The sequence below is a fragment of the Paenibacillus solani genome, from assembly GCF_001277345.1.
Lineage (GTDB): Bacteria > Bacillota > Bacilli > Paenibacillales > Paenibacillaceae > Paenibacillus_AQ > Paenibacillus_AQ solani.
Genome location: NZ_LIUT01000001.1, coordinates 3,384,465 through 3,442,135, shown reverse-complemented (window position 1 = coordinate 3,442,135; position 57,671 = coordinate 3,384,465). Strand labels below are relative to the sequence as shown.

The following is a 57,671-nucleotide window of genomic DNA, read 5'->3' as shown; positions in this document are numbered from 1 at the left end:
TTCGACGAGCGGTGCGAATAGATCATACATGTGAAGCTCATCTACACCCAGCAGCTTCTTGCGAAGCTCCATGTAACGGTGGAGGAGAGGCAGGCTCTCATGAATCGTATCGATCAGGTTCGTGTATACTTCCTTCGGGATGTTGTCTCCATAAAGGGCCATCTCCAGAACGGAAGGGTACTTACGAACACGGGAGTAGAAGATGTTCTTGTTAATGTTGGCATTCAGCGTAGCCGCAATCGTGTTTTTCTGCTTGCCGTAGGTTTCGTACACGGCTTTGAAGGCACGCTCGCGTACCTCGCGGTTCGGGCTTTCCAGGAATTGAATGTAGTTACCGTGCGTGAGTTCAACTTCTTTGCCATCTTCGTTTGTGATTTTCGGGAACTTCATGTCCGCATTGTTTAGCATGCCGAAGATGGTCTGCGGGGCAGAAGAGAGGTTGCCGACTTGCGCCAGCAGCGCTTCTTCCGTCTTGGACAGCACATGCGCTTTCTCCCGCTTCATTTCAGTCAGCGTAAATTTGAAATCCTGAAGAGCAGGATCATCAATCAGTTTGTCAAGCTCTGCTTCGGACAAGGATAGAATCTCAGGCGTGATGAAGGAAAGAGCTTCCCCAGCTTCCACATTCAATTTTTTGGCCTTGGCAGACAGTGCTTGATATGTAGGGTTTGCTGTATCCTCATCATGATGCATATGAGCATACACATATAGACGCTCAGCGTTATATGAGATTTCGTCTTCAAGTTCGAAGCAGGCTTTAATGGATGCTGCGTTGTCTAGCTTTCCTTGATAATCACCTGCACGTTTCAGGAGATTCTTCAATTCGGCAAAGCTTTCGTCCCACGCCTTCTGATCAGCGAACATATCCTCAAGCTTCCATTGATGTTCTTTAGGGACATCTGCGCGTTTTAACAATTGTTCCATGGAAATCCTCCTTGAAAGATAATTATTGGTTGGAGTCCGGGTATCTTTGGATAAAACTTCGGAACGGGTAGTAGATAAAGTGGTTAGGCAGATTGCGACTGTGATACAGAGCACCCTGGCACCTCTCATGGCATATGACCTCCTCGAATTGAAGCATCCGAGCGATAGTATGCCGCGTACCCGTTCCTTTCATGCTCATTAATTTAAGAGGAACCCGGATTCAGGAAACTGTATACAATAAGGAAAAAGGCAAACAGGATGAGGGCGACGGCAATCAGGGCCATACCTCTCCTCAGTCTCGGCGGTATCTTCTCCCGGTACATGATCATGATCGCACCGAGACTGAAGGCGAGAATAATAAAGATCACAATATTCGTATAATCCATAACTTACACCTGCTTAAAGGCAGCCATCATTTCTCTCCACTCGTCTTCCCGTCCTTCGAAATTTTCTTTGGGAAAACGGTTTTGAGCCCACTGCATTAAAGCTGGCCGACTCATGAAGGTATGTGTTTCCTCACCCCATTGGTCAGAAATTTCGCGCAGAACAATGTAGCGGCCCTGTACTTCGACCGTCATCATATTCCACTTGTCTTTTTTGTATATTTCATGTTTTTTGATCATATGCATTCTCCGTTTGCTACTTAGGCTTTTGGGTAAATGATAACGCACTCAGAGGCTTAAAAGCAAATAATCTTCCGATTAAAATTGCAGTTTAAAAAAAGCCCCATAGGGTGATTTGACGGATTGCATTGTTGGAAAACATGGGATATAATATGGATATTCGCCATAGATGGCGGTATTTTTAGGAGGTTGTTCATTTGAAAGGTACAGTTAAATGGTTTAACGCAGAAAAAGGCTATGGCTTCATTTCCGTTGAAGGTGGCGAGGATGTATTCGTACACTTCTCCGCAATCCAAGAAGAAGGCTTCAAGAGTTTGGAAGAAGGCCAAGCGGTAGAATTCGACATTACTGAAGGTAACCGTGGTCCTCAAGCAGCCAACGTAACAAAACTGTAAGTTAGCTCCAGACCGGAGATCTTATAGAATTACCAAGGCATGAAGTACAGTTCTCACCAGAGAACTGTGCTTTTTTGTATTTTAGCGGGTCAAGCCCATTGTTGCTGCCTTTCGACTAGGAATAAGGAACAGTAATCGTCCGTATTACCTGCCACCCCCGTCTATGATATGTGTTATTTGTGCAATTTGAACGATCATATTATAATAGTGGTGATTTGGATAGGGATAAAAAGACAACCATGTGGAGGCAGAGTTCATTGAATAATCAAGAGCTAAGCCGTAAGGTTCCGCGCAGTCCGGTCGGACTAATGACCCGGGTTTACAAATTTATACTCCCGGAAGTGCGGATCGAATTGGATAAATGGCGCCGGGAGGCTGAGCAAATTCCGGATGAGGAGCTTCGTAAACAGGCTCTTGCCAGCATAGAGACCAAACGGTTTCATTGTCAGGGCGGAGCTGTTTATGCCGCAGCCAATCTGCCGGAGAAGCATATACTCATTCCATTGATTGTGGCTTACCAGACGATAAGTGACTACCTTGATAATTTATGTGACCGCAGCACCTCACTCGATCCGGCAGATTTCAGATTGCTTCATCAATCCATGCTGGATGCTGTTACGCCAGAAGCGGAGCCGGCTGATTATTATGCACTCCGCACCGAGAGAGAGGATGGAGGATATCTTCTCCGTCTAGTGCAGAAATGCCGGGCATGTATTAATGAATTATCTGGGTATGACGCAGCAAAGCCTTACATAAGGGATCTGGCAGGACTGTATACCGATCTTCAGGTATATAAGCATATCCATCCGGATAAGAGAGAAGCGGCGCTGCTCGAATGGTGGTCCCTGCATGCACATCGAACGCCTCATTTGAGGTGGAACGAGTTCGCTGCTGCTACAGGCTCAACTTTGGGTGTATTTATGCTCTTTCTGGCTGCAACCGATCCGTTTCTGGATGACGAGGATGCATCTTCGATCCATGCGTCTTATTTTCCGAATGTATGCAGTCTCCACATTATGCTGGATTATCTTATTGATCAAGACGAAGACAGGCTGGGCGGCGATCTGAACTTCTGTAATTATTATGAAGACGCCGATATGATGCTGAGCCGGATTGCTTCCATTGTTGAATGGGCCCGGAAGGATGTCAGAACAATTCCCTCGACCACGTTTCATCGTATGATCATTGAGGGGTTACTGGCGTTATATTTATCCGATCCCAAAGTCAGCGAGCAGCAGCTGGTTCGCACCGCATCCAAGCGTTTGATGAAGAATAGCCCGATGGCACGTATTTTCTTCTACGTCAACAGCCGATGGATTCGCAAGCATAAGTATGAGTGACATTGAAGGAGGAATAAGAATCATGGCAGAAGTTAAAAAAATAGCAGTTCTTACAAGTGGTGGCGATTCTCAAGGTATGAACGCCGCACTTCGCGCCGTTGTTCGAAGCGGTTTGTATTATGGACTTGAGGTTTATGGAATTCAACGCGGTTTTCAAGGGCTTTTGGAGAATGACATTATTCCTATGGATCTGCGCAGTGTAGGGGATATTATCCAGCGTGGAGGTACGATCCTTCGTTCTGCCCGCAGTCAAGATTTTAAGACACCGGAAGGCCAGCAGAAGGGCGCTGACATTCTGAATGAGCATGGCATTGATGGACTGGTCGTTATCGGTGGAGACGGTTCATACCAAGGTGCAAACAAACTGAGTAAACTCGGAATCAAAACGATGGGCCTTCCAGGTACGATTGACAACGATATCTCCTTTACCGATTATACAATTGGCTTTGACACTGCCGTCAACGTCGTTGTAGACGCAGTAAACAAATTGCGTGATACTATGTCTTCGCATGCGCGCTCCTCTGTTGTAGAGGTAATGGGACGTCACTGCGGCGACATCGCCCTTCATGCCGGACTGGCCTCGGGAGCAGAGACCATTCTGGTTCCGGAAGTGAAGTACGACCTGAAGGAAGTGGCTGCCCGGCTGCAGGAGAATTTTGCGAAGGGTAAGCGTCACAGCATCATCATTGTGGCGGAAGGCGTCGGACGCGGCGAGGATGTCGTTCGTGATCTGAAGGAATGCCATGCTTCAATCGATGCCCGTGTAACGGTGCTCGGCCATATTCAGCGCGGTGGAGCTCCAACCCCATTTGACCGTAATTTGGCCAGCCGTCTTGGCGATTTTGCGGTTCGCAGTCTGATTGACGGCCAATCCGATAAAGGATGCGGTATAATCAAAGGCGAACTGGTCCTCACAGACATCGATAAGGTTGTGAACACCAAGAAGGAATTTGACCGCGATCTGTATGATTTGGCACTTCGCTTGTCTCAATAATCAGGCAGCTTAGTGAATATAGAAGCTGTATTTCAAAAAGACCGTCTACCGATTCAGAATGAATTCTGATCAGGGACGGTCTTTTGTTAGTTCAAGCGTATTACTTTACGGTTCTCTTATGAATCAGATTGAGACGCAAGCTGCTTACTGGCGAGCGAATTTGCGCTGGACTTTGACTAAACGCATCAGCATGAGGACAGCACCGACCGCTAAACCCGTTATTAAACCGATCCAGTAGCCAAAGGCCTGCCAGTCCGTATAGTTGGCAAGGACATATCCAACAGGCAGCCCGATGATCCAGAACGACAGAAATGCGAGCATAAAGGCGACGTTGACATCTTTGTAGCCGCGCAGCGCTCCTTGAGTCGGTGTCGCGATCGCATCGGAAATCTGAAAGAAGATCGCAAATATCAGGAAATGCTGGATCAATGCCACAACCTCAGGCTCGTTGGAATATAAACCAGCAACCTGACGACCGGCCATAAACAGGATGACAGCGGTGATTAATGACAGGATAACAGCTGTGCCGATCCCGAGTTTGGCATACTTCCAAGCATCCTTTGTCCGTCCAGAACCTACTTCATAACCTACAAGGATCGTTAGACTCATGCATATGCTCAGCGGCAGCATGTACAGTGTCGTAGCGAAATTCAGGGCAGCTTGATGTGCGGCAATGGTTGCGGTGTCGAAGCTGCTCATAAGCAGCGTGACGGCCGCAAAAACTGCGGTTTCGAGAAAGATGGAGAACCCGATGGGCACACCAATTCTCAGAAGGTCTTTCCATGCTGCCCAAGACATTCCCTGAAGCTTGTGGAAGATGCCGAATGAAGTAAAAGGGTGCTTTTTATGAATGATCACGATGGCAATCACAAGAACGGTCCAGTATGTAATGGCAGAAGCAATACCAGCGCCAACGCCTCCCAGTCTAGGGAAGCCCCAGAATCCATAGATGAACAGCGCATTGAGACTGACATTCACCGGCAGGGTGATAAGGGTAATGATCATGGAAATTTTGGTTTGTCCCAAGGCATCGATGAAGCTGCGGAGCACGGTGTAGGCAAACAGCGGAATGATGCCTAACGATATGGCGGCAAGAAATTGCGAGGCGACTCTTCGGACCTCCGGCTCGAGCTGCATAGCACCAAGAATGCCTGGTACCACAAGATACCCGATCCCAAGTACAATGACCGCAAGCAAGATAGACAACCATAGCGCCTGGTTCACCTGATAAGCGACTTTATCCTCCTGTTTCCGGCCAACCAGTTGTGACACGATAGGGGTAATCCCCATCAGGATGCCGCTAAGCCCGGTTTGAACCGGAATCCAGATGCTTGTAGCGATTGCTACACCTGCCAAGTCGATTGAGCTGAATTTTCCGGACATATTGGTATCAAAAAAAGTAATAGCCGATAAGGCAAGCTGTGTAACCAGTATGGGGATCAGAATGATCGCAAACTGCTTCAGCCTTCCGCTTGTTGTAAACGTCTGCTGCATGGATGATTAGCCTTTCTTAATTGGAATGAAGGGGGCAAGGATAACTCACTCCCATGATTCATCATAGCATCTCCTGTCAAGAGAGCTCTCCAGAATAGATAAAGGGCAAGCCATCAATATGGCTTGCCCTTTATCTATGAATGATCGATATTATTTATGATTGACGCCTTCTGTATATCGGTTGGAAGCATTCCAAAGTAAATACTCATCCACATTCGTATCCTTCAGGGCACGAATCTGCTCCTCAACTTCCTTTTTACCATATTTAGCATAATTTCCGCTTCCAAGCCAACTGGCGGTAAAGTCCTGAATCCAAGGTCTTATAATGGGTTTTTGTTCTCCCAATTCCTTCAGCTTCTTGTGGGTATCCTCCATGGAGCCCTTAATGGTCTGATAAGGAGCCTTGTCCGGTACAGGGGAGCCGAACCAACCTGCCGTATAATGACTTGGGTATACCATGGGGCTGATGATATCAACATTTTTGGAAATTTTGACGAAATCCTGCCCGATGCCTTCCGCAGCTGGCACGGAGGCGGCATAACCGAAAATATCGACAGATACACGTATGCCGAGCGGTGCCAACTCTTCACGTGCATATTGCACGAAGTCGGAAATGACATCCACGCGAGATTGTTCTGTCTTGGTGTACTTCAGGGAATCGGCGCGTTTCTCGAAGCCTTCCGGAAAACGGACATAATCAAACTGGATTTCTTTGAAACCCAGCTTTGCAGCTTCCTTGGCAATTTCAATGTTATAATCCCAAACTTCCTTGCTGTAGGGGTTGACGAAGCTGTCGCCGCCGCCGTTAGCCCATACGCTGCCGTCTCCCTTACGGAAGGACAGCTCGGGGTTTTTCTTGGCGAGGATCGTATCCTTGAATACTACAATCCTGGCGATCGGATAAATATCATGCTTTTTCAACCGTTTCATAAGCTGGTCCATGTCTTTAATAAAAGGCTGGGGTTTGCCGAGTTCCTGCAGTTTCGGATTATCGGTCTTGTAGGTTATGTATCCTTCATCATCCTTAATATCGATGACCATGGCGTTAAGATCGGTACTGTCCATCAAATCCACGAGTTGATTCATTCTGGAGCCGCCTGCGCTATAAGCTGTTACATAAATCCCCTTGACTTTAGGTGCGTCAATTTGCGGATCGATCGTTGTGGTATTAGGCTTCATGCCGCTCTCGCCCTGGTTTGATTGGTTGCTTTGGTGTATGCCTTGAATCATGGCGGTATTAATAGATGCCTGCAGTTTGGTGCCAAGATTGTCTTCTTGCGCCCCTGAACCGCTTAAGCCTGCAGAGGCCAAGATGAATAAAGCCAAGATGATATTCATAATTACTCTCTCCCTTGTGTACATTCACACTATGATTATAAAGGAACGGATGCGCTCAAAAAGAACAGGATTGTTACATTCGACAAAAAATTGGCAACGATGGGCGAGCGTACTTAGTTTATTAAACGGGGGAGGGGCTTTTTAAACGGAAATTATCGAAATTTATCAAGTTAACATATGAAGTTTGGGAGAAAAGCATAAGTACAAAAGAAATAAATAGCTGGAGGAGAATGCTGTAGTCCTTTGTCGGGTGGGAAATACGTGCTTATAGTCATTTACATTTACTCACAAAAAAATGCCGTTATTCACCGGCGGATTTAACCGGAAAATAACGGCATTCGTCGTGCGAATGTCACGCATTGCATAAATTTAATGAAGCGGAGTTTGATTCTGATGCTCGCAAATGCTGAACTGAATAATTTCAAGAGCGTCCTCCTGCTCCAAAATCCTCAGCCCGTCCCTAAGAACGATCATGGAATTCAGCTCGTTCTGCCTGAAGAACGGTATCATTTCCGGGAACCACTTCATGACGATTTGTGACAATTTTACCGTTTCCATTTCCATCCAAAATCACCCTTTCCCTCCAAATTGGTTAGGCAGGACGTTCTTCTGTAAAACGGAAAAACAATTAAAATTGGGCCAAAAGGATGCCCGGGAAACAGATCTCATGAATATTGTAGGAACCGCGCATAAATATTATACCACATATTTACCGATTCTTCACAGGATGAAACATTTAGTTTTTGCGGAATTGTCCCATGACCGCTGTAGTTTCCACGATGTTTACGAAAGCCCCGGGGTCTGTTTCTGTGATGATTTGCTTCAGCTCAGCCAGCTCATACCGAGTCGTAACCGTCATGAGCATATCCTTCTCTTTATGGCTAAAAGCGCCTTCGGTTTTGATCTTGGTTATGCCGCGGGGACGCTTAAGCAGCTTTTCGAGCAAGGCCTCCGTTTGGTTCGTAACAATAAACACGGTAACCTTGATATGGCTAACGTGAAGCATATCCACCATTTTACCGGCGACATAGATGGAAGCCATGGAGGCGAGCGCCAGATTCCAGTCTTGCTCCAAATAAGCAACTGCCATAATGACGATGGCATTGAGTGTTACAAGCACACTGCCAACAGGAAAATCGCGATACTTGGTCACGATGGAGCCGATGATATCAAATCCCCCGGTTGAACCGCCAACTCGAAAGGAAAGGCCGGTACCGAATCCGACGAGCACCCCGCCGAACACAGAAGACAGCAGCATATCGGTTGCAACGGGAGTAACCGGGATAAACTCCAGAAATAAGGTTGTTACGACAACCGAGAGCACGCTGAGACCAACGAATCTTTTGCCCAGCTTGAACCACCCTGCAATCAGGATCGGTATATTAAGTACAAAATACAGGATACTGATATTAAGCGGCGTGAAATATCCAATAATCAATGCCACGCCGGATACGCCGCCACTAAGTAAATGATGGGGAATCAGAAACAAATTAAATCCACCCGCAATAAAGATTCCGCCAAACACGATTGACAAATAGGTCCATAGACGCTTCAACATAGGAATCACCTCCCGGTTATTATGACTTCGTTAAGCTTGCTGGTATTCCAGAATTGTTTTGTGATATAATGTATTGGATATTCTTGAGTAGTCCGTTACATTGATAACTTTGCAAGCTTATCAGGATGATTATACATTAACCAGTCCTTACACTGGTGATAAGAGAAATATACCGGTTCACCTTATGCAGAAAATCCTGCTGGCCGGGAAAGCCTATAAACGTTACCACTACTTAAGAATACAGAGAAGAAAGTGGATGTCCACAGTATAGAAGGAGTATGAACCTATTGAAAAATTTCGCAGATTTTGGCTTGGAGCCGCGCGTGCTGCAAGCAATCACTGAGCTTGGCTTTGAAGAAGCCACACCGATTCAATCCCAATCGATTCCGATCGCTCTAACCGGAAAAGACATGATTGGACAAGCACAGACAGGTACAGGAAAGACAGCGGCATTCGGATTGCCTCTGATTCACAAGATCGCTAAAGAGGAAGAACGCATCGTCGCCCTCATTATGACACCAACCCGTGAACTTGCTATTCAGGTCGCAGAAGAAATCGGCAAACTGTCCCGCTTTAAAGGCATCCGTTCCCTGGCCATTTATGGTGGACAGGATATCGGACGTCAGATCCGCGCTTTGAAAAGAAAGCCTCAGATTATTATCGGTACACCAGGCCGATTACTTGACCACATTAACAGAAAAACCATCCGTCTTGACGATGTACAAACCGTTGTATTGGATGAAGCTGATGAAATGCTGGATATGGGCTTTATGGAAGACATTCAGTCGATCCTTAAGCTTGTTCCAGAGGAACGTCAAACCTTGCTGTTCTCCGCTACTATGCCCGCTAACATTCAGAAGTTGGCATCCCAGTTCCTGAAGGAACCTGAGCATGTATCCGTTATTCCTAAGCACGTTAGTGCACCTCTGATTGATCAAGCGTATATCGAAGTTCCTGAGCGTCAAAAATTCGAAGCCTTGAGCCGCCTTCTGGATATGGAATCGCCTGAGCTTGCAATTGTCTTCGGACGTACCAAGCGCCGCGTCGACGAATTGGCAGAAGCTTTGCAAAAACGCGGGTATTCGGCAGATGGCCTTCACGGTGACCTGTCCCAGCACCAGCGTGATACCGTTATGCGTAAATTTCGTGATGGCAGCATTGATGTTCTCGTGGCAACAGACGTGGCAGCGCGCGGTCTTGATGTATCCGGCGTTACACATGTTGTTAACTTTGACTTGCCGCAGGATCCGGAGAGCTATGTACACCGTATCGGCCGTACAGGACGTGCGGGTAAAGAAGGTACTGCCTGGTCTTTCGTTACGCCACGTGAGATGGATCATCTATATTTCATCGAGCGTGTGACGCGTCATCGTATTCCACGTAAGCCGTTGCCAACGATTGCCGAAGCTATTGAAGGCAAACAACGCATCATCGCTGAGCGACTGATTGAAGTCATTGACCAAGGCGAATTGACCGAATACAAAGGCCTTGCCATTCAATTGCTGGAACAGTATGATTCTGTCCAATTGCTGGCAGCCGCAATGAAAATCATGACGGGCGACAAGAAGGAAGCATCCGATATCCACCTTACGCCTGAAGACCCGATTCGTGCAAAACGCCGGAAGCCGGACATCCGCAGTGGCCGCAAGCCAAGTGGCGGATATGGCGGTCGCAGCAACAGCGGTGGCGGATATCGTCGTGACGGCGGCAGCGGTGGAAACCGCGGTGGCTACTCCAAAGGCGGATATAACCGCGATGGTAACCGTGATGGCGGTGGTTATAACCGCGACCGTAACAGCAGCGGTGACCGTAAGCCACGTTCCTACAACAATGATCGCCGTCCTAACCGTGGCGGAGACGAATAGAGAACAAATCGTTGACTTCTTTCTGAAGTAACCGAGCATAAGACGAAGTAACTGCCTTTCTGAAAGGCCGTGCTTCGTCTTTTGTTCATGATTAAGGGAGATGCACCTTGCGTGCATCTCCCTTAACTGTTCAGCGTTTAAGCATGATGATTGGATCATCCAGAGCCGATTAGATATAGAATGTGCTAAGAATGATTACAAGCAGAATGAACAGAACCAGAACAATACCAACATTACTTCCGTATCCGTAACCGCCGCCACCTTCACAAGACATACATAATCCCTCCTCGGTAATTTAGGATAACCAACTTGATTGTTTGGATTACGTGATATGGTATGGTGAAATAACGGTACCGGATTGGATATATACCCAGATTGAAGAAAATTAGGCTCTGGCAATGCATGCATAAAATAAGGTATATTAATAGATACATGCATGATTTGAGTGAGGAGGAAACGATTTTGGAAATGAAAGGAGCCATGGGTGGCTTATATAAGCTCACCGAATGGATTACTCGAATTGCTTTTTCTAACGTTCTGTGGGTTATATGTACATCGCCCTTCTTGTTTATCGTTCTAACCAAATTCCTTATGGCTGCTCAGACGCCTGATGCTCATAATGAGCAGCTGCTGTCGAATTGGTTCCTGGGAATATTATCGCCTTTTCTATTATTTCCGGCTACGGCGGCTTTGTTTACCGTTGTCCGCAAATGGGTCATGGGTAATCCCGATGTTCCGGTGTTCAAAACTTTTTTCAGAGGATATAAGGAAAATTACAAGCAGAGTATGATTGGCGGTATCTTTTATACGCTTCTGTTTGTAATTATGTATGTGGATTATACCGTGTATATGACACAGCTTGAGGGATTCCAGCTTGTCGGTATCATCATGCTGGTGCTGCTCATCCTGTTGTTTGTATCCTTGTTTAATTTCTTCTCCATGACCGTTCATTATGAGATGAAGACCCTGCAGTTGTTGAAAAATGCTGTGCTTCTCACCTTGATCAGGCCGTTCCGTGTATTCACGACTTTGGTCGGAAGCGCTGTCTTGGCATATATCGGTACCCAAATGCCAGTTCTGTTCATCTTCTTCCTGTTCTGTCTGATGGCACTGTTTGCATTCTTTAACTTCTATGCAACCTTTACCAAAATGCAGGAACAACAGGAGAGAATGAGGAAAGCAGAAGAAGAATCCGAGACGGAGCAAGCACTGCTGGAAAGCATGGATTCCGTCAAAAAGGAAGATAATGGATCGAAATCTTAGCGGGGAGAGGTTTACTTTTGCGGCAAAACCCCCTATAATAAGACTACATCCTGCGATGTTCGTTTCGGTTTTCCGTTGTTTTGAACCAATGACGATGTCTAGGGAGATCTATATGTAACCGTGGCTGGAATGCCCTGTCTATATGACAAGGGGAATTCATAAGCGGTTCTGCGGTCACCCACCTGCTATAGCAGGTTCGAAGACAATGTTTACCGGACGGCATAGGCGGGTTTCGTTAGACCAATGAATGGGCATCTCTTTTATTTCGAACTCGAAATGAGAGGGGTGCCTTTTTGCTGTATATTATGGTTTGCTGAAAGCATAAACAATGTTAAACTAGAGTATGGAAAGGAACGGTCATTTATAAAGGAGGAACGGTCTTTGTCATTAAAACGAGTTCTAATTGGTTTGGTGCGCAGCTATGACGGCACAAGCGACCGTGCTAAAGATCCCAAGCTGAAGACACGTTATTACAATCTATCAAAAGAAAAGTGTTTTGAAGAGGTTTCCTCGACACTAAAAAAAATTCAGGGTTACAAAGTACTGCATGAGGTTCAATCCGTGGGAGAGATTACGCTTGAGAAAAAAACCTCCTTTGGGCGCACACTGGACATTACCGTATCCGTGCTCGGCATCAGCCCGGTTCGCAGTGCAGTTGATATGTATTCGGCGTCTCGCGGTTCCCTCGGAGATCTGGGAGCGAACTACCGGGTCATTCTAAATTTGTATGCGGTTCTCGACAAAAAACTAAGCAAATATAAAGTGGATGCTTAGTCCAATAAGAAAAAGCGGGAGAGCTGCTCTCCCGCTTTTTAAAAGTGTGCTGTGTATGTAGCCTTAAGAGTGTTACCGCAGAGATTTCACGGCTTCCACGGCAGCTTCATAATTCGGATGCTCTGTCATTTCACCGAGGTATTCGGCATAAGTGATCTTATCGTTAGCATCGACAACGAAGATTGAACGCATGTCGAGCTGGAACTCCTTAATGAGCACACCATAGGCTTCACCGAAAGAGCGCGATTTATAGTCAGATAGCGTAATGACACGGTCTACGCCAGCAGCTCCGCACCAACGAGCTTGGGCAAATGGAAGGTCTGCACTGATCGTAAGGACCACGACATCATCGCCTAGTCCTGCGGCTTCCTCGTTGAAACGGCGTGTCTGTGCGTCACATACTCCGGTGTCGAGGGAAGGAACGACGCTGATCAGCTTGATTTTACCAGCATAATCTTTAAGGGAAACATCCTCGAGCAGGTTCTTGCTTACTGTAAAATCTGGCGCGGCATCACCAGCCTTGAGCTGTGGTCCGATGAGAGTAATAGGATTGCCCTTGAAAGTGGCAGCTCCTGAACGTTCTTGAGCCATGATAAATCTCCTCCTTGGATATCAAAGTTTGGTGATCAGGTTCATGGTACATTATAATCTTTTTAAAAAGGGAATGTCCACTAAGAGGCATCCCTGGCCTGATTTTGGATGAGGAGGATGCTATGATATTCGTACGATATGAGAATTGGAGAAAATACCTGCGTTATTACCCGGTTACATCGCTGCTGATTGTGATTAACCTGGTGATGTTCGTCCTGACGTCGATTGACGGCGGATCGAGAAATCCATTGACCCTGATGAAATACGGGGCTTTATCGGATTTGCCGCAGTTTGTTGATGAAGCTTGGCGATATTTTACCGCGATGTTTCTCCATAATGGATTTGATCATTTGTTGTTTAATAGCTTTGCACTGTTGGTGTTTGTTCCTCCGCTGGAGAGAATCATGGGGAGCTGGAAATTTGCGATCCTGTATTTGCTCAGTGGTCTGCTCGGCAATATCATCGGATTGGCATATTATGAGCGCCTGGAGGGTTACCACTTCCTTGTCGGCGCTTCTGGAGCCATATATGGTGCCTATGGCGCTTATCTGTACATTGCGCTGTTCCAGCAGCAAGTCATTGATGAGTCGTCTCGCAAGACGCTGTTCACCCTGCTTATTTTGGGGATACTGTTCTCGTTTACCCCGGGGGTCAGTCTTGTAGCTCATCTGGGCGGATTGGTAGGCGGATTTTTCCTCTACGGTCTCATGATTCGATTATTCAAACATCGAACATAATCGGACCTAGAGGGTCTGTTATAATAGAATTGGATGATTTGATAAAGTCTTCAAGTCTTCTAGGGAATAAGAATGGAGCGATAAAAGGCGTGGAATTACGACAGTTGCAATACTTTGTAAAGGTTGCGCAAAAAGAACACGTTACCCAAGCGGCAGAAGAGCTTCATGTGGCTCAGTCAGCCGTTAGCCGTCAAATACATCAGCTGGAAGAGGAACTTGGTGTTAATTTGTTCATGCAAAAAGGCCGGAACCTGCAATTAACCCCGGTAGGTCAGCTTTTTTGCAAACGGGTGGAGAGCATTATGAAGGACTTGGACCGTGCGGTTGTCGAGATACATGAGTTTCTGGATCCGGAACAAGGGGAGATTCGCATCGGCTTTCCTCACAGCCTGGGCATACATCTCATTCCGTCCATCGTGGCTGAATTCCGCAAGAAATACCCGAACGTGAAGTTTCGTTTCAAACAGGGAATGTTCCCGACTCTGATCCGGGACGTGGTTGGGGCCGAAGTGGATTTGGCCTTTGTGTCTCCGTTTCCGGAGCGCCATGATCAAGTGGATGGAGATGTCGTCTTGACAGAAGAGCTATTTGCGATTCTCCCGCCGAATCACCCTCTTGCCGGGGAGCAGTCGATTAAGCTGGAGCAACTGAAAGAGGAGCGCTTTGTGTTGTTCAGCAAAGGTTACTCCTTGCGCCCCATCGTATGGCATGCTTGCCTCGAAGCCGGATTTACACCGAAAATCGCTTTTGAAGGCGAGGAAACGGATACGATCCGTGGTCTGGTTGCTGCGGGTATGGGAGTCAGCCTGCTGCCTGAAATGGCGCTCTTCCAGACGAATCCGCTGCAGCCGGCACGTGTCCGGATCTCGGAGCCGAAGGTAACACGTTCGATTGGTCTGATTCACCGTGCGGATGAGAAGCTTCCGCCAGTTGCGCAGGCGTTCCGTACGTTCCTGCTTCAATATTTTGGGATTGACCCGTCATCCAAAAAGGAAGAGAAGGCGGATTCCGCTGCGTCTCCCTAAGGCTTCATTACATTACGAGAATGACATTATTGAATTATACAAAAAGAGGGCTTTCCTCTCCACCGATCGATGGTAGAGAGGAAAGCCCTTTGTTTTGCCAAGAATGTTCATTCAATTTAAGAATCGCTTACTCCCGATTGCTTGTAAAAATCATGATATAACGGATCAGCTCCAGCAGGGATATCAAGGCTGCAGCGACATAAGTCAGCGCTGCGGCATTCAAGACTTTAGCAACCCCGCGCTCTTCGTTGTTGGCGATATAGCCTTCTTGAACCATGAGCTGACGAGCGCGGTTACTTGCGTTAAACTCAACCGGCAGGGTAACAAGCTGGAAGGCAACGGCGCAAGAGAAGAAGATAATTCCGATACCGACCAGGTTCATCGCATTAAACAGGAATCCTGCAATCAATAGAAATGGAGCGATGCCGGATGCGAAGTTAACGACCGGGAACATTTTGTGCCGGGCGACAAGCATCGGATAATGTTCCGCATGCTGGATCGCATGGCCGACTTCGTGACAAGCAACGGAGACAGCCGAGATGGAACGTTCATAGTATACAGGCTCGGATAACCGCACAACGCGTTTGGTCGGGTCGTAGTGATCCGAGAGCGTGCCTCGTACCGGTTCAATCGGTACATCGTGAAGACCGTTAGCATCCAGCATATGCCGGGCTGCATCGTAACCGGTCATGCCGGTGCTGGTCTCTACTTTGGTCCATTTATTAAAAGTGCCCTTCACACGGAATTGTGCCCATAGCGAGAAAATAAACGCAATAATTATAAGTATAAACATCCAGTCAGAATACATTTATCATACCTCCATACATAGTTGTCAATTGGTGTGGCATCGTTACATTGAAGTAAAGTGGTTCAGCAAAATTTGAATGGACTCGATGCAAGCCGCTCCCTTAGGAAGAATATTAGCAAGCACTTCCCTTGCTTGACTGGGTTTTAATTCACTCAGCAGCGGGTTTAGTTCCTTAACATCCCTCTCAAGCTGTTTCATCTGGATTTCGAGCTTGGTTAGCTTCTCCGTCATTTCCGTGTCATCAGAAACCGACTTCCACCGATCCAATCGCTCCTTAATCTCATCCAGAGTATATTTCTCTTGCTTTAACTGATTAATACGTTCGAGAGTGCTTAAGGTTTCATTGCTGTATAACCTGTAATTCTTTAACGTCCGTTTTTCAGGGGAAATTAAACCCAACTTCGTATAGTAGTCAATGGTTCTCTCGCTAATTCTAGCAGCTTTTGCCAGTTCGCCTATCCGGAAGAGGCTTCCGCTCGTGATCCCCATATTTCATCACCTCTCAAGACATCATGGAATTGGACATTAATGATTGCATATATATTTTCATTTTAATAGAAATATGATACATGATCTTCAACCATACAGTCAAACGTTGTAGTTGAAACAGATTATTAGCAAGGATGCTTGGTGTGCTGTGATATCAGTATGATGTTATGGGATTCGAGTAAGTAATGTTATATTATATTACATAAAGCTTGTGTTATTTGATTATTTCGTTAAAAACACATTGCGATTTATAGTTTTACTCTCGTATACTGGCCATGAGTACTCAAAATTATGTAAGAAAAACTAACATTAGAGGTGAGGGTATGAGGAAAACATGGCTGAGTGTGATGATTGGGGCAGCAGCGATCCCTGCTTTCCCGGGTAGTGTGTTCGCCTCCGGTGAAGAAGCAACGAATGTTGATTTAACGATTGGTTTGAACTCCGTCTTCGTTTTCTTGGCAGCACTGCTCGTTTTTTTCATGCAAGCAGGGTTTGCGCTGCTGGAGGCCGGATCGGTTCGAATGAAGAATGCAGGACATGTAGCAGGCAAAACTTTTTTGACCTTCGGAATATCTATTGTGGCTTTCTGGGCATTGGGGTTTGGTTTGGCCTTCGGTAACGGAAACAGCTTCTTCGGTTTCGAAGGTTTCTTCTTAAGCGGTGACCATGCATCGGGATCATTTGATTCCTTATCCGTATATGACGTGCCAACGACGATTATGTTTCTATTCCACTTGTCCTTCGCCGCTGTTTCTTTGGCTATTGCTTGCGGAGGCATGGCTGAACGCGCGAAGCTCGGTGTGTATATCGTGTTCGGACTGCTGTTCACCATCGTGATTTATCCTATTGTAGCCCACTGGGTATGGGGCGGCGGCTGGCTTGGAGCATTGGGGATGCAGGACTTTGCCGGGTCGACGGTTGTTCATCTGACTGGGGCCACAGCAGCTCTGGCGGCCACTATTCTGCTGAAGCCTCGGATTGGCAAATATAATAAAGACGGCAAGCCAAACAGCATGCCGGGTCACAACCAGGTTCTATCTGTACTGGGCGTCTTCATTATCTGGATCGGTTGGTTCGGATTTAATCCAGGCAGCACCATCTCAGCACTTACGGACGGATTCTTTGGATTTGTGGCATTGAACACGAATATCGCTGCGGCGGCGGGAGCGCTGGCGGCATTGCTGATCTCTTGGGCAGTGCTTGGTAAAGCCGATATTCCCAGCATGCTTAATGGAATTCTCGCTGCTTTTGTAGCCATTACAGGGGCTTGTGCCTTCGTAGAGCCTTGGGCTGCTGTCGTAATTGGTGCTGCAGCTGGTATTATCACTTTCTTTACGGCTCAATGGTTTGACCACAAAGGGATCGATGATCCGGTCTATGCTTTCTCCGTACACGGTATCGCCGGTATGTGGGGTGCCGTATCGACCGGTTTGTTCGCAGCCCCGCGGCTTGTTGAAATTACGGGCGTAGGCAGCAAAGGAGCTTTTTATGGAGGAGGATTCGGACAGCTTGGGGTTCAGCTTCTGGGTCTGATCGGTACGTTTGTATTCGTATGGGTGATCTCATTCGTCATACTGTATATCATGAAAGTTTCGATGGGTATCCGCGTGACAGAGGAAGAAGAAGTGATGGGTCTTGATATCAGTGAGCATGGAACTTATGGATATCCGGAGCAAATGAAGCTCCAGGCAGAATCGGAAGGGCAGTCTACCAAGTTACACCCGGGAAATAGACCAATGCCGGAAGCGATGCCACATGAATAGCACTGAAACAAACGATTCTGACAGAGCGAAGCCCCATAAGGAGGCTCGTGCATGAAACCTCAGAAGTCTGAACATGAGTTTCCTCTATTATCGGAAATACGGAACGCATCAAATGCACAGCAATTACGCGATCAACGAATTGCTTGTCAGGACCAACTGATCGACATGCGCAGTGAGTTGGAATTGAGGGAATGGATTGCACTTATCAATGTGATGCATGATGTGATTGGAGAGCGTGCTGCGGCGATCTGTGAACAGGACATGTGGAAGGCTGGCTTTGGCCGGCCTCCTGCATGTTATGCGTTTGTTGCTTTTGGCAGCAGCGGAAGACAGGAAGCTACGCTTTGGAGCGATCAGGACAACGGATTGATCATCGGGGATGAGCTGAAGGAGGAAAGTCACCCTTATTTCCGGGAATTTGGCCTTCGGCTGGCTAATCTGCTGGAGTATGCTGGATATCCCAAATGTCCGGGAAAGGTGATGTGTTCCGAGCCCTTATGGAGCCAGAGGCTTGGGGATTGGAAACATCAGATCAGCAAGTGGTGTGAAGACCAACAGTGGGAGCCGATTCGCTATTTCGTCATCGCCTCGGATCTCCGTCATATTGCTGGAGACAGCGAGTTATCTGAGGCATGGGTTGACCACTTTCGATGCTCCGTCAAGCTGCACCCGGACATCGGTCATGCCGTGCTTCGAAACACAGTCAACCACAAAGCTACACTGAATGTGATGGGCCGGATTGTAACCGAACGATTTGGTGAGCATGCCGGTGATTTTGATGTGAAGTACGGGATTTATATCCCGCTTGTGAACAGTATTCGTACCTTGGCTTTGCAGCGAGGTATCATCGAAACCTCGACGCAGAAGCGTATGGAGAAGGTGCTGCTGCTTGAAGAAGGCAGCTTGCTGCTGGAGAGCGTGGATCGTGCATGGTTGACCGGGCTTCGTCTAAGAAATGACACGCCTGCTCGGATTGAAAACGGAATATTGGTGAGCAGCAGTTATATTCCCAGGGAGCTGTTCAACAACAAAACCGTCCAATACGAGCTGCGTGATACGCTAGCTGTTGTGAGACGGCTGCACCGGGCATTGCTGAGAGAGCAGCGTCTTGCAGCGAGGAGGGACTCGTGAAGGAGCCGGATCGACCAAGTGGAGGCTTCTGGCATTCGGTTCGTTCAGGAAAATTTCATTCTGCCCTTGCCTTCATGCGGGGGCCACAAACTCCCCAGCAGCTGGCGTTCATCCGCTCCCTGATGAAGGACAACCGGCGGCCGGAGATCCTGGGTATCCCGCTAAATGAACTTGAGGTTGTTGTATTTGATTTGGAGACGACAGGGTTTCACTACCAGCAGGGGGATGGGATTCTATCATTTGGTGCGGTTAGAGTCATCGGAGAGCAGGTGATCGAGCATGAAACCTTTTATACGATCGTTAACAGCGGAGTTCTTGTTCCTCCATTCATTGCTGAACTTACAGGTATTACACAGCCTATGGTTGAAGCGGCTCCATCACTGCTTGAGGGCCTGCATAATTTTATGGCTTTTGCCGGAGGCAGGGTGCTCGTGGCCCATGCGGCCGCGCATGACCGCGGATTCTTAAATGCTGCGCTATGGAAAACATCGAAGGTTCGATTAACTCACCGTTTGCTGGATACGATGATGCTCGCGAAGAGGTTATATCCGGAGCAGGCGGATTATAGTTTGGATGAGCTGCTGCGCAGCCGAGATATCCCTGTGGAAGGCAGACATCATGCATTGTCAGATGCTTGTATGACCGCACGCTTATGGACAGATTACATGAAGACGATCCGGACTCTTGGTCATGCAGAGACGCTCGGAGATATTTATGTTTATTTAAGTGAAGGATGATTGAGGTTCATGCGTGTTTGAAAGTTCGGGTTTTCGGGGTACAATAGGGACTATAACTTCGCTTAGCAAAGGAAACCATCCCTATGAAACGTAACATCATTATTATCGTCCTGCTAATAGTTGCAGCAGGTGCTGTTATCTATAATCAGGCCGGTGACAATATTAAGGCTGCCTTTATGCAGGAAGAACCACTTCCGACGGAAACAGGGGCCAAAGCTGGGCTGCTTGCTCCGACCTTTACCTTGAAGGGTATGGATGACAAGTCATATACCGGTGGTGGAGCTCGTGATAAGGCGATGATTATTAATTTCTGGGCATCGTGGTGCGGGCCATGCAAAGAGGAAGCCCCGGAACTGTCTAAGCTAGCGGCAGAGTACGCCGATAAGCTTGAAGTTTACGGAGTCAATGTGTCCAAATATGACTACGAGAAGAAAGCCCGTCAGTTTGTTCAGGACTATCAACTCCAATATCCAATCTTGATGGATCGTAAAGGAGAGGTATTCGAAGGATTGTACAAAGGGCAGGTCTTCCCTACGAATGTGCTGGTTGATCGAAACGGCGTAATCCAGGAAATTATTCTGGGTGCTCCAGACCCCAAGGATCTTCGTAAAAAGGTGATCAAGCTGCTGAAATAACTTTAATGCCATGCAACATACAAAAGTATGAAACATACAGAAAAAGCGCGGCCGCGATGCATAAGCTATCGCGAAAGCCGCGCTTTTGTAATTAAGATAAACTAGTGGTTAACCAAACCTTGTCTAGCTGCTGATTGATGCACCTGCTCTGGCGAGATTTGACCGAGCAGTGCGTAGCGCATACTATCGACAAGGGCTTCCCAGCTCGCTTCGATGACGTTGCTTGAAACTCCAACCGTGTTCCAGGAGTTCTCAAAGTTCTTGGATTCAATAAGCACCCGCACTTTGGCTGCCGTTGCATCCTTGTCATCCAGCACCCGTACTTTATAGTCTGCGAGATGCATTTCTTTAAGCGTAGGGAAGTATTGAACAAGCGCTTTACGCAGCGCGTTGTCCAGCGCATTGACCGGACCATTGCCTTCCGCTGCAGTATAAATGCTCTCACCGGCCACATTGACTTTGACGAAGGCTTCAGAGACGACCGGCTGTCCGGCTGTCTTCTCTACCAGCATTTTGAAGGATTCGAAGGTAAAGAGCTCTTTCAGTTCTCCATTCGCTTCCCGAAGAAGCAGTTCCAGCGAAGCGTCTGCGCCCTCGAACTGGTACCCTTCATGCTCAAGGTCTTTAATCTTCCCGATGATATGCTTGGATTGTTCACTAGCCGGATCAAAATTCAGACCCATGTCCTGAGCTTTGGATACGATATTGCTCTGGCCGGCCAGCTCCGAAACGAGCACACGCTGTTTGTTACCGACTTTTTCCGGTTCGATATGTTCGTACGTTCTGGAGTCGCGGAGGATCGCTGATACATGAATGCCTCCCTTATGGGCAAAGGCAGCGTTACCAACGTACGGCTGGTTAACCGGCATGTTGACGTTGGCGATTTCGCTGATGTAACGGGCTGTATTCGTCAGCGTACCGAGGTTGTCGTCTCCGATGCATTCGTAATCCAGCTTCAACTGCAGATTCGGGATGATGGAGCAGAGGTTTGCATTACCACATCGTTCCCCGTATCCATTCATCGTCCCTTGTACCTGCCGGACACCAGCTTGCACGGCGCTTAGAGTGTTCGCAACAGCAAGCTCGCAGTCATTATGAGTATGGACACCAAGAGGTGCACCTGGTATTTGATTCGTCAGCGATGTGACAATGCTTGCGACCTCATGCGGGAGGCTGCCGCCGTTCGTATCGCACATGACAAGCCAGTCCGCTCCTGCATTCCGTGCTGTAGACATGACAGCAACGGCGTACTCTGGATTATTCTTGAAGCCGTCAAAGAAGTGCTCGGCATCAAACATCACTTCGAGGCCCTTCCGTTTCAGGAAAGCGATGGAATCATGAATCATGGCCAGATTCTCTTCGAGGGTCGTCTGAAGTGCAGTGTGGACGTGGAAATCCCATGATTTCCCGACCAAGGTAGCTGCAGAGACACCAGACTCCAGAATCCGCTGTAAATTAGCATCCTGATCGGCGATACCACCTTTGCGGCGAGTGCTGCCAAAGGCGACTACTTTAGAAGTAAAGCCGAGATCTTGGACTCTTTTGAAGAATTCGATGTCCTTGCTGTTGCTTCCCGGGATACCGCCTTCAATATAATGAACACCAAGAGCGTTGAGTTTCTTGGCGATTTTGACCTTGTCATCCGCTGACAAGCTGATTCCCTCGCCTTGGGTTCCGTCGCGAAGTGTCGTATCAAAGATGGATATGGACTTAGACATGATGTCCTCCTTTTGGTGTCCGGGAGTGGACCGCATTTTTTATATTTTTGTATTATAACATTTCTTTGCGGGAAAGTAACAGAGTATAGCAAACTTTTCCCATACTCTCTCATCTTGACCGCCATAGAGGGGGACGGTATGCTGAAGGCACTGGCATATAGCGGTAGAAAACCGTATCGATAGAAAGAGGGAATCCTGCGTGGGACATATTGACGATTATTATCCGGCCAGCGGCCGGGTTATACTTCATGTGGATATGAATGCTTTCTACTGTTCCGTGCATGAGGCAGAGGAGCCGGAGCTGTACCGGGGCAAGCCAACTGCTGTCGCAGGCAGCATCGAGCTGCGCAAAGGCGTCATCGTGACCAGCTCCTATGCAGCTCGTTCTCTCGGCATACGCACAGGTATGAATGTAAGGCAGGCGCTGCGCATCGTTCCTCAACTGATCATCATACAGCCGGATTTTCAGCTTTACCGGAAGTACTCCAATGCATTTATGAATATAGCTTATGCATATACACCTCTACTTGAAGCGACTTCAATTGATGAATGTTATTTGGATATTACAGGTTCGAAGCAGTTCGGTACCCCGCTGGATATCGCCCGGGAGATTCAGGAGCGCATTCGCGAAGAGTTGTCGCTGCCGTGTTCTATCGGCATTGCCCCCAACAAATTGCTGGCAAAAATGGCCTCGGATATGAAAAAGCCTAACGGGCTGTCCATCCTCCGAATTCGGGATGTGCCGCTGGTACTATGGAACAAGCCCTGTGCAGAATTGTTTGGTATCGGAAACAAGACGGCTGATAAGCTGCGGAAGCTGAATATTCTGACTATTGGACAGCTGGCAGCTGCTGAAGAAAGCCTGCTCATCTCTACTTTTGGCGTAACGGGGTCCTGGATGAAACGAGCGGCCAGCGGCATCGATCACGCCCCGGTCGTCGCAGAACGGGAACAGAGCAAATCGATTGGACATACGACCACTCTTCCGCATGATGTCACCTCAGCGGAGGAGGCAAGACGGGTGCTGCTGAACCTGAGCGATCAGGTGGCACGTCGGCTTCGCAGACAAGGCTTGATGACTTGCGGCATACAGATCACGCTTCGTACACCGGATATGAAGACCATTACCAGGTCAAAGCATCTTGCTGTTCCGACGGAAAATACGGAAGATATTTATCGGCAAGCCTGCGAGTTGTATGATCGGCACTGGCAGCCGGACAAGCCGTTGCGCCTCCTCGGTGTAACGCTTCAGCAGCTTGCAGCGAGGGAAGAGTCCGCCATTCAGTTGGATTTGTTCGATTATGAGAAACAGCCAAAGAAAGAATCCCTTACCCGGGTTATGGACGAGCTGCGGAATAAATTCGGCGAGAGTGCGGTGCTGACAGCCGGAATGCTTGGCGACGATCCTTCTTCACTCATTCGTAATCATAAACGGAGAGGAACGTCGCTGCAGATGGATTTTGTAAGGGAACTGGGGAACAAGAACAAGCATCCCGATCGCCCGGCGTCCAAGGAACCGAACCACGATTAAACAGTCTACTTGGATGATAATGCTGCTGAATCCCTGTAATTGCGCCGATTTATGTAGGAAAATGTTAGGAGATTTAATTGTATTCCTAAATAATATGTATTAATATATGTAGATGGTGGCGGCAGATCCGTCAGCTTAATTAGGTTTATAGAGATGTTTATAGATATACAGGAGGAAGAGAGAATATGGCGAAGTTTACTTGGGTAGATAAAGATACATGTATCGCTTGCGGCGCATGCGGCGCAACGGCACCCGATATTTACGATTATGATGACGAAGGCCTGGCAGAAGTCATTTTCGACGGAGACAACAACCGCGGGGTAACTGAAATACCGGAAGATATGCATGAAGATATGCTGGATGCTTGCGACGGCTGTCCGACAGATTCAATTCGGATTGCAGACGAGCCGTTTAACGCAGAATAATATAACTGCTCGATCCCTGTTACTTCCATCTTGAACTTATACCGACGCCCTTTGCCGAACAGGCAGAGGGCGTTTTTTCAAGTTCCTCCATTACCTAAAACTTACACTTGTGCACTTTCCCGGTTACATTTAAGGATTTTTACGACAGCCCCTTCTGTCGGAGAGAATGTACGTTGTGAGACGTTTTTCTTATGGAGGGCGATTCATACATATTTGGAGGGTTTATACCGATATACAGGATAGTAGTGCTGAAAATGTTTATATAGGGGGCTCTCGCATGAACAATTCACTATACCTCAAACGGTATGTGGAGATGCATCCTGATAATAAAATGGCCTGGTACCTCTTGGGCAAGGAATACGAGCAGGCAGGCGAACAGGGAAAGGCAAACTATTGCTACAACAAGGCGGAAGGGGTCTATGAGGCCTTCGAGCTTAGCCAGGTTCCGTCTGATATATGGAAGAATTATGAACAGCGCTTGCTGGAAATGGAGAGGGAAAAGGAACGAAAACGAAGAAGAAACCGGCGTTTACTTACAGCGCTTGTATTCTTGTTGCTCGTTTTTCTACCCCCTGCCCAGGCACCTGGAATCGCTTCTAGAGATGCTGCACAAGGGGGTTCCTTGGCAAATGATCCCGTTGCGGCAACGACGGTCGGCAAAGAGCAGCGTGATTCGCGCAATGAGCCGCTGTACACCGCCATAGCTTCCACGCAAGGAAAGGGTGCAAGCGGGGTCCTTTCCTCGCTGCTTCAGCATCCGCAGCAACTACCTGATTGGTCCGTTGCCCTTGGGATGGAGCGTTCCGGTAAATGGCTGTTATGGAGCAAGGACATGGAGCGGTTATACGGGCTGCGCCGGGATGATCAAGGAGCGATTGTGATTCAGCCTTATGAAGGAGCGGCTGAAGAATGTAACTGCAAACCTGCGAATAGTTCGAAGTTAAAGCAGAGTGCGACGAAATGGGCCGATCTGCAGGTGGAGACGGCCGTTCTGCAGGAAGCAGCCAATCAGTATAAGGCTCGGCATGGGCGCTTGCCTAAAGACTTGGATGAGCTGACGCAGCCATTTCCGAACAATTGGCTGTCGGGCCGTTCGAAAGCGATGGAGGATATGTTTGGGCTGTTAATGAAGCAGCGAGCTTCAGAGGCAGGAGGACAAGGGAATGCGCCAGATCCGGGTCCGGGAGAGCTGGGATATTGGGGAACTTCCCCGAACGGAGATCCTTTTTTTGAACAGCCTCTGCAGGTGATTATTGACCGGAAGCGTCATCGGCTTGCCGTCGTGAGCGGATCCGTCATCATACGCAACTATGCGGTCGGCCTTGGCGGAGCCAAAACCCCTCTGGGAGATTTCAAGATCAATGACAAGGTTGTTAATCCGAACGGGACCACGAAGGGTCCATATGGAACGCGAGGAATGCAGCTATCTGATACGTCGTACGCCATACACGGTACGCTCGATGTGAACAGCGTCGGGGAGAATGAATCCGAGGGTTGTATCCGTATGCTTATACCGGATGTAGAGGAGCTGTTTGACCTGGTTCCGATGGGAACCGCCGTGAAAATCCGGGAAGGGGTCCTGCCCGAAGACCTGTGGACGCCGAAAGAGCGCTTTAAGCTCAAGCAGTCCCAGAATCAGACCAACCCCAAGAAGGTATATCACTGGCTCGATTAAGGCTGGGCAATCACAATCAGAACGATAATCAGGATAATAAGAAGAGCGATGCCGGAGCTAATCCATAGTATGGCCTTCTTATTTACCTCTTCTTTTTTCTGCTGCAAGGTAGGAGGCTTACGTTTGGCTGACATGTATTTCCCCTCTTTCTTTCATAATCGTGAAATGATTAGTTTTGATGGACAACCTACCTTCATTGTAAGGGGTTTGTGCAGAAAATGCCATATCGCTTTCTCATCAGGATGATCGCCCGGATTATGCCAAGGAACTTTCTTTTTGAGGCAGAAACGGATAAACTGAAGGATAGAGAAATAAGTGGATGAGAGGAAGAGTAGATGTGCTGTACCGCAACGTAGGCAAACCTATATTTTTTAAAATGGATCCGGAAAAAGCGCATCATCTTGTCGTTGGTGGTCTTGGACGTGCCTCCGGCGTAGCCGGCGCAGAGGCTGTTATGCGGGGAATGTACGGAGTTAGCGAAACACCGGATTTGGCAGTAGATTTGTTCGGGCTTCATTTCCCGACACCGGTCGGACTTGCTGCCGGATTGGATAAAAATGCCCAGGCTGTCAAAGGATTCTCCTCCATCGGCTTTGGATTTATGGAAGTCGGCACGGTCACCCCGAAGGGACAGCCCGGTAATGAACAGCCGCGTTTATTCCGGCTTCCTCCGGACGAGGCACTCATCAATCGGATGGGCTTCAACAATGAAGGGGCCGAGGCTATGGCGAGAAGGCTGTCCTTACTTAAGGAGCGCCGGATTCCGGTTGCTGTCAACATCGGCAAGAACAAATCGACGCCGAATGAGAAAGCCAACGGGGATTATGAAGCTTGCATTCAAGCTTTGTTTCCGTATGGCGACTTTTTTGTGGTCAATATCAGTTCTCCGAATACACCGGACTTGCGCAGTCTTCAGCATGGAAGCGAATTGTCCTCCCTGCTGGAAGCGGTCAAGAATGAAATGTCGAGACAAGCCAAGATTCATGGCAGCGAGAAGGCCGTCTTGGTGAAGATCGCACCGGATGTGAGTGATGAGGAACTGGAATTCATGGTGGATACGATTCGTGCAAGTGGTGTTTCCGGCATCATCGCTACGAATACGACGCTTTCACGGGCTGGGCTGAAACACCATAACGCCAAGGAAACCGGCGGTCTTAGCGGAAAGCCGCTGCGTGACCGTTCAACCGAAATTGTATCCCGGATCTATAAACAAACCGGGGGAACGCTCCCGATTATCGGTTCCGGCGGGATTTTTACAGCAGAGGATGCTTATGACAAGATACGGGCAGGCGCAAGCCTGGTCGAAATTTATACAGCACTTATCTATGAAGGACCCGAGGTAAACCGTAAGCTGCATTCCGGTCTCCGGGAGCTGCTTGCAAGGGACGGCTTCAGCCATATATCCGAAGCTGTCGGGGCGAATCATCGGTAATGGGGTAAAGACAGGAGGCAAGGCGATGGACGTTAGAGACTGGGGGACTTTTTTACTTCCGTATGAACAGGCTGTTGAAGAATTGAAGGTCAAATTCAAGACGATGCGCTCCGAACTGAAAAAACGCGAGGAATACGCACCTATCGAATTCGTAACGGGTCGGGTCAAGCGGATCTCAAGCATACTGGACAAAGCGAAACGCCTGGATGTGCCGATGGACCAACTGGAAACCGGAATTGAGGATATCGCAGGCATTCGGATTATGTGTCAATTCGTGGAGGATATCCGGCGGGTAGCCGAATATATCCGGGCCCGGAAAGACCTGTCCGTATTGTTTGAGAAGGATTATATTACCAATTTTAAAGAGAGCGGCTATCGAAGCTTTCATATGATTGTTGAATATCCGGTTCAAACGGCCCTGGGCCAAAAAAAGGTACTGGCCGAAATTCAGATCCGTACACTGGCGATGAATTTCTGGGCTACCATTGAGCATTCGCTGAGTTACAAATACCGGGAAAGCCTTCCGGATGAGATTCGGGCGCGGCTGAAGAAGGCCGGAGAAGCGGCGAATACGCTGGATACCGAAATGTCGAGTATTCGCGAGGATATACTGGAAGCGCAGCGGCAGTTCGAGGATGATTCGAATATTACGACACAGGTTCTCAATGCGATTCACAAGCTGTATTTCTTCCATTTGGTCAATGAAGCGATTGCGTTTCAGGGTAGGTTTAATGCCATCTGGCAAGATCATGACATGGATGCGATGAAGGAGCTTCTCGATGAAGTGAAGGGGCTGCTGGCGGAAGCCAAGAAGAAAGTAAACGAACATGACCTATGAGCCGCTTTATGTCGCTTACCTCGTATATTTCAACCGGGACCAGGATTATTTCGAATGTCATGAAGTGCTTGAGGAATTGTGGCTTAAGCAGGAGCGGGACCCGAGGTATAAAGGGCTCCTGCAAGTGGCCGTGGGACTCTTTCATTTCCGGAACAACAATGTAAGAGGGGCATACAAAATGTTCACAAGCGCCGTATCCCGGCTCGAACGCTATCCCAGTAATGAACTTGGAATCGCAATGGGGAAGCTGCTGAGCGAAGTGAGGAGCTACGCCGAACAGCTGTCCTCGTTTGACACAAAGCCCTTTGCTTATCGGGATTTGACGATTGAGATTGAGGATATGGAGCTTAAGCAAGCGGTGGAGCTGGCATCATTACGCATCAATCCGAACATTCCGCAGCGACGAAAGCCGGAACGGGCGAGGCAGCTCAAGTAATACCGAGGAATAAATAAAAAAAAGAGCGGCTCGCAGGTAGTACATCTACTTGCGGGCAGCTCTTTTCATTATATCTTGAGTCTTTACTGTACTAGGACTCGGTACCCTTATACTTGTTATCGATGAACTCTTTAATTTCGTCGACGGATTTACCTTCATCATGGAGGCGTTTGGCATCTTGCAGTTCGGTCAGGCAGATACCGCATTGTGCGCCATGGTCCGTCCATTTAACCTCGCCGTCCTTATTTTCGGCGATGAAGCAGCGGCGAAGGGAATCGTGATAACCGGTCTCCTCATCCATACAGCCGCAATAACATTTAATTTCCTTAATGACGTCCATTAATTCATTAACCGTTGCATAGGTTGCTTGTGTATTGTCGGTGTAATTCGCCAGAAACTCCGGCATAACTGTCAGGCTTGCTGTCGTTTCGTATCGCTCGGACTTGGCACCGTGCTGATGCTCTGCAGCGGATTCTTTACCGCCGCATGCGGTCAGCAGCATGCCGGAGATGACGAATGTAAAGAGAATAGCGCGCGTTCGGCTCATTTGGTCACGCTCCCTTTATATTTGTCCAGAAATTGCTTAAAGTCATCGACGGAGTAGCCTTCTGTGGAGCCTTCCGGCTTCAATCCACCGATCATACGCTCTTTCTCTACGCCATTCTCGAAGTAAACCAGCGTCGGAGTGAATTCTATGTTGTATTCTCTCCAACCTTCCTGATATTCACGCAGATTGTACTGGGGCATCGATACGCCGGCATCCGCCGCAAGCGGCATCAATTCCGGGGTCGTTGCACGGCAGTGTGGGCAGTCGGAGGCAAAGAAATATACGAAGAAGTTCTCTTTGTTGTCGACCTTACTCTTCAGCTGATCCGGCAGGATGATCTGTTGATAATTCGGATCTTTAAGGAGTTCTTGGGTAGCGGGGTTCAGCTCGGAGATTTTCTTGCCGCCATATAATTCGCTTGTTCCCCCTTGACCGTTCAGAAAAATGAGTGCGGCAACCAACAGGATGAATACTCCGCCGAAGGCGTATAATGCAGTGTGCTTGTTCTTTTTGTTACGGTTCATTAATCCACCCCCTCATAAGATTAATAATAAGCAAGGACTTGTCCTTTTGGATGTAGTTTATTATACAATATTAAAAGTCGGAGCGGAACAAGCGAAAGTCTCTCTTCGCACGAGTAAAATCATCTTCAAACGGTTATGATTCCGTACAGGCAGGTACTTAATGATGCGTTCCGTCTGCATTCATGGTTTTTGGCAGGGGTGCATTTGCATCCTCGTGAGAGTTTTGACAATTTTATGACGTCTCGTCCCGGGCGGACAAATATGTGATCAATAGCATGGAAGCTAAGGCGGCGGATTGTGTGGTAAGGTTGTATAGAACGTCCTTGGCTGGTTGGAACGATGACCGGATCAGGTTTAATATCATAGAATATCCGGCATATTGGAGGTGGTCATCAGTATGAGTACTGGGGGAAGAAGAACGCAAAGACTGGACAAGGTGCTGTCCAATCTGGGATTCGGCTCGCGGGCGGAATTGAAGAAAAAGGCCAAACAAGGAAGCATCGTGGTCAACGGAATGGTTATTAAAGATCCGGGGAAACATGTTGATCCCTATAAAGATATTATTGAGTTCGACGGGGAAACGATTCAATATCGGGAGTATGTGTATCTGATGCTGCACAAACCGCCGGGCGTCATATCGGCGACGGAAGATCTTCGCGATCGTACGGTGCTGGATCTCCTGGATGCGGAGCATCTTGTCTTCGAGCCGTTTCCGGTGGGCAGACTGGATAAAGACACGGAAGGATTACTGCTGCTTACGAACGATGGCAAGTTGGCTCATGAGCTGCTGTCGCCCCGGAAGCATATCCCCAAAACCTATGAAGCGATTGTAGAGGGTCGTGTAAGCGAAGATGATGTGCGGTCGTTCGCTGAGGGAGTCACATTGGACGACGGGTATCATACATTGCCCGGAGAGCTGGTGATTCATTCTGATGAAGAACAAGGTGACGGGCTAGTGTGTTCACGCATCTCGCTGACGATCCATGAAGGCAAATTCCATCAGGTTAAGCGAATGTTTGAGGCGGTAGGCAAAAAAGTTGTGTATCTCAAAAGAGTCAGCATGGGTGAGCTTCGTTTGGATGAGAATCTTGAGATTGGTACATATCGGGAACTGACAGAGGATGAACTGGCTTTAATCGGAAGGCCATCGTTAGTCTAAAGAAATAACTATTTAAAGGATGGATGGAGAATGTCTCACAAATATAAATTGGTGGCGCTTGATGTTGACGGAACGCTGCTGAATGATGATCATGAAATTACAGAGAAAACGAAAAACACGGTGATGGAAGCGGCTAAACAAGGGGTGGAAATCGTCCTGTGCACAGGACGGGGACCGCTGAATTCGATTCCTTTTATGGAAAGCATGGGGCTTGGCGGTTATGTTATCAGTCATAATGGCGCAGCTACGGTTGAAGTGGAAACTCATAACATTGTCCATCAATTCGGCATGGATCCGCTTGAGCTGGAACCCTTCATGGCTTACTGCCGCGAGCAAGGGGTGCATTTTGACGTGAATACTGCTTTCGAAATGTACGTGGACCAAGTGGAGGAGCTTGCTGGCCCAGTTCGATCCATGTATGAGAACTATTTAATGCTCCCAAGTAATCTGCCTTCATGGGAGGAGTTGTCCGACCCTGTCGTCAAGTTCACAGTGTTCGGCGAATCGGCTGATATGGATCGGGTTTTCGCGGATTGGAGCAAGTGGACCCTTCCGTTTAATATGCTGCGAAGCGGCGAGTTTTTTATTGATCTGATGCACAACCAAGCGTCCAAAGGAAATGCTCTAAAGCAGCTGGCTGTAAAAAGAGGTTACCAAGCGGATGAGGTGTTGGCTATCGGCAACTATTTCAACGATATTACGATGCTTACTTACGCAGGCATGGGCATTGCGATGGATAATTCGCCGGTCGAGGTCAAGGCTGCCGCCAATGCGGTAACGGCTTCGAATAACGAGGACGGCGTACACGAGGCGCTGGTGAAATACTGCTTGTCGTAAAAATTGAATATTGTAGGAGCGAGAACCCGCCATAGGACACTTGAAAAAAGTGCCTGAGGGCGGGTTTTTTGCGTGAATTGGAGACGGTTAACCGCATTCTCTAAGAAGATGAAGACATGCATATCCTTCCAAATTTGGATTGACACGATAGAATCGGCATGCTATTTTTATCAATGAAAATGATAATCATTATCAGTTATTGAAGCGGAAACACGCCTGCATATCGTTTTATCGAAAAAGGAGGCAACTCATGCGTACGGAGGAAAAGCTGAACATAGATAGCGCATCGGATTCGGATCGTAGCGGAAAAACCAGCCTGGTGGAGATCAAGGAGTACATCGACAGCCATTATCAGGAGGCGTTAACCATTGGCCAACTGGCGGGAATGGCTAATATATGTCCCAAGTATTTCGTGGACCTGTTCAAGAAAACATTCGGCCAGACCACGATTGATTACCTGACGCATGTTCGTATGAATCACGCCAAGCGTTACTTGGCCGAATCAGACGATCGGCTTCGGGATATCGCACAGAAGGTTGGATATAAGGACGAGTTCTATTTCAGCCGGATTTTTAAAAAGAAGGTGGGCATGTCGCCGTCGGAATATGTTCGAAATTCGAGGCAGCTGATCGCGGCCTGTTCTTCTGCGATCATCGGGCAGCTGGTAGCGCTGAACGTCATTCCAGCGGCCGCGCCGCTAGATGCGAAGTGGACCCCGTTTTATTACAATGCCTACAACTCGGAGATCAAGTCCCGCTTGAAATTGACGAACCCTTATCCGGACAGCCGTTTTGAGGAGAATATCGAGCAGCTGTTCCGCGCCAAACCCGACGTCATTATCGGCATGGATCATCTCGGTGAAGAGGAAATCGCCAAGCTGGAGCCTATTGCCCCCACCTTCATTGTTCCGTCCCATGCAGGGTGGAGGGAGCAGCTGGAGATGATCGCGGCATTCCTGAACAAGGAAGAACAGGCACAATCCTGGATCGGGCAGTATGAGCGGAAAGTGGCGCATGCACGCTCGCGAATGCAGGAAGTGGTGGGGAATGATCGTGTTGCCGCGCTGCGGATATATGGGCAAAATCTCTATTTCTACGGTAACCGGGGGCTTGAGGAAGTGCTGTTTCAGGATTTGCATATCAAGCGAGCTTGCCGATCCCATACCAGCCGGAATCAGCAAATAACGCTGGATGATTTGCTGCAATGCGATCCGGACCGAATTCTGATCGCAGTATGCCCGGAAGCCGCATCGCGGCGCTATTGGCTCGCGCTCCAGCATTCCGCCGAGTGGCATAGGCTTCGAGCCGTCGCTCAAGGAAGGGTCTACACGATCTCGTCCGATCCTTGGTTCGAATACTCCGCGCTTGCCGTGACGAGAATGCTGGACGAGGCGATGCTTCTGTTCACAGGAGATAGTCCAAAAGGAGTTCTGGATAAAAGCCATGGTGAATCGTTTGCTACGTAATATATACTCGTCTTAATTGAGAATCATTATCACAGGAGGAGATACATTGTGGCTAAACGTTTCAATCGTGGAAAGAGAATTTGGAGGATCAACATAGCGGCACTTGCGTGCTGTGCCATCATCATAGGCTTGCTGTCAGGCTGCGGAGGCAAGGCGGAGACCGAAGCGTCTGGCGGCGATCAGGAGGCAGCGAAGACCGCAGCGGTGGAGACGTCCGGCAAAGCAGAGAGCAGCCAAACGTCGTCGGAGGAACCAGGGGCGAACCGTGAGGAGACGTCGACGAAAGAGGGACGTACGGTAACGGATGAGCTCGGACACGAAGTAAAGATTCCGGCCGAGGTGAGCAAGGTATTTGCGCCGAACATGGAAGATTCATTGCTGAAGCTCGGCGTGAAGCCCGTTGCCCAATGGGCCAACGGCAAGCAGGGACACTCTTATTTGCAGGAGGAGCTGGACGGCATTCCCCTGATCGATTTTTCAGGAGGCTTGCCTTCGCCTGAGGCCCTGATGTCCTACGAACCGGATCTTATCGTGCTACACACCGAGACTTACGCTGCGGACGGCACCTATGAGAAATATGCCAAAATCGCGCCAACGTATGTGTTCAAAAATGCTTCCGGGAATGTCGAGAAATCGCTGACCACCTTGGGCGATCTGCTTGGGAAAGCGTCGGAAGCTGAGACCGCCTTGAATAATTATCAGCAAAAAGCAAGCGAAGCGAAGGCGAAGCTGAGTTCCGTGGTGGGGGACAAGAACGTTGCCATCATTCGTTTCGCACCTAGAGGCGTCAGTTTGATGGGCGGAAATTACCTATGCGGATATGTCATCCATCAGGATCTGGGACTAGGCAAGTCCAAGCTGGTCGAGAACGAGAATGCAGCTAATATTTCGCTGGAAATACTCCCGCAGCTTGATGCGGACTATATATTTGTCATTAACGCCTATGATCAAGGAACGGAACGCATGAAGGAAATGACGGAAAGCCCGATCTGGAAAGGCATTCCCGCTGTCAAGAACGGACAGGTCTATGAAACCGATAACGAATACTGGCTGGGAAGCGGCCTGATCGCCTACGAGAAAATCGTGGATGATGTCGTTCGCTCCATTACGGGTCAATAGGGGGAACATATGAGCCATCATACGACTTCCGTTGACATGATGAGGCGCAGCGTGATGCTGGCCCGTGCGGAGCATTGGGTGATGCACTCGAGGGGCGGGCGCCGCTATCGAATCATAACGGCACAGCCGACGGGACCGGCCCCGCCGTCCGGATATCCGGTCATCTATTTACTGGACGGCAACAGCGTGTTTCACACGATGGTCGAGACGCTGCGCCTGCAGTGCCACAGGCCGGACAAAACCGGGATATTGCCGGCTGTCGTTGTCGGCATCGGTTACGAGACGGAGGGACAGTATGCTTCGGACCGGTTCTATGATTACACGCCCTATCCGAACACGAAGTTCAGGAACAAGCTGGACGGGGATTCCGTGCCGGAGCAGGGGGGAGCGGCTGAGTTTTTGCAATTTATTGAGGAGGAGCTGAAACCGCAGATCGAGGGCGAGTTCAACATTGACCGGCATCGCCAGACGATATTCGGCCATTCCCTTGGCGGGCTGTTCACGCTCTATGCCATGTTCAGCAAACCGCGATCGTTCTCGTGTTACATCGCGGGCAGCCCTTCTATCCACTGGAATCCGGAGTATTTAGGGGGGCTGGAGCAGAACTATGCCGATCAGATGAAGGAAAGACCTTATCCTGTTCGGCTGCTGCTTGGCGCGGGAGAGCTCGAGAGGTCCCATGTCACCGGCAATTCCATCAGTGCATCTGAGCTCGCCAAGCGTCTGGCTGTTCTGTCCGAATATGGCATGTATGCCGAATTCAAGGAGTTTGAGGGCGAAGGGCATCTATCCGTGCTGCCAGTCCTCATCAGCAAAGCATTACGATTTGCCCTTCACCCTGAACACGAAGGAGATGATCACCAATGGAAAGCACAGGTATTAGAGGGAAAGTAGCGCTCGTGACCGGTGCCGCCCAAGGAATAGGCGAAGCGGTGGCACGGGCCCTTGCCCGGCAAGGAGCCGTTGTAGCGGCCTGCGACCGGAAGGAAGCCGAGCTGCTCCGCGTTGCGGCCGACCTATCCGGCTCAGGTGTTCATGCCGCGGCTTACAAGGCGGATGTGAGCCGCAGTGCCGAGGTTGAAGCGATGGTCGAGCGGATTGAGGATGAACTCGGACCAATCGAGATTCTCGTCAACGTTGCGGGAGTGCTGCGGGTCGGTGGAGTCGAGTCGCTTACCGACGAGGATTGGCAGGCCCACTTCAACGTCAATACCCACGGCGTATTCTACACGTCACGCTCCGTCGTAAGGCGCATGGCGAGCCGTCATTCCGGAGTTATCGTGACGGTAGGATCGAATGCGTCAAAAGTTCCGCGGTCGCAGATGTCGGCCTATGCCGCATCCAAGGCGGCGTCCACGATGTTTACGAAATGCCTGGGGCTCGAATATGCCCGCCATCATATCCGTTGTAACGTGGTTTCCCCCGGCTCTACGGATACCGAAATGCAGCGTTTGTTATGGAAGGATGATCATGGTGCAAGGTCCATTATCGAGGGGGCGCCGGACTCCTTCCGCCTCGGCATACCGCTTGGCAAAATCGCGCTCCCTTCGGACATTGCTGATGCGGTCGTTTTCCTCGTATCCGATCGGGCCGGGCACATGACGATGCAGGACGTATGCGTGGATGGCGGCGCGACGTTGGGATGCTGAGCATTTTCGGATTTTCATGCTTGATTTTCTAAATTCAATATACTAGGTAGGCTCATAAGCAGAGAGGAGACTGAAATGTTACACTATGATGCTCCAACCGCAGCGGAGGCTGCGCAACTTATGGAACAATACCAGGTCGGTTCGTCTTTCTTCTTCTCATCCCCGCGCAAGACGCTGTTAACCCATGGAGAGTACTCAAGATTGCCGGTTCCCGTGGGGACCGGGCACAGATCGCTGCCGGAACGCGTCCGTGAATTGCTGGAATACGCGAAGCAAGCGGGACGGCCGGATGCCGTTGTTGTCGGCGCCATACCTTTTGATATTCAAAAACCGGCCAGTCTGTTTATTCCGCTTTCGGCCCAGTGGCACGACTCCCTTCTATTCTCTGAAGGGGCTCCGGAAATGCCCCGAATTTCCAGTTACAAGGTGCTTTCCGTTCCTGAGCCGACGGTGTTCAAGGAAGGCGTGAACCGGCTGCTGGACCTCATTTCTCAAAATAAACTCCATAAAGCGGTGCTTTCCCGAACGCTGGATATCACGCTTCCTCATGCTCTGTCCATTCCACACATATTGACTCATTTAGCTTATCATCACTCCCATGGCTATACGTTTGCCGTACCGTTGGCACCCAAATTGTCCCACGCTTCAAGCCCGGATGCCGTTGCATCCACCCGGACGCTGTTTGGCGCAAGCCCCGAGCTGCTCATTACGAAGAAGGGTTCGCGGATCAAAGGAAATCCATTGGCAGGCTCTGCGGCGCGAAGCGCCGATCCCGCTGAAGATCAGCGGCGGGCGGCAGCCCTGCTGTCATCGGCCAAAGACCGATATGAGCATGCCATCGTTATCGATGCCGTGGCATCGGCCTTGCAGCCTTATTGCAGAAAGCTGGAGGTTCCTGCCGAACCTTCGCTCATACAGACCAAAGCTATGTGGCATCTATCCACCGAAATTAACGGCGTCCTAAAGGATGAATCGGTAACATCAATGGAGCTTGCTCTGGCCATGCATCCGACGCCGGCAATCTGCGGCACGCCGACCGATGCGGCCCGGGATGCCATACAAGAGATCGAGCCGTTCGATCGCGGCTTCTACTCGGGAGCCGTCGGTTGGTCGGATGCTAACGGTGACGGCGAGTGGGCGGTGACGATTCGCTGCGCGGAAACGGAAGGAACCTTACTGCGGGTATTTGCAGGGGCAGGAATCGTGACTGGCTCCATAGCGCAAGCGGAGCTGGCCGAGACTTCGGCCAAATTCCGCACGATTCTGGCCGCGATGGGGTTGAATGAACAACAAACAACGATGTTGGAGGAGGAATGAGGAATGTTGGCAGGTTGTAAGGCTTGGCCGGAGGAATTTGCCGCACGCTACCGGGAGGCAGGTTGCTGGCAGGGCGAAACCTTTGGAGAGCTCTTGCGGAAACGGGCTGCAGCGTTCGGGGAACGGGTTGCGGTCGTATGCGGCGACAAGCACATAAGCTACGCCGAGCTGGACAATCGGGTGGATCGATTGGCCGCGGGATTTCTTAAGCTCGGCATTAAGGCACAGGAACGGGTTATCGTTCAGCTGCCGAACATTGCTTCATTTTTTGATACGATATTCGCGCTGTTCCGCATCGGGGCGCTTCCCGTCTTCGCCCTGCCCGTTCACCGCCGGAACGAAATCGTCTATCTGTGCGGCTTCAGCGAAGCCGCCGCGTATATCATTCCGGATATGGATTCGGGCTTCGATTATCGGGACCTGGCAGCTCAGGTTCAGGCATCGGTTCCTTCCCTCCGCCATGTCATCGTAGCTGGGGACCCGGGCCAAGAGACGTTTGTATCTCTGGACGATTTGTACCTTGATGATTCGGAGTGCTCTTCATACGGATCAGATGCGGAAGGCCCTGAACCCGGCGATGTCGCATTTCTCCAGCTGTCGGGCGGGACGACCGGACTGCCGAAGCTCATTCCCCGCACGCATGACGACTATATTTACAGCTTGCGCATGAGCGCCGAAATCTGCTCGCTGGATAAGGATAGCGTTTATTTGGCGGTATTGCCCGTCGCGCATAATTTCCCGCTTAGCTCTCCGGGCGTGTTGGGGACGCTGTATGCCGGAGGAAGAGTTGTACTTGCCCGGTCAGGGAGTCCGGAAACAGCATTTCCGCTGATCGCCTCCGAGTACGTCACGATAGCAGCGGTCGTTCCGCCCCTGGCCTTGATTTGGCTTGAAGCGGCTCCAACTCGTTCCGAAGATCTCTCCAATCTGCAAGTGCTGCAGGTAGGCGGAGCCAAATTCAGTGCGGAGGCGGCCAAACGCGTGCAAATGGTGCTGGGATGTAAGCTGCAGCAAGTGTACGGGATGGCGGAAGGCTTGGTGAACTATACCCGGCTGGATGACCCCGAAGACATAACGGTGTTTACGCAGGGGCGGCCCATGTCTCCGTACGATGAAGTGAGGCTGGTCGATGAGGACGACGTCGAGGTAGCCCCTGGCGAAGTCGGGGAATTGCTGACAAGGGGGCCTTATACGATTCGCGGCTACTATAAAGCGGACAAGCATAACGAAAAGGCTTTTACCACGGACGGCTTCTATCGTACGGGCGATCTGGCCAGCTTGACGCCTTCAGGATATCTGGTGATCGAAGGCCGTTCCAAGGATCAAATCAACCGCGGGGGCGACAAGATTGCGGCCGAAGAGGTCGAAAACCATCTGCTTGCCCATCCCAGCGTGCACGATGCTGCCGTGGTCGCCATGCCGGACGAGTATCTGGGCGAGCGGTCCTGCGCCTTCGTTATCGTTCATAATGGCGCGGTTAGTGGCAATGAGCTGAAGATGTTTCTCAGAAATAGAGGGCTCGCAGCATACAAAATCCCGGATCGGGTGGGATTTATGGATTCCTTCCCCCACACGGGGGTCGGCAAAGTAAGCAAAAAGCAGCTGCGGGAGCTCGCGGTGCAGAACCAGGACGCACGGCTAAATCTTTCAAAATAACATTGAAATGAGGAGATATAAATGGCACTTCCTAAGATTGTACCGTATCCGATGCCAGGGGAGACCGACCTGCCCAAGAACAAGGTAGCATGGACGGCGGATCCGAATCGTGCCGTGCTGCTCATCCACGATATGCAGCAATATTTCATCGACGCGTTCACGCCTGATCAATCGCCGGTCGTGGAACTGATCGCCCATATTCAGAAGCTGCGTTCCTGCTGCGCGGAGCTTGGCATTCCCGTGATCTATTCAGCCCAGCCCGGTGGCCAGGCACCGGAGCAGCGCGGTCTGCTGCAGGATTTCTGGGGCTCCGGCATCAACGACGGTCCCTACCAGAAAAAGTTCGTGGATGCGGTGGCGCCGTCGGAACGGGATATGCTGTTGACCAAATGGAGATACAGCGCCTTCCAGAAGACCAATCTGCATGAAATCATGCGCGAGCTAGGCCGCGACCAGCTGATGATCTGCGGGATATATGCTCACATCGGCTGTCTGCTGACCGCCGGCGAAGCTTTCATGAAAGACATACAGCCGTTCTTCATTGCGGATGCTCTTGCGGATTTCTCGTTAGAGAAGCACCGCCTGGCCCTTGTTTATGCTGCGGAACGCTGCGCCGTTACGCTCACCACGGAACGTCTGATCGCTTCGCTGACTCAAGCGGTTCACCCCTTCTCGGGTCGTTCCGAAGCTCCAAGCGGAGAGGGAATAGCCGTAGATGCTGCGGAGGAGCAATCGCCGCTGACGCTGCAAACGTTGCGAGAGAACGTAGCGGAATTGCTGCAGGAACGGCCGTCGAGCATCGGTGAGGATGACCATTTGATTGAATACTGGGGACTGGATTCCATTCGCATCATGAGTTTGGCCGAGCGCTTCCGGCGCGAGGGCTTGGATATCAGCTTTGTGGAGTTGGCCGAGCAGCCGACGCTGGCAGGCTGGTGGGGATTGCTGTCGAACAAGCAGAACGTACGCGTGTCACCGCCCAATTATGATTACTATACGGTGTAAAAGGAGGGGATTTATATGCTTGAGCAAAAGAGGGAGCGCTGGTCCCTGTCCGGAGCGCAGCTGGGGATTTGGTATGCCCAGCAGCTGGACCCCGACAATCCGATATTCAACACGGCGGAATGCATTGAGATTCGAGGACCTGTAGATCCGGTTCTGTTCGAGAAGGGTTTGCGCCAGGTGGTGGGGGAGGCCGATGCTCTGTTTGCCCGCTTCGGCGAAGATGCTAACGGTCCTTGGCAGTCGATCGATCCGTCTCCGGACTGGCCTCTGCACGTGATGGATGTCAGCGGGAAGGAGAATCCTCATCTTGCTGCCCAAAGCTGGATGGAGCATGACCTGGCCCAAGCTATCGATCTAAGCCGAGGACCGCTGTTTACGGAGGCGCTGTTCAAGCTCGCCGCCGATCGCTACTATTGGTACCAACGCATTCATCATATCGCGATCGACGGATTCGGCGTGTCGCTTCTGCTGCAAAAAGTTTCTAAGGTCTACACGGACTTAACGGGCGGGGGCACATCCGGCATAGGCGCGTTCGGCAGGTTCCGGACGATCCTGGAAGAAGATGCGTCTTACCGCATGTCGCAACAGCTCGACTCGGACCGTCAATTCTGGCTGCAGCGCTTTGCCGATGAGCCGGAGGTGGTCAGCTTAGGGGGACAGGCACAGCGTTCGGCGCGGAGCTTCCTGCGCCGTTCGGCCCAGCTTCCGGCGTCTTCAATGCAACGCTTGCAGGCGGCAGCGCAAGATGCAGGGACAAGCTGGCCGGATGTGATTGCGGCTGCAGCGGCTCTATATGTCCATCGTATAACAGGCGCCGAGGAGGTTGTGCTTGGATTGCCGGTGATGTGCCGCTTAGGTTCGTCATCCATCCGCATTCCGGGTATGGTCATGAATTTGCTGCCGCTCCGGGTGCGCGTCAGGCCCGATATGACTCTGATCGACCTGCTGCGGCAGGTGGCACGGGAGAATCGCGAGATCAAGCGGCATCAGCGCTACCGGCATCAGGACATCCGGCGTGATCTCAAGCTGCTTGCGGACAACCGCAGATTATTTGGACCGCTCGTGAATGTGATGGCATTTGCGGAGGAATTGAATGTTGGCGGTTTCCGCGGCAGCGTCCGCAATCTTGCGTCCGGTCCCGTGGATGATTTGACGATGAACGTGTACGGAGGATTGGGCGGGCACGGGCTGAGAATCGACATGGATGCCAATCCGCTGATTTACAGCGCAGAGGCGTTAGAGTCCCATCTACAACGCTATTTGTATCTGCTGGACAGCCTTGCCGAAGCGGAGCCGAATGATCCCGTCGGGGGCTTAGCCTTTATTTTGCCGGATGAACACGAGAAGGTGCTTGTTCAGTGGAATGATACGACCCGCGCCTTGCCGCAGCTCAGCGTGCCGCAATTATTCGAGGAGCAGGCTGCGCGTACACCGCAGGCGGAAGCGGTCATATGCGAAGGGTTATCGCTATGTTACGAGGACCTGAACAGGCGGGCGAATCGCCTGGCCCGCTTGCTGATTGCCCGGGAAATAGGGCCTGAGCGAATCGTTGCCCTTTCGCTGCCACGGTCGGTGGATATGCTTGCTGCCATCCTTGCCGTGCATAAGGCAGGGGCGGCATACTTGCCATTGGATCCGGAATATCCGGATGATCGGATCGCTTATATGCTTGCCGATGCCAACCCGGCATGCTTGATAACGACCCGGCAGCTGTCTGAACATTTCGCGGCTGTCATGGAGGATAAGGACGTGATCCTGTTGGATGCCCCGGCTACCCTTCAGCGATTGGAGCAGCAGGCCTTTCATAATCCTGTCGATGCTGATCGCGTACGTCCGCTGCTGCCGCTTCACCCGTCCTACGTTATTTATACTTCCGGATCAACCGGCCGGCCCAAGGGGGTCATGCTCACGTTCGAAGGCCTTGCCAATCTGCTGTCGGATATGCGCGAGCGTTTGGGCATCGGGGAGCGGGACCGCTGGCTGTCGGTCACCACGATGTCATTCGATATCTCGGTGATGGAGATGCTGCTGCCCCTGGCATGCGGTTCGACGCTCGACATCGTGATGCGGGATACCATTCTCGACGCAGCGTCGCTCATACGCCGAATTCGGGAGACCAGGACGACCATCATGCAGGCGACCCCGACGTTATGGCAGTCGATTGTCGCTTGCCGTCCAGGGAAATTTGAGCGGCTTAAAGTCATTACCGGGGGCGAGGCGCTGCCGGTCGGTCTTAAGCTTGCGCTTCAAGACCTGAACTGCGAAGTGAACAATCAATATGGTCCGACGGAGACAACGATTTATTCGACGGCGGCAAAACTCGATCAAACACCAGAAAAGCCATCCATCGGAGGACCGGTGTGGAATACGAGACTGTATGTGCTCGATTCTTCGCTCTCCCCGGTTCCGCCAGGCGTAACGGGTGAGCTGTATATTGCGGGCTTGGGGCTCGGCCGGGGGTATTTGGGAAGACCCGACTTGACGGCGGATCGGTTTGTCGCAGATCCTTACGGTTCCCCGGGCTCCCGCATGTACCGAACAGGCGATCTTGCCCGCTGGCTGGAGAACGGCTGGATCGATTATTTGGGACGCGCCGACCATCAGATCAAGCTGCGCGGCTTCCGGATCGAGACCGGCGAGATCGAGTCCGTGCTTGTGGCTCATCCGGCAGTGGAGCAGGCCTTTGTCATGGTTCGCGAGGATCGGATCGAAGATCGCCGGCTTGCGGCTTATATCGTTCCTTCGTCAGACTGGCCATATCCCATCGACTCGACAGATTTACGGAGCTATGCCGCAGAGAAACTGGCCGAGTATATGGTGCCGTCTGTCATCGTAGCCCTTGAAGCGCTGCCGCTCACGCCGAACAAGAAAGTGGATCGCAACGCGCTTCCCGTGCCAGATGTTCGGCTGGCGGCCGGGCGTATGCCGCGAACGCCGCAAGAGGAGATGCTTTGCACGATTTTTGGCGAGGTGTTGGGCTTGCCGAGGGTTACCATCGACGATGATTTCTTCGAGCTTGGCGGTCATTCCCTATTAGCCGGGCGGGTCATGGTCCGTATCCGGGAAGCATTCGGCGCAGAGCTCAGCATAGGCAGCCTGTTCGAAGCGTCAACGGCCGCGAGTCTCGTCAAGCGGCTCGATCATGCGCAAGCAGCCAGACAGTCCGTGCGTCCCGCGGCAAGAGGTGAGCGCTTGCCGTTATCCTTTGCGCAGCAGCGGTTATGGTTTTTATATCGGCTGGAGGGTCCGAGCCCAACCTATAATATTCCTCTTGTGGCGCGCTTGTCAGGTGACCTCGATCTGGCATCGCTGCGTATGGCACTGGGGGATGTAGTGGCTCGCCATGAGTCGCTGCGCACGGTGTATCCTGAAAACGACGGGGCTTCGTATCAGCACATTTTGGATTCCGAGAGGGCCCGGCCGGAGCTAATGGTAACCGAGATCAGTGACGCGGAGCTTGCGGATAAATTGGCTGAAGCCGTCAGGTACCGTTTCGAGCTTGCAGCCGAAACTTCCCTGCGGGCAGAGCTGTTCAAACTGGGCGATCAAGAGTTTGTCCTGCTGTTGCTGCTGCATCATATCGCTGGAGACGGCTGGTCGCTTACCCCGTTGACGCGGGATCTATCGGATGCCTACGCGGCAAGGTGCCTGGGGAGTGAACCGACATGGACTCCGTTACCGGTACAATATGCAGATTATGCCATGTGGCAGCAGAAGCTGTTTGGCCGCTCCGGTGACGAGAACAGCCTGATTGATCGCCAGCTGGAATATTGGACCGAAGCGCTTTCCGGCTTGCCGGAGCAATTAGAGCTGCCTACCGACTATCCGCGGCCCGCCGTGGCCAGCTATCAGGGCGGCAGCGTGCCGTTTTCGATACCCCGTGAGCTGCATCAGCAGTTGAATGGGCTCGCGCAGAGCAACAGGGCGACTTTATTCATGGTATTTCAGTCTGCGATGGCTGCGCTGTTTACGAAGCTGGGTGCAGGTACGGACATTCCGATCGGAAGTCCCGTATCGGGTCGGAATGACGACAATCTGGATCACTTAATCGGTTTCTTCATCAATACCCTTGTGTTTCGCGTGGATACGTCGAACGATCCGACGTTCGTTGAGCTGCTGCGACGGGTGCGGGAAAAGAGCTTGGCAGCGTTCGAGCATCAGGACGTGCCGTTCGAGCGGCTTGTCGAGACGCTGAACCCGCCGCGTTCCCGGGCGAGACACCCACTCTTCCAAGTGATGCTGGTGCTGCAGAACACGCCGGAAACTTCGCTTGAGCTTCCGGGAATCAGCTCGAAGCTGCAGCTGCAAAACGTGGGCACGGCGAAGTTCGACTTAACCTTCGAAATGACCGAGCGGCGGGATCAGAACGGCGAGCCGAATGGCGTTGACGGCTTCATTGAATTCAGCTCGGATTTGTTCGAGCGCGGCACGGCGGAAGCGATGGCGAAACGATACGTGCGCGTATTGGAAAGTGCTGTCAATGAACCAAGTAAATCCATCAGCAAACTGGATGTTTTAACCGTTGATGAACGGGAGGACATTCGTCGACAATGGAGCGCGCCGCTGCCAGTCACCGAGCAGGCGACCTTGTCCGAGCGGTTTGAAGCACAGGTCAGCCGCTCGCCTCAAGCGGTCGCGATTGTCCATGACGGCCTGTCTTTGAGTTATGAGGAGCTGAACGAGCGCGCCAACCGGATCTCCCATTTCTTGATTGCATCCGGCGTCGGTACGGAGCAGATCGTAGCTCTCGCACTGCCGCGTTCGGTGGATATGGTCGTCTGTATTCTGGCCGTGCTTAAAGCGGGGGCCGCTTACCTGCCTCTGGATCCAGAGTATCCGGAGGATCGATTGGCTTACATGATGGAGAATGCTTGTCCGGTATGCGTCATGACGAGTGTTCACGTGATGGATCAGCTGCCGGATTTCGGACGATGGAAACGCGTTGTCATCGATGAGCTTGAACAAGCTATGCAATTGCAAAGTTATTCCAAGGAAAATCCAAGCGACCGTGAGCGTCTTGGGCGGCTTATGCCGCAGAATGCCGCTTATATCATTTATACCTCCGGTTCCACCGGCAAGCCGAAGGGCGTGCTGGTACCGCATCAGAATGTCGTCCGGCTATTCGATTCCACCCGGCATTGGTTTCAGTTTGATGAAACCGATGTTTGGACCTTATTCCATTCGTATGCCTTCGATTTCTCGGTATGGGAAATATGGGGGCCGCTCTTGTACGGCGGCCGGCTCGTCGTGGTTCCGCATACGGTCAGCCGATCGCCTGAAGAGATGTTAAGCTTGCTGGTCCGGGAAGGCGTGACCGTGCTGAATCAGACGCCGTCGGCGTTCTATCCGTTGATTCAGGCGGATCGGGAGCAGCCGGAGACGGGTCGGAAATTGTCGCTAAGGTACGTTGTGTTCGGAGGCGAAGCCTTGGAGCTTGGACGGCTTACGGATTGGTATTCGCGTCATGCCGACGATGCCCCGCGTCTGATCAACATGTACGGCATAACGGAAACGACCGTGCATGTCAGCTATATGGAGCTGAACCGAAACCTGGCGCTGACGGGAGCCGGCAGCCTGATCGGCGAAGCGATACCGGATTTGCGGGTGTACGTGCTCGATAACAGGCTTCAGCCCGTTCCGTATGGCGTGATCGGGGAAATGTATGTCGCCTGCGCAGGATTGGCGCGCGGGTACTGGGGGCGTCCCGATCTTACCGCCGACCGGTTCGTGGCGGATCCATACGGCCCGCCGGGGACAAGAATGTACCGAACCGGCGATTTGGCGAGACGGTTTGCCGACGGCACGCTGGATTATTTGGGACGGTCCGATCATCAGGTGAAGATACGCGGCTTCCGGATCGAGCTTGGCGAAATCGAATCGGTCCTCGTGCGTCATGAGTCACTCTCGCAGGCGGCTGTCATCGTGCGTGAGGATCAGCCCGGAGACCAGCGGCTTGCGGCTTATGTCGTCGGCAATCCCGGCGAGTCGCCTTCGGGTACGGAGCTGCGCCGTTATGCCGCTTCGCTGCTTCCTGATTACATGGTTCCATGGGCTTTCGTCATGATGGACAAGCTGCCGCTTACGCCTAACGGAAAGCTGGATCGCAAAGCGCTGCCGGCCCCCGATATGTCGCCGGATGCGGATGGGCGCAATCCGCGAACGCCGCAGGAGGAAGTGTTATGCGAGCTGTTTGCCGAAATACTCGGCGCCAAGCGGGTCGGCATCGATGACAGCTTCTTCGAGCTCGGCGGTCACTCTTTGTTGGCGGTCCGGCTCATCAGCCGGGTTCGTGAAGCCCTTGGCAAAGAATTGAGCATTGCAGCACTATTCGAAGCACCGACGGTAGCGGGGCTAGTCGACAAGCTTGAGATGGGCGGCGGGAACAGCGCGCTGCAGGTCGTGCTTCCGCTTCGGTCGCATGGAGATCAAACCCCGCTGTTCTGCGTGCACCCGGCAGGAGGATTAAGCTGGTGCTACGCCGGTTTAATGAAGCATCTCGGCATGGATTATCCGATTTACGGCTTGCAGGCAAGGGGAATTGCCCAAGCGGAGGAGCTGCCAGGATCACTGGAAGAGATGACGGCAGACTATATCGGCCATATCCGTTCCCTTCAGCCAACGGGGCCATATCGGCTGCTCGGCTGGTCTTTGGGCGGCAATGTCGCTCAGTCGATTGCGGTGCAGCTGCAGGAGGCGGGTGAAGACATTGAACTGCTCGCCATACTGGATGCTTATCCGAGTCATTATTTACCGATCAAGGAAAAACCCGATGAAGACGAGGCTTTGACCGCGCTGCTGGCGCTTGGAGGCTTCGATAGGGAAAGCATTGAAGCAGAGCTTGGAGACGCCCCGCTAACCATAGCGGCCGCCCTTGAATTGCTGCGTAACGAGAGCAGCGCGCTTTCGTCCCTTGAGGAAGAGACGATCATGAACCTGAAGACGACCTATGAAAATTCGGTTCAACTGCTAAAGGCTTACGTTCCGAAGCGTTTTGAGGGAGATATGTTATTCTTCCACTCCACAATCATCCCGGATTGGTTTGACCCCATCGACCCGGAGATGTGGGAGCCTTATGTGGGCGGCCAAATCGAGCGGCATGATATCGAATGCCGTCATAAGGATCTATGCCAGCCGGGTCCACTGGATTATATCGGCAAGTGCATTCTAAGCAAGCTTGAGAAAATGGCACCTAAAACAGAGACAACAAGGGACAGGAGGGAACTGATCTATGACCAATCCTTTTGAGCAAGCCGACGGCAAGTTTCTTGTACTGATGAACCATGAGGGCCAATATTCGCTCTGGCCGGCGTTCGCGGCTATTCCGGCCGGCTGGAATCAGGTTCTGGGACTTGGCACACGGGAGGAATGCGTCGCCTATATCAATGAGAACTGGGTTGATTTGCGGCCGCGGAGCCTGTATGCCGACACCGGGTCAATACCGGAACCTAGGTCATGAGCCATGGGCTGAATCCGAAAAAGGTATTATGCATCGTCTATGTGGCAGCGATGTTTGTGGTTGCTATGGACGCCACCGTGCTGAACGTGGCGCTTCAGACGATCAGCCGGGAGCTTGAAGTGCCGCCTGCGGCATCCGGGGTTCTGAATGTCGGTTATTTGGTCAGCTTGGCCATCGTTCTGCCGATGGCGGGCTGGCTTGGCGATACATGGGGAACGAAGCGTACGTTCCTCCTGGCACTGGGCCTTTTCACCGGAGCATCCGTATTGTGCAGCTTTGCTGACAGCTTGGCTGCGTTGACGCTGTTTCGCGTGATCCAAGGCATCGGCGGCGGCTTGCTGACCCCAGTGGGCATGGCGATGTTGTTCCGCATGTTCCCGCCGCAGGAGCGCGCGAAAATCTCCCGGGCTCTCATCCTGCCTATCGCGATTGCGCCTGCAGTCGGACCGGTTGTCAGCGGGCTGCTCCTTGAGTACTTGACCTGGCGGTGGATCTTCTACGTGAGCTTGCCGATCGGCATTCCCGCGCTCGTGTTCGGTTTATTCTGGCTGAAGGAGCATCGGGAGCCGGATGCCGGCAAGCTGGACGTGCCGGGCCTGCTGCTATCCGCGCCGGGGCTTGCCCTGCTGATGTACGCCTTGAGCCAGGGGCCGCTGCACGGGTGGGACGCCACGCGGGTATGGGGCGCCGGCCTGGCTGGCATCCTGCTGCTGGCTGCTCTGGTGAAGGTGGAACTAAGGGCTGCGAAACCGCTGCTGGATTTGCGGCTGCTGGGCAATCGCTTGTTCCGAACGTCAGGTTTCATCGCGATGTGTGCATCTGCAGGGCTGCTGGGCATGCTCTACGTATTTCCCTTAATGTATCAGAACGCCCTGCACGTTTCCGCTTTGGATACGGGGCTGACGACGTTTCCCGAAGCCATCGGGCTGATGGTTGCCTCGCAGCTCGTCCCCTGGACGTATCCAAGGCTGGGGCCTAGGCGAGTGATCATCATGGGATTTGCGGCAACCGCGCTGATCTTTATTATGCTCAGCATGGTGGACGCCGGGACGAATCCGTGGTTTATACGGGCCCTGTTGTTTGGCGTCGGCATTTTCCTTGGCCAGACCGTGGGATCCGTTCAGATCGCTGCCTTCGCCACCATCCCGCCTGCTTCGATGGGGCGCGCCTCGACCTGGTTCACGGTGCAGAACAGGCTTGGTCCCGCCATCGGACTGGCTGTTCTATCAGGCATCTTGGCTGCCATTGGTACGGAAACTGTGAACGCGGCAGGGGGGATGGAGCCGAATCTGATAGCATATCGGGCCGCATTGCTCGGGGCCGCAGGCTTCCTGCTTATCGGTGCAGGCGCGGCGTTATGGATTCGGGATGCCGATGCGGCGTCTACGATTCGTAAACCCGCTGCCAACCTACCGGCGAAGGAACAGGCGGCTCCGGCTGAGAACTGAAACCAAAGGGGAAGAAAGTAAGAACGAGGTGCTTCTGGATGAACTTCTGATCGGGAGATTTGAGTGTCTGGTCGGGGAGACGGTGATGTCTCCAAATCGGTGATCGTTATTCAGGAGTTCAGAGACTAAGCTATGATTTTTTGAATGAATAACCCGATATGAATAGGTAAACAAAAGTGAAGGGGCCACTCTTTCTGCATGTTGCAGAGAGATAGCCCCTTTTTTACGTAATAGCTTCAGAGTTTAGATGTGTTATCCATTGCGTGAGGAATTCCTTCTGGATGGAATATTCCGATTAGCAGCAATGGTGTTATTTAGGGATTTCGCAATCCTTTGGGCAGGTGATTCTTGAGCTGTCCTCCACTGGCTTTGCCCCAACCAAGGGGAATTCCATCGGTGGTTACCAGAGTCCAGCCATGATACTCCGGAGGAAGCGAGAGCACCTCTCCCCGCAAATAGGCATTCACCTCGGCAGAGTCTGAGGGCAGATCCCAGCTTCTAGCCGCCTGGTCAGGATGCAGGGACATCGCCAGCGCGTGGGCGGGCTCGATCCGATTCTTCTTCAAATGTCCCAGGTGAAGTCCGGCCCGCGGTATCTTCAGCCCTTTCAACTGCTTGTCATCCCATGTCAAACTCTTGCTGATTGGCAGCCAGTATAACATTTCACCGAAAATTATCGGCGTGCCGTCGTTAAGCTCAAGACCGGGAGTGTTCTCTTTGGCCCAGTTTTGGAAATCGGCGAGAGCCGAAGCTGCAGCAGTTTGCTTGCTGTTCCGATGCGATCTGGTTTGAGATTTGCTGCTGTCGGAAGATAAACCTTGGTCTTCATGAAGTGATGCGGCCTTTGCAGACTTGATCAGAATCGCAACAAAATGTCCCTCGCCCCGCTCCAAATGTGGCCACAAGCGCTTCATTTGCTGCAGCTCCATATCGGGATAATGGGAGATGATTCTCTCAATCATCTCTTCATTCTCAGCCGTGTTAAATGTACATGTGGAGTAGGCCAAGGTTCCACCTGGTTTGAGCATCTGGTATGCTTCCTGTACAATATCCCACTGTCTGGCGACACATAGGTCTACATGTTCAGGCGACCATTCGGCAATCGCAGCGGCATCCTTTCGAAACATGCCTTCACCGGAGCATGGCGCATCAAGCATGATCCGGTCAAAGCAGGCAACGAAACGGCGGGATAGCTGATCCGGTGCCGCACTCGTAACGACGGTATTCGTTATTCCCATACGTTCCACGTTCTCGGACAGAATACGCGCCCGTTCGGGGTGGATCTCGTTGGAGACGAGCAGTCCCCGTCCCATCATGTTCGAGGCAATATGGCTTGTCTTGCCGCCGGGAGCCGCCGCAAGATCCAGGATGGTTTCCCCGGGCTGAGGATTCAGCAGTTCCACCGCGGACATTGCCGAGGGCTCCTGAATATAATATAGTCCGGCGGCATGATAAGGGTGCTTGCCTGGACGAACGCTTTCATCATAATAGTATCCGGTATCACACCAGGGCACCGGCGTCAGCTGGAATTCCCGGATGAGATCCTCTACGTTCTCTGCAGCATGAATCGCCTTGAGCCCATTCAAACGCAGCCCGTGGGTACGGGGCGAATCATAGCTGTCCCAGAAATCACAAGAAGCATCACCCAGAATTTCATTTATGTTCGTGACATAGCCAACTGGCAATAGTTCCTTTCCCATTTGTTTAATAGCTCCTTCTTTAGAATAAAGCACATGTTATCATTGTGCCTCTCGCAAAGGCAAAAAAATCCCTGGTCAGAGACCACCCGGTTCTCTGGCTTTAAGGAATCGGTCCTTAGTTTATCACGTTGCTGCCGGAATAGTAAAGAAATGTAAAGAAAAAAAGGCTGCCCTCCGCAGTTAGAAGGGCAGCCTTACGGCAAGAGCTATCCGATGGATTCCGCTGGTTCTGTGGATACGTTTCTTAAGGAGCGGTAATCGGATACTTTGTTTTTGCCGGTTGTTTTGGATTGATACATCGCTTTGTCTGCTTGTTTCATAAGTTCATCACCGCGTACTCCCTTGCGCAGCACGCTGTATCCGATGCTGATCGTGACGATGGTTTCTTCCGCGACTCTGGCTCGGATATTCTCGGCAACCTGCGCGGGCTTGATTCTCCGGTCAACCACCAGGGCAACCAGCTCCTCACCGCCATACCGGCCTGTAATGCCGATTCCATCAAGTTCTTCTTCCATAATGCGGGAAACCTGCTTCAACACTTCATCCGCTTTGGCATGACCCTGTGTGTCGTTAAGCTTCTTGAAATTGTCGATATCGCAGAAGATGGCGGAAATTTTCAATTCCTGTGATGCGTAGTGATCCAGAAGCTTCATAAAATGTCTTCGGTTAAACAATCCCGTTAATCCGTCCGTAATAGCCGATCGATAGATCGACTGCATCAGCTCGACAATGCGGATGAACAGAATAAAGCACACGACACTATAGAAGATGACCGGCAGAGAGAGCGCCAAGGCTTGAAGCGTCGGTGACAGAGCAATTGAATAGGTATGTATTGCTTGCAGAATTAACCAGAGAACGTAAACCGTAAGGCCCAGCGCATATTTGATCGGTTGCCCGATGTGCGGAGTGACTTTGGTGAAGGCCAGGTAAACGGCAATGAGCTGGAAACCTTCTAAATATATTTTTTTCCAAATCGGATCTAAGGTGAAGGGAAGGAAGGATGAGAGCATTAGTGGCAGCATAAGCAGTGCGACTGACAGTAGTGGAAGCCAGTAATGCATGGTCTTGATTTTACGGTACAGCATGACAACCGAGATGTTCAGTAGGACGAACGAAAATAGCTGGATGTCGCGCAGAATGTCCGGCTCCGCTGCAAAAACAGGCAGTCCCGTCCATGCCGAATGGATGTTCAGACCCTCGTATGTCATAATAAAAAAGAAAGCTGCTGCCATATAAATATAGGCACTCTTGCGCTGTTTGCTGTACATAAATAAACACATCATCAGCATCATGAGAGCGATATAAGCCCCGCATACAGCAAAGATAGCGGGGAGTGGAGAAGTGGACCAGTAGCTCAATTCATAGGACAAATCGATTCACTCCTATAAAGGATAGATTTCCTTTGCACGAAACATATGTTCTAATATATCATATCAAAAAAGAATCGTAAAAAGAGATTCAAGAGAGAAAGGGGGATCCCCATGAAACTACTTCAAGCTTTGTTCTTCCCTCCTGAACAGCCGGGCGGCGTCTCGTCCATGATTCCTTATTTGCAGGAACGATTCAATTCCACTCGTTGGGAGATGGAAATGTTCTGGCTGCCTAAACGGATCCGCAACAAAGGTCATGATGAACCGGTATTTCACACGTTTGATTGGAGAGAGTTCGAAGGGAGTCCCACTGTAGCTAAGTACGTTCAAACCTATCGGGATTATCTATGGTGGGCTCGCCTGCGTATCCAGAAGCCTTATGATCTCATTCATAGCCATCATCCTATTGCAGGCATGACCATGAAGGCCGTCTTCCCTGAGGTGCCGCTCATTCAAACCGTGCATTCCAGTTACGAGCGAGAGCTGATTCTGAACGGAAGAATCAAGGAAGGGGGGCTTGAGCACCGATTCCTCGTTTCGTTATACAGAGAACTGGAGCATATCAGTGATCGTTTGCTGACCGTGTCCAACTCTTTTAAGAACTATATGTCTCCCTATGTGAATGCGCCGGAATCCATTGGCGTCATTCATAATGGCTTTGATGATAAGCGATTTAAACCCGTGCCGCATGAAAATACAGTGCCGCAGCTGATAACGGTATGCCGTTTAGTACCTGCCAAAGGATTGGATATATTGCTGCAAGCCTGCGCGGAACTGAAACGGAAAGGATATGACTACGTCCTACATATTATCGGCGACGGACCGTCCCGTCATGAGCTCGAAGAGATGGCCAAGTCATTGGATATCTATCAGGAGACTATTTTTTACGGATATACACTGCATCCTGAAGAATTCATGCCGTTTTTTGATATTTTTGTGCTGCCATCGAGGGCAGAGGCATTCGGCTCGGTGTTCGCGGAGGCGGCGCTTAGCTGTCTTGCGCTCGTAGGCACCGATGTTGGTGGAATTGCAGAGCAGATAGAGAATGGGGTAAACGGTTTGCTTGTTCCGCCCGAAGATCCACTGGCTCTCAGCGATGCACTTGAGAAAGTTATCAGCGATCCGTTATACCGTTATGAGCTGGCCCGTACCGCTTCGGATAAGGCCAAGAGTCAATACTCGCTCTCCAGAACTGTGCATGAGCTTAAAAAAATGTATTTGAAATATCAACCCAAGAAAGAGAGTTAAATAACGATTATGGCGTCTTTTCGATTTATTCATGCTGCGGATTTGCATCTGGACAGTCCATTTATCGGCATAAGCGGACTTGATGATAATCTGCGATCATTCGTGCAGGAATCAACCTTCCGTGCGCTGGAACGTCTGGTGAAGCTTGCGATCGATCAGCAGGTTGATTTTATCGTTATCAGTGGAGACGTATACGACAGCTCCCATATTTCCTTGCGGGCACAGCTGCGTTTCCTGGATTTCCTCGAGCGCTTGGGAGCGGAGGGGATTGCCGTATATGTGATCCATGGCAATCATGATCCGCTGGACAGTACCAAGCTTTCAATGAAGCTGCCCTCCCATGTTCATGTATTTGGAGTCGAGCCGGGCAGCGTAACGGCGAAACGCCGCTCGGACCATCAGGAAGTAGCAGTAATCTCCGGAATGTCATATCCGACTTCTAAGGTAACGGATAATATTGCTCTCCGTTATCCCGCACCGTTATCGGGACTTTATCATATCGGACTATTGCACGCCAACGTGGATGGAGACCCGCAGCATGAGACGTATGCCCCCTGTTCAAGAAAAGATCTGATTCGCTCCGGATATCATTACTGGGCACTTGGACATGTTCACACTCGTCGCACCTTGCAGGAATCTCCTTACATCGTATACCCCGGTAATATCCAGGGCCGGCATGTTCGGGAGACGGGCCCCAAGGGATGTTATGTGGTTGATGTGGACGATAATTTCAACACGAGGCTAAGTTTTCGTGAGCTGGATTCCATGCGCTGGAACATCATTGAAGCACCTGTGGATTCTTGCCGGGATGTCGACGAATGGAGACGATCCCTGGCCTCCATTCTTGCCCGGACAGCCAGTGAGAATGCGAATCAATTGAGTATGGTGCGTGTGCGGATTACGGGACGCGGACCGGTTCATCGCCAGCTTGAAGGCGGTTATGTACTGGATGAACTGCTGGCCGATTTGCGAAGAAAAGAGGCCGCAAAAGGAGCAAAATGCGGATATCGCGGATGTGTCTGGATCGAAAGCATCTCCCTTCAGTCCGGGGACTCCTTCGATACGCAGCGGCTGCTTGCCGAAGACAGCTTTGTAGGTGATTTGCTGCGTCTTGTCCGGCGTGAACAGGAGCACCTGCAGGCGCCTGACGGAGTTATAGCGGCCAGCCTGGAGCCTTTGCTTGAGCATGCAGAAATCCGCGCCCTGCTTGAAGAAACAACACCTGATGAGATAGAGGACTGGGTTCGCAGAGCAGAGGAGCTGACGCTTGGGTTACTGCTTCGTGATCGCTTGCAGGAAGAAGGTGCAGAGCCGTGAGACTCGAACGGATCAACATAGAAGGTTTTGGAGCTATTCGTGACAAGACCTTCTCTATACATGCCCCGGTCACTGTGCTATATGGACCGAATGAAGCGGGAAAGAGCACGGTGCTGTATTTTATTAGAGCCATGCTCTACGGATTTCCGGGCAAGGGTACGCCGGCAGAACGTGGAGAACCAGCCGGGGAAGGCGTCCATGGAGGCGAGCTGCGTTTTCTGGATAAAGAGGGAATACCCTGGGTAATCCGGCGTTACAACCGATCCAGAGAAGGAAATACAGTCTTTGGCAAAGGCGAACGTGTACATATTCATCGACAGACGGATAACGGGATGGTGATCGAGCTCGGGCAGAAGGAATTGGAGCAGCTTGCTCTGGGCGGCATATCGAAAGATATGTTTCGTCAGCTCTTTGCCATTTCGCTAAGCGAGCTGCAGGAAATCCGGAATCTTCAGTCTGCCGAGATGAGCAGCTATCTGTTTCATGCGGGTATTGGCGGCGGCGCATATATATTGGAAGCTGAGCGCAAGCTGTTGCAAGAGATGGATAAACTGTATAAACCGCGCGGCAAAGTACAAGAAACGGCGAAGCTCCTGCAGTCAATTGAGCATATGAGGTCCCGGGTTATGGAAAGTCAGACGTTTGTTGCCCGCTTTAATGAGGTAACTACATCCATTCTGGAAATCCAGGAACGGTTGAATTTGCTGGAACAGGAATACGACAGAGATGCCAAGGATGCATCGCTGCTTCGAAAAGCTTTGGACATTCGTCCGGCTTGGCTGGAATGGCGTGAGGCGAGGCTGGCACTAAACGATCTGATGAGCAGTGAGCATTTTCCACCGGACGGAATCACCCGATACGAGAAACTGCAGGACGAAGAACGTCATCTTATCACCCAGTCCATGCGCATAGACCAGGCGATAGAGGATGCGGTGGACAAGCTAGGCGCCCTGCCCCTAAACACGTTTATGGAGGAGTATGGAGAACGGATTGAGGGGTTATGGGCCAAGCGAAGCCTACATGAAGCAGGGAACCGGGAGCTAGCCGAGCTTACGGCCGAATATAAAGCTCAAGATATCCGGCTGGAACAGCTGCTTCGGGATATTGATCCGGCATGGACTCGTGAAAAGCTGTTGTCTCTGCCTATATCTGCCTCAGACCGTGAGGAGGTTCGGCGACTAGGGGCGGCCTTCGCCGGGTATGATCGCCGGATGGAGGGGCTGTTCATTGAGCAGCGTGCCGCTCAGCGGGCGGCTGCAGCTGCAGAATCGGTGCTGCGGGAAGCCAGGAGGCTGCTGCGTGAAGAAGTGGCTCGTGGGCAAGAGGCCTTTGCGATGATTAAGCCTAAGGCGCCTCATGAGACTGCTGCGCTCTGGAGCCAGCTTCAACTGGAGATCGAGCATTGGCGCGAGAGAAGATTGACCCGTGCTTCGTCTGAGCCTGTCTCCTCTCGCCTTACGAAAAAAGATAGTCTGTTGCCTCGAATACATGTAAGGCTGCTGGTGGGAATGGCTGTTATGACGCTGCTATTGGCAGGGGTCATGTTATGGACGTCAACACCAGCAGCTGCTGGAATTTCGAGTATCGTGATGCTGCTTGGCATGGGCTACGTATTCTGGAACGGTCGGCATGGACGTGAAGCACAGCGTTCGGCTTCAGCTGATTCGCAGGCTCTGGATGAAGGAGGAATCGAACGGGTTGACCAGCTCTATACCAGGCTCGTCTCCTCTCCCTATGCTGCTGCCGCGAGTGAGAATACGGACGGACGCCGGCATCAAACCGCAGCGCTGACTCGCGATCCCGTCAGGGTTGAAGTACAGATGCGTGAGCTTCGAGCTGTGATGGAGGGCTGGCAAGCCTGGCGGCAGCGGCTTGATCGAATGACATCTGACTGCGCTGCGGCTGAAGAGAAGGCTGCTCTGCAAGCCGCGGAATTAAAGACGGTTCAGAGCACGGTTGAGCAGGAGGAGAGGCGTTATCTGGAGCTGGAACGGCAGTGGGAGGCTTGGCTGAAGTCCCGATCTCTTCCACAGAGTCTCTCGCCTGATGTGATGTTTGATGTGTTCATCAAGGTTGAACAGGGACAGGAGTTCATCCGGCAGCAGAAATCCCTCGGGATGAGAATGGATGTGCTGCTCAGAGAAGCCGAAGAATACGCTTCTCAGTGCAGCGAAATCGTTGCAGCAGAATCCAATGAGCATATCGACAGCCGAAATTCCGTGGCTGAGCTTGATCATGTTCATTCTCGCTGGAAGGCATACCAAGAGGAATCCAGGCAGAGGAAGGTCCTTGCGGATCGGATTCAGGAGCTGCAGAACGAGGCGGCAGCGTTCGCAAGGGAGCGAGAAGACGTTCAGCAGCGCAAAGCGAGTCTGGTTGAACTGTCCCAATCTGCGGATGAGGAATCCTTTCTACGCATGGGAGCTGCCGCGAAACGACGGGAAGAGCTTGTTCAGGCGATTCGGCACCATGAGATCAGCATGTTCAGCGGGTGGGATGATGCCGGGCGCCTTCAGCTTGAACAGCTGCTCGAGCTTACGGATGCAGCTGGACTGGAGGCTCAGTGCCTTGAGAAGGAGGCGTCCGTATCGGCAGCTGTGAGGCTGCGGGACGAGCTTCAGGAACGGCGGGGACGGCTGCTCCAGGAACGGGAGTCTTTGGAATCTGCGGGAAACCAGGACTCTGCCTTGCAGCAGCTGGAAGAGCAGCGTTCTGCTCTGCGCGAGGTCGTCGCCCAATATGCGGTTCGTTCGATGGCTTCCGAGTTCATCAAACGAACACGCCGCATCTACGAGGAGGAGAAGCAGCCGCAGGTGTTGTTATTGGCTTCCCGATACTTCTCATTGCTTACCGGTGGGGAGTACAGCCGGATTGTGATGCGTATGGGCGATCAGAGCCTGCTTGCAGAACGTCCGTCAGGGCAGCTGGTGGAGAGCAGCAGGCTAAGCCGTGGTACGGCAGAACAGCTGTATCTGTCGATGCGGCTGGGACTGATCCAAGCGATGCCTCATGCGAACGGCATGCCGCTGTTGCTTGATGATCTGTTTGTTAATTTTGACGGCAAACGGACAGGGCATGCGTTTCGGGTCATCTCCGAGATGTCGCAGACCCGGCAGATTATCTTGATGACTTGCCATCAGCATGTGGCGGAGCAAGTAGAAGCAGCCATACCCGGTGCACAAATCATCACGATGCAGTAATTAAGAACAGGGCTTCCTAAAGGCAGGCGTCAGGCACCTTGATATGCTCCCCATACGGTAGACAGGTGAAATAATAAAACCTGTTACTGTAGGGGGGCTTTTTTAATGGTTAAAA

51 protein-coding genes and 1 other RNA gene (1 of these 52 only partly in view) are annotated in these 57,671 nt (G+C 51.1%); 35 read left to right on the top strand and 17 right to left on the bottom strand.

Going from position 1 to position 57,671, the window contains the following annotated elements:
• Positions 1–924, bottom strand: the 5' portion of a protein-coding gene (pepF, locus tag AM231_RS15860; RefSeq protein ID WP_054403388.1) for an oligoendopeptidase F. The gene continues 867 nt to the left of window position 1, outside the view; only the first 924 of its 1,791 coding nucleotides appear in the window; it begins with the start codon at positions 922–924; the stop codon falls past the left edge of the window.
• Positions 925–970: 46 nt separating this feature from the next.
• On the opposite strand from pepF, the gene AM231_RS29105 reads away from it, so the two are divergent.
• Positions 971–1,126: a hypothetical protein gene (locus AM231_RS29105; protein ID WP_165593412.1), complete on the top strand. Its 156-nt coding sequence runs from the start codon at positions 971–973 to the stop codon at positions 1,124–1,126.
• A gap of 1 nt (position 1,127) precedes the next feature.
• Here the strand turns inward: AM231_RS29105 and AM231_RS15855 are convergent, their stop codons facing one another.
• Together AM231_RS15855 and AM231_RS15850 are read right to left on the bottom strand one after the other, a co-directional pair.
• Positions 1,128–1,310: a hypothetical protein gene (locus AM231_RS15855; RefSeq protein WP_053492122.1), complete on the bottom strand. Its 183-nt coding sequence runs from the start codon at positions 1,308–1,310 to the stop codon at positions 1,128–1,130.
• A 3-nt stretch (positions 1,311–1,313) separates the two neighbouring features.
• Positions 1,314–1,547, bottom strand: coding sequence for a hypothetical protein (locus AM231_RS15850; RefSeq protein ID WP_054403387.1), 234 nt, complete (start codon positions 1,545–1,547; stop codon positions 1,314–1,316).
• 197 nt (positions 1,548–1,744) lie between these two features.
• Here AM231_RS15850 and AM231_RS15845 point away from each other — a divergent pair, with 197 nt between their 5' ends.
• From AM231_RS15845 to pfkA, 3 genes are all read left to right on the top strand, one after another.
• A complete protein-coding gene (locus tag AM231_RS15845; protein ID WP_006211711.1) occupies positions 1,745–1,942 on the top strand; it encodes a cold shock domain-containing protein in 198 nt (65 codons plus the stop codon).
• A 257-nt stretch (positions 1,943–2,199) separates the two neighbouring features.
• Positions 2,200–3,282 (top strand): tetraprenyl-beta-curcumene synthase family protein, encoded by a 1,083-nt coding sequence (locus tag AM231_RS15840; protein WP_054403386.1) that lies wholly within the window; start codon positions 2,200–2,202, stop codon positions 3,280–3,282.
• Positions 3,283–3,304: 22 nt separating this feature from the next.
• Positions 3,305–4,276: a 6-phosphofructokinase gene (gene pfkA, locus AM231_RS15835; protein ID WP_054403385.1), complete on the top strand. Its 972-nt coding sequence runs from the start codon at positions 3,305–3,307 to the stop codon at positions 4,274–4,276.
• A 144-nt stretch (positions 4,277–4,420) separates the two neighbouring features.
• Here the strand turns inward: pfkA and AM231_RS15830 are convergent, their stop codons facing one another.
• The 4 genes from AM231_RS15830 to AM231_RS15815 form a co-directional block, all read right to left on the bottom strand.
• On the bottom strand, positions 4,421–5,770 hold the full coding sequence (locus AM231_RS15830; protein WP_054403384.1) for an MATE family efflux transporter: 1,350 nt from the start codon (positions 5,768–5,770) through the stop codon (positions 4,421–4,423).
• A 150-nt stretch (positions 5,771–5,920) separates the two neighbouring features.
• Positions 5,921–7,108 (bottom strand): putative glycoside hydrolase, encoded by a 1,188-nt coding sequence (locus tag AM231_RS15825; protein ID WP_054403383.1) that lies wholly within the window; start codon positions 7,106–7,108, stop codon positions 5,921–5,923.
• 369 nt (positions 7,109–7,477) lie between these two features.
• Positions 7,478–7,672 carry a hypothetical protein gene (locus AM231_RS15820; protein ID WP_053492128.1) on the bottom strand — a complete coding sequence of 65 codons (195 nt, stop codon included), beginning with the start codon at positions 7,670–7,672 and terminating at the stop codon, positions 7,478–7,480.
• A 172-nt stretch (positions 7,673–7,844) separates the two neighbouring features.
• On the bottom strand, positions 7,845–8,666 hold the full coding sequence (locus tag AM231_RS15815) for a YitT family protein (protein WP_054403382.1): 822 nt from the start codon (positions 8,664–8,666) through the stop codon (positions 7,845–7,847).
• A 287-nt stretch (positions 8,667–8,953) separates the two neighbouring features.
• On the opposite strand from AM231_RS15815, the gene cshA reads away from it, so the two are divergent.
• Positions 8,954–10,531 (top strand): degradosome RNA helicase CshA, encoded by a 1,578-nt coding sequence (cshA, locus tag AM231_RS15810; protein WP_082341660.1) that lies wholly within the window; start codon positions 8,954–8,956, stop codon positions 10,529–10,531.
• Between the two features lie 169 nt (positions 10,532–10,700).
• Here the strand turns inward: cshA and AM231_RS29550 are convergent, their stop codons facing one another.
• Positions 10,701–10,805, bottom strand: a complete 105-nt coding sequence (locus tag AM231_RS29550) for a YjcZ family sporulation protein (RefSeq protein ID WP_207383580.1) — start codon at positions 10,803–10,805, stop codon at positions 10,701–10,703.
• A gap of 188 nt (positions 10,806–10,993) precedes the next feature.
• On the opposite strand from AM231_RS29550, the gene AM231_RS15805 reads away from it, so the two are divergent.
• From AM231_RS15805 to AM231_RS15800, 3 genes are all read left to right on the top strand, one after another.
• Positions 10,994–11,794, top strand: a complete 801-nt coding sequence (locus AM231_RS15805; RefSeq protein ID WP_054403380.1) for a YesL family protein — start codon at positions 10,994–10,996, stop codon at positions 11,792–11,794.
• A gap of 44 nt (positions 11,795–11,838) precedes the next feature.
• A non-coding RNA gene (ssrS, locus tag AM231_RS28265) (6S RNA) lies at positions 11,839–12,030 on the top strand.
• Positions 12,031–12,175: 145 nt separating this feature from the next.
• Complete coding sequence (locus tag AM231_RS15800; RefSeq protein ID WP_053492132.1) at positions 12,176–12,568, top strand: DUF1499 domain-containing protein; 393 nt, start codon at positions 12,176–12,178, stop codon at positions 12,566–12,568.
• A 72-nt stretch (positions 12,569–12,640) separates the two neighbouring features.
• Here AM231_RS15800 and tpx read toward each other — a convergent pair whose 3' ends face one another.
• Positions 12,641–13,159 (bottom strand): thiol peroxidase, encoded by a 519-nt coding sequence (gene tpx / locus AM231_RS15795; RefSeq protein WP_053492133.1) that lies wholly within the window; start codon positions 13,157–13,159, stop codon positions 12,641–12,643.
• Between the two features lie 122 nt (positions 13,160–13,281).
• Here tpx and AM231_RS15790 point away from each other — a divergent pair, with 122 nt between their 5' ends.
• Positions 13,282–13,896, top strand: coding sequence for a rhomboid family intramembrane serine protease (locus AM231_RS15790; protein ID WP_054403379.1), 615 nt, complete (start codon positions 13,282–13,284; stop codon positions 13,894–13,896).
• Positions 13,897–13,985: 89 nt separating this feature from the next.
• On the top strand, positions 13,986–14,921 hold the full coding sequence (gene gltC, locus AM231_RS15785) for a glutamate biosynthesis transcriptional regulator GltC (protein WP_054403378.1): 936 nt from the start codon (positions 13,986–13,988) through the stop codon (positions 14,919–14,921).
• A 127-nt stretch (positions 14,922–15,048) separates the two neighbouring features.
• On the opposite strand, the gene AM231_RS15780 is transcribed toward gltC, so the two are convergent.
• Positions 15,049–15,729: a zinc metallopeptidase gene (locus AM231_RS15780; RefSeq protein WP_054403377.1), complete on the bottom strand. Its 681-nt coding sequence runs from the start codon at positions 15,727–15,729 to the stop codon at positions 15,049–15,051.
• 42 nt (positions 15,730–15,771) lie between these two features.
• Entirely contained in the window at positions 15,772–16,218 is a 447-nt protein-coding gene (locus tag AM231_RS15775; protein ID WP_054403376.1) for a MerR family transcriptional regulator, read from the bottom strand.
• 323 nt (positions 16,219–16,541) lie between these two features.
• Here AM231_RS15775 and AM231_RS15770 point away from each other — a divergent pair, with 323 nt between their 5' ends.
• The 4 genes from AM231_RS15770 (at position 16,542) to AM231_RS15755 (ending at position 20,484) form a co-directional block, all read left to right on the top strand.
• Positions 16,542–17,981: an ammonium transporter gene (locus AM231_RS15770; protein ID WP_054403375.1), complete on the top strand. Its 1,440-nt coding sequence runs from the start codon at positions 16,542–16,544 to the stop codon at positions 17,979–17,981.
• Between the two features lie 51 nt (positions 17,982–18,032).
• Positions 18,033–19,112, top strand: a complete 1,080-nt coding sequence (locus tag AM231_RS15765; protein WP_054403374.1) for a DUF294 nucleotidyltransferase-like domain-containing protein — start codon at positions 18,033–18,035, stop codon at positions 19,110–19,112.
• Positions 19,109–19,849 carry an exonuclease domain-containing protein gene (locus AM231_RS15760; RefSeq protein WP_054403373.1) on the top strand — a complete coding sequence of 247 codons (741 nt, stop codon included), beginning with the start codon at positions 19,109–19,111 and terminating at the stop codon, positions 19,847–19,849. Before AM231_RS15765 ends, AM231_RS15760 begins: the two co-directional genes overlap by 4 nt.
• An 83-nt stretch (positions 19,850–19,932) precedes the next feature.
• Positions 19,933–20,484 (top strand): TlpA family protein disulfide reductase, encoded by a 552-nt coding sequence (locus tag AM231_RS15755; protein WP_053492141.1) that lies wholly within the window; start codon positions 19,933–19,935, stop codon positions 20,482–20,484.
• Between the two features lie 101 nt (positions 20,485–20,585).
• Here AM231_RS15755 and cimA read toward each other — a convergent pair whose 3' ends face one another.
• Positions 20,586–22,202, bottom strand: coding sequence for a citramalate synthase (gene cimA / locus AM231_RS15750; protein WP_053492142.1), 1,617 nt, complete (start codon positions 22,200–22,202; stop codon positions 20,586–20,588).
• A gap of 199 nt (positions 22,203–22,401) precedes the next feature.
• Between cimA and AM231_RS15745 the strand changes: the two genes are divergently transcribed.
• The 3 genes from AM231_RS15745 to AM231_RS15735 all read left to right on the top strand — a co-directional run bounded on the left by AM231_RS15745 (position 22,402) and on the right by AM231_RS15735 (position 25,833).
• Positions 22,402–23,733 (top strand): DNA polymerase IV, encoded by a 1,332-nt coding sequence (locus AM231_RS15745; RefSeq protein ID WP_082341659.1) that lies wholly within the window; start codon positions 22,402–22,404, stop codon positions 23,731–23,733.
• Positions 23,734–23,918: 185 nt separating this feature from the next.
• Positions 23,919–24,158, top strand: a complete 240-nt coding sequence (locus AM231_RS15740) for a ferredoxin (protein WP_053492143.1) — start codon at positions 23,919–23,921, stop codon at positions 24,156–24,158.
• 277 nt (positions 24,159–24,435) lie between these two features.
• A complete protein-coding gene (locus AM231_RS15735) occupies positions 24,436–25,833 on the top strand; it encodes a L,D-transpeptidase (RefSeq protein WP_054403372.1) in 1,398 nt (465 codons plus the stop codon).
• Here AM231_RS15735 and AM231_RS29100 read toward each other — a convergent pair.
• Positions 25,830–25,967: a hypothetical protein gene (locus AM231_RS29100; protein ID WP_015736685.1), complete on the bottom strand. Its 138-nt coding sequence runs from the start codon at positions 25,965–25,967 to the stop codon at positions 25,830–25,832. The genes AM231_RS15735 and AM231_RS29100 overlap by 4 nt on opposite strands.
• 203 nt (positions 25,968–26,170) lie before the next feature.
• On the opposite strand from AM231_RS29100, the gene AM231_RS15730 reads away from it, so the two are divergent.
• The 3 genes from AM231_RS15730 to AM231_RS15720 are packed head-to-tail and all read left to right on the top strand — an operon-like array spanning position 26,171 to position 28,539.
• Positions 26,171–27,265: a quinone-dependent dihydroorotate dehydrogenase gene (locus AM231_RS15730; protein ID WP_207383619.1), complete on the top strand. Its 1,095-nt coding sequence runs from the start codon at positions 26,171–26,173 to the stop codon at positions 27,263–27,265.
• Between the two features lie 25 nt (positions 27,266–27,290).
• The gene (gene yjbM / locus AM231_RS15725; RefSeq protein ID WP_054403370.1) at positions 27,291–28,103 is read left to right on the top strand and encodes a GTP diphosphokinase; all 813 of its coding nucleotides are present in this window, start codon (positions 27,291–27,293) and stop codon (positions 28,101–28,103) included.
• Positions 28,093–28,539, top strand: coding sequence for a DUF309 domain-containing protein (locus AM231_RS15720; protein ID WP_054403369.1), 447 nt, complete (start codon positions 28,093–28,095; stop codon positions 28,537–28,539). The genes yjbM and AM231_RS15720 overlap by 11 nt, the downstream gene beginning before the upstream one ends.
• A gap of 91 nt (positions 28,540–28,630) precedes the next feature.
• Here AM231_RS15720 and AM231_RS15715 read toward each other — a convergent pair whose 3' ends face one another.
• Together AM231_RS15715 and AM231_RS15710 are read right to left on the bottom strand one after the other, a co-directional pair.
• Entirely contained in the window at positions 28,631–29,086 is a 456-nt protein-coding gene (locus tag AM231_RS15715) for a PCYCGC motif-containing (lipo)protein (protein ID WP_054403368.1), read from the bottom strand.
• Positions 29,083–29,610, bottom strand: coding sequence for a thioredoxin family protein (locus AM231_RS15710; protein ID WP_054403367.1), 528 nt, complete (start codon positions 29,608–29,610; stop codon positions 29,083–29,085). Before AM231_RS15710 ends, AM231_RS15715 begins: the two co-directional genes overlap by 4 nt.
• A 397-nt stretch (positions 29,611–30,007) precedes the next feature.
• Here AM231_RS15710 and AM231_RS15705 point away from each other — a divergent pair, with 397 nt between their 5' ends.
• From AM231_RS15705 to AM231_RS15650, 12 genes are all read left to right on the top strand, one after another.
• A complete protein-coding gene (locus tag AM231_RS15705; protein WP_054403366.1) occupies positions 30,008–30,769 on the top strand; it encodes a pseudouridine synthase in 762 nt (253 codons plus the stop codon).
• A gap of 30 nt (positions 30,770–30,799) precedes the next feature.
• The gene (locus tag AM231_RS15700) at positions 30,800–31,606 is read left to right on the top strand and encodes a Cof-type HAD-IIB family hydrolase (protein ID WP_054403365.1); all 807 of its coding nucleotides are present in this window, start codon (positions 30,800–30,802) and stop codon (positions 31,604–31,606) included.
• 250 nt (positions 31,607–31,856) lie between these two features.
• Positions 31,857–33,071, top strand: coding sequence for an ABC transporter substrate-binding protein (locus tag AM231_RS15695; RefSeq protein ID WP_054403364.1), 1,215 nt, complete (start codon positions 31,857–31,859; stop codon positions 33,069–33,071).
• A 48-nt stretch (positions 33,072–33,119) separates the two neighbouring features.
• Entirely contained in the window at positions 33,120–34,190 is a 1,071-nt protein-coding gene (locus AM231_RS15690) for an ABC transporter substrate-binding protein (protein WP_054403363.1), read from the top strand.
• 9 nt (positions 34,191–34,199) lie between these two features.
• Positions 34,200–35,084, top strand: coding sequence for an alpha/beta hydrolase (locus tag AM231_RS15685; RefSeq protein ID WP_054403362.1), 885 nt, complete (start codon positions 34,200–34,202; stop codon positions 35,082–35,084).
• Positions 35,054–35,839: a 2,3-dihydro-2,3-dihydroxybenzoate dehydrogenase gene (locus AM231_RS15680; protein ID WP_054403361.1), complete on the top strand. Its 786-nt coding sequence runs from the start codon at positions 35,054–35,056 to the stop codon at positions 35,837–35,839. Before AM231_RS15685 ends, AM231_RS15680 begins: the two co-directional genes overlap by 31 nt.
• Positions 35,840–35,914: 75 nt before the next feature.
• A complete protein-coding gene (dhbC, locus tag AM231_RS15675) occupies positions 35,915–37,156 on the top strand; it encodes an isochorismate synthase DhbC (RefSeq protein ID WP_054403360.1) in 1,242 nt (413 codons plus the stop codon).
• Between the two features lie 3 nt (positions 37,157–37,159).
• Positions 37,160–38,812 (top strand): (2,3-dihydroxybenzoyl)adenylate synthase, encoded by a 1,653-nt coding sequence (locus AM231_RS15670; RefSeq protein ID WP_054403359.1) that lies wholly within the window; start codon positions 37,160–37,162, stop codon positions 38,810–38,812.
• Between the two features lie 21 nt (positions 38,813–38,833).
• Positions 38,834–39,817 carry an isochorismatase family protein gene (locus tag AM231_RS15665; protein ID WP_054403358.1) on the top strand — a complete coding sequence of 328 codons (984 nt, stop codon included), beginning with the start codon at positions 38,834–38,836 and terminating at the stop codon, positions 39,815–39,817.
• A gap of 15 nt (positions 39,818–39,832) precedes the next feature.
• Complete coding sequence (locus AM231_RS15660; RefSeq protein WP_054403357.1) at positions 39,833–47,062, top strand: amino acid adenylation domain-containing protein; 7,230 nt, start codon at positions 39,833–39,835, stop codon at positions 47,060–47,062.
• Entirely contained in the window at positions 47,046–47,273 is a 228-nt protein-coding gene (locus AM231_RS15655; protein ID WP_054403356.1) for an MbtH family protein, read from the top strand. The genes AM231_RS15660 and AM231_RS15655 overlap by 17 nt, the downstream gene beginning before the upstream one ends.
• Complete coding sequence (locus AM231_RS15650) at positions 47,270–48,721, top strand: MDR family MFS transporter (protein WP_054403355.1); 1,452 nt, start codon at positions 47,270–47,272, stop codon at positions 48,719–48,721. Before AM231_RS15655 ends, AM231_RS15650 begins: the two co-directional genes overlap by 4 nt.
• Positions 48,722–49,035: 314 nt before the next feature.
• Here the strand turns inward: AM231_RS15650 and AM231_RS15645 are convergent, their stop codons facing one another.
• Positions 49,036–50,421, bottom strand: a complete 1,386-nt coding sequence (locus tag AM231_RS15645) for an RsmF rRNA methyltransferase first C-terminal domain-containing protein (RefSeq protein WP_054403354.1) — start codon at positions 50,419–50,421, stop codon at positions 49,036–49,038.
• Positions 50,422–50,627: 206 nt separating this feature from the next.
• On the bottom strand, positions 50,628–51,791 hold the full coding sequence (locus AM231_RS15640) for a GGDEF domain-containing protein (RefSeq protein WP_054403353.1): 1,164 nt from the start codon (positions 51,789–51,791) through the stop codon (positions 50,628–50,630).
• Positions 51,792–51,902: 111 nt separating this feature from the next.
• On the opposite strand from AM231_RS15640, the gene AM231_RS15635 reads away from it, so the two are divergent.
• The 3 genes from AM231_RS15635 to AM231_RS15625 are packed head-to-tail and all read left to right on the top strand — an operon-like array spanning position 51,903 to position 57,556.
• Positions 51,903–53,039, top strand: coding sequence for a glycosyltransferase family 4 protein (locus AM231_RS15635; RefSeq protein ID WP_054403352.1), 1,137 nt, complete (start codon positions 51,903–51,905; stop codon positions 53,037–53,039).
• 9 nt (positions 53,040–53,048) lie between these two features.
• Complete coding sequence (locus tag AM231_RS15630; protein ID WP_054403351.1) at positions 53,049–54,356, top strand: metallophosphoesterase family protein; 1,308 nt, start codon at positions 53,049–53,051, stop codon at positions 54,354–54,356.
• Positions 54,353–57,556 (top strand): AAA family ATPase, encoded by a 3,204-nt coding sequence (locus tag AM231_RS15625; protein ID WP_054403350.1) that lies wholly within the window; start codon positions 54,353–54,355, stop codon positions 57,554–57,556. The genes AM231_RS15630 and AM231_RS15625 overlap by 4 nt, the downstream gene beginning before the upstream one ends.
• Positions 57,557–57,671: the final 115 nt, after the last annotated feature.

Coding starts and splice junctions, on each gene's coding strand:
- AM231_RS15855 (WP_053492122.1), bottom strand. CDS start 1,310: ATGGATTATACGAATATTGTGATCTTTATTATTCTCGCCTTCAGTCTC.
- AM231_RS15850 (WP_054403387.1), bottom strand. CDS start 1,547: ATGATCAAAAAACATGAAATATACAAAAAAGACAAGTGGAATATGATG.
- pfkA (WP_054403385.1), top strand. CDS start 3,305: ATGGCAGAAGTTAAAAAAATAGCAGTTCTTACAAGTGGTGGCGATTCT.
- AM231_RS15830 (WP_054403384.1), bottom strand. CDS start 5,770: ATGCAGCAGACGTTTACAACAAGCGGAAGGCTGAAGCAGTTTGCGATC.
- AM231_RS15825 (WP_054403383.1), bottom strand. CDS start 7,108: ATGAATATCATCTTGGCTTTATTCATCTTGGCCTCTGCAGGCTTAAGC.
- AM231_RS15820 (WP_053492128.1), bottom strand. CDS start 7,672: ATGGAAATGGAAACGGTAAAATTGTCACAAATCGTCATGAAGTGGTTC.
- AM231_RS15815 (WP_054403382.1), bottom strand. CDS start 8,666: ATGTTGAAGCGTCTATGGACCTATTTGTCAATCGTGTTTGGCGGAATC.
- AM231_RS29550 (WP_207383580.1), bottom strand. CDS start 10,805: ATGTCTTGTGAAGGTGGCGGCGGTTACGGATACGGAAGTAATGTTGGT.
- tpx (WP_053492133.1), bottom strand. CDS start 13,159: ATGGCTCAAGAACGTTCAGGAGCTGCCACTTTCAAGGGCAATCCTATT.
- AM231_RS15790 (WP_054403379.1), top strand. CDS start 13,282: ATGATATTCGTACGATATGAGAATTGGAGAAAATACCTGCGTTATTAC.
- AM231_RS15780 (WP_054403377.1), bottom strand. CDS start 15,729: ATGTATTCTGACTGGATGTTTATACTTATAATTATTGCGTTTATTTTC.
- AM231_RS15775 (WP_054403376.1), bottom strand. CDS start 16,218: ATGGGGATCACGAGCGGAAGCCTCTTCCGGATAGGCGAACTGGCAAAA.
- AM231_RS15770 (WP_054403375.1), top strand. CDS start 16,542: ATGAGGAAAACATGGCTGAGTGTGATGATTGGGGCAGCAGCGATCCCT.
- AM231_RS15765 (WP_054403374.1), top strand. CDS start 18,033: ATGAAACCTCAGAAGTCTGAACATGAGTTTCCTCTATTATCGGAAATA.
- AM231_RS15755 (WP_053492141.1), top strand. CDS start 19,933: ATGAAACGTAACATCATTATTATCGTCCTGCTAATAGTTGCAGCAGGT.
- cimA (WP_053492142.1), bottom strand. CDS start 22,202: ATGTCTAAGTCCATATCCATCTTTGATACGACACTTCGCGACGGAACC.
- AM231_RS15740 (WP_053492143.1), top strand. CDS start 23,919: ATGGCGAAGTTTACTTGGGTAGATAAAGATACATGTATCGCTTGCGGC.
- AM231_RS15735 (WP_054403372.1), top strand. CDS start 24,436: ATGAACAATTCACTATACCTCAAACGGTATGTGGAGATGCATCCTGAT.
- AM231_RS29100 (WP_015736685.1), bottom strand. CDS start 25,967: ATGTCAGCCAAACGTAAGCCTCCTACCTTGCAGCAGAAAAAAGAAGAG.
- yjbM (WP_054403370.1), top strand. CDS start 27,291: ATGGACGTTAGAGACTGGGGGACTTTTTTACTTCCGTATGAACAGGCT.
- AM231_RS15720 (WP_054403369.1), top strand. CDS start 28,093: ATGACCTATGAGCCGCTTTATGTCGCTTACCTCGTATATTTCAACCGG.
- AM231_RS15715 (WP_054403368.1), bottom strand. CDS start 29,086: ATGAGCCGAACGCGCGCTATTCTCTTTACATTCGTCATCTCCGGCATG.
- AM231_RS15710 (WP_054403367.1), bottom strand. CDS start 29,610: ATGAACCGTAACAAAAAGAACAAGCACACTGCATTATACGCCTTCGGC.
- AM231_RS15705 (WP_054403366.1), top strand. CDS start 30,008: ATGAGTACTGGGGGAAGAAGAACGCAAAGACTGGACAAGGTGCTGTCC.
- AM231_RS15700 (WP_054403365.1), top strand. CDS start 30,800: ATGTCTCACAAATATAAATTGGTGGCGCTTGATGTTGACGGAACGCTG.
- AM231_RS15695 (WP_054403364.1), top strand. CDS start 31,857: ATGCGTACGGAGGAAAAGCTGAACATAGATAGCGCATCGGATTCGGAT.
- AM231_RS15685 (WP_054403362.1), top strand. CDS start 34,200: ATGAGCCATCATACGACTTCCGTTGACATGATGAGGCGCAGCGTGATG.
- AM231_RS15680 (WP_054403361.1), top strand. CDS start 35,054: ATGGAAAGCACAGGTATTAGAGGGAAAGTAGCGCTCGTGACCGGTGCC.
- dhbC (WP_054403360.1), top strand. CDS start 35,915: ATGTTACACTATGATGCTCCAACCGCAGCGGAGGCTGCGCAACTTATG.
- AM231_RS15670 (WP_054403359.1), top strand. CDS start 37,160: ATGTTGGCAGGTTGTAAGGCTTGGCCGGAGGAATTTGCCGCACGCTAC.
- AM231_RS15665 (WP_054403358.1), top strand. CDS start 38,834: ATGGCACTTCCTAAGATTGTACCGTATCCGATGCCAGGGGAGACCGAC.
- AM231_RS15660 (WP_054403357.1), top strand. CDS start 39,833: ATGCTTGAGCAAAAGAGGGAGCGCTGGTCCCTGTCCGGAGCGCAGCTG.
- AM231_RS15655 (WP_054403356.1), top strand. CDS start 47,046: ATGACCAATCCTTTTGAGCAAGCCGACGGCAAGTTTCTTGTACTGATG.
- AM231_RS15650 (WP_054403355.1), top strand. CDS start 47,270: ATGAGCCATGGGCTGAATCCGAAAAAGGTATTATGCATCGTCTATGTG.
- AM231_RS15645 (WP_054403354.1), bottom strand. CDS start 50,421: ATGGGAAAGGAACTATTGCCAGTTGGCTATGTCACGAACATAAATGAA.
- AM231_RS15635 (WP_054403352.1), top strand. CDS start 51,903: ATGAAACTACTTCAAGCTTTGTTCTTCCCTCCTGAACAGCCGGGCGGC.
- AM231_RS15630 (WP_054403351.1), top strand. CDS start 53,049: ATGGCGTCTTTTCGATTTATTCATGCTGCGGATTTGCATCTGGACAGT.